Here is a 46,880-nt window from a genome sequence, read left to right on the forward strand (position 1 = left end):
TTACAGCCAGCTTCGTCCTCACTGGTATAACAATGGGTTAACGCCCAATGAGTCAGAACGATTATTTTGGAAAAACGCTAAGCCAGTGACCAATTTTTGTTGACCACAACAAATGCTACCCATCCGTTGATAGCTTTGGCGGTCTTCTCGGCTGCAATCTTGCCAACGTTCTTCTTGGGCTTACCGTTGTTGTCCAGCTCACCCGGTGAGTGCCAATCATTGTCGGCGGCAAGTATGATTTTTGCTGTTGGCCACCGTTCTCTGACCTGTTCAGCAACAGCAGATAAATTCCCCTCATCCATCGCAGCCAGTACTAAGCCCTCATGCAATTGGCTGACCGTTAAGGCCGTTGCATAGCCCTCGGTAATGATGAACGTGTCAGACGTTCCGGTTATCTCAGATAAGGGAATAAAACTCCCCTTTTTCTGAGTACCGTAAACAAAGCGCTTTTGACTGTCTGGCATAATCGTTTGTGCGCCTGTTATCGTTCCGTCCAATGTTTGGGTCACCAGTAATAAAGAACCGTCTTTTAATAACCGCTGGTTGGGGCATTGCAGCCCCTTTTTAATCAGATACTGAGATTCGCCAATGACAGAAGTTGCGACCAATGCCGCAACACGTTCCATAATGGTTTTTACTGTACGGGGCTTTTCTTTGGCTAGCTTGGATTCTGGTAAAGGAAGCGCCAGCGCACCAGAAACCAATTTAGCCGCTTCAAAGATAGTGATCCCTTTAGTTCTTGCCACTAAATCCAGCCCGTCACCGTGATTCGGCTGGTCACACTGGCGACAATGCCAGTCACCGTTATTGTTATCATCAATAAAATGAAAACGATCAGTGCCGCCGCATATCGGGCAAGCACCATGCTTGCCTCTTGCCGGAACATCAATCCCACAGGTGGGTAATAAAAGTTGCCAGTGACTAGCGGCGGATTGTTTAACCGCTCGGATTACGTCAATCGGACGACTTTTCTGGTTATTCTTTCCTTGACTCATGATCACTCATCCTCGCCATTAACTGCTGCATAAAGCGAATAGTAGACTTCCTGATTGATGTCACAGGCCAGCGAAAGCAAATCATGTAATTCTTCCGAACAGTGTTGGCTGGCCTGCTCAAGAATGACCTCATATAAAGAGGTACATAAACCCGCCCGAAATGAAGCCTGACCTAATGGATCGGATTTCCTGTATACAATGCAATTTAATAATTTATTCATCGGTGGCTGCGGAGCATGTTTCAACAGGGCGCGGTAAACTTCCCGATGAATATCGCCCGCCAGCGCAATCAGATTATTTAAGTTAGTTTCGCATTCATCTTTAGCTTTTTTGGTAATGAACGTGAAAAGTGAAATACCCAAACCTGCACGATATAGCGCCTGTTTTAGTGAGATAGGTTTATTACTCATTGTATGCCCCCTGACGTAATACGAAGATCAAGGGGGACATATCAGCCAGCCGCTGAGTGCCGGATGCAATTAAGAATGTAAATTTAAGGCGAGTTTGGTTAGACTGTGTATCAGCCATAGCATTAGCTCCGATAATGTTGTGGTTAAACGCCCTACATGTGTTGCGATCACTGTGGGGCGTTGTTCTATTAGGCTCTACCGTGGTAAGGTGTGTACCTAATGTATATAATACTATTCTGATAGGTACACACATGTCAACAGTCAAAAGAGATAAAAGCCCTAAGGGTGAAGGCAAAGCTCCGGCTTTCCAAATACGTATGCAGCCTGAATTTAAGAAACAATTATCAGAATTAGCCAAAAATGAAGGCATGAGTCTGGGAAACTGGTTTAAGGATCTAGCCCGTAAGGAATTACAATCACGGGGAATTGAACCCAAAGGCTGAACCGCCCAGAAATAAACCCAGTTATTGATTAATCCTCTCAAAGAAGAAATTATCTCAAATTGGTGACTCCTTAAACAAAAGGAGTCCTTATAGTTAATAGCCGCCATCACATCCCTTTATCCCAAAAAATCAGACTATTTTTAGAGTGAGTTAGGCCGCTGCCAATTAAGGCAGTTAATTTTTCCATCACGCTATTATTTAATTAGTGGCTTTGCGGCTATACGGGTTATTTATATTTTCTACTGTGGGCGGATTGCGTACCCAATGGAGCAGGTCACTAAGTAGCCAAGCACAAGAATTGCGGCCTAATGGCTTACGGGCAGGGAAACGGCCTTCATTTTCCAATTTCCATGCTGACGTTCTGGAAATAGAGGTGATGTGCTGACGTTCCTTTTCACGTATCAGACGATCATAAGGTTCGCCATACTCGGAAAGAATAGCACGGCGTTCTTCAGGTGTAGGAATGCTGTATTGGATAGTCATGTTACCCTCACTGTTTAATTGTTTTTGTGAGGGTATTTTACTTAAAGGGAATCATTACAGAAGAAAGCAACTTTGTTACGTATATATTACAATTGCCCTGCTTATCATCAAATCAAATACCCATTACTGAGCTGATTTTAATATAACCACATTCTCATAATTACCTGCCAACACATCCAGCCGCTCACACCACTTGTTTAAAGCGTCTAGCTTCTCTGGTAGGTATTGGCTCCTGTTATAAATTGCCATTACTCCCGGCAAAGAGTGTCCTAATAGCTGCTCAACAATATGAGGTGCTATTCCCATATCATTTAACTTCGTCGCAAATGTTCGTCTTAAATCGTGTAACGTCCATGCTTCGGAATGTTCAAATCTTTTCCATAAGTTACGACCAAATTGAGAAATAACTTCTGGCTTTTTCAATTCGCCTAATAAATAGCCGCTATTTTTATTCAGATTATATAATTCAGTTATAAACTCCCTGATATAAATAGGGATTGGACGAATTATTTTTTCATCTGTTTTCGTGTGCTCTCTTGGTACTGTCCAAAACCAATTATCAAAATCCCATTCTTTCCATTCTGATAATCTGGCCTCATGGGAACGGCAGCCAAAAATAACCAGTGCTCTCAGTAAATAGTTATAATAGGGAATATGCTTATCTTCGTTTATCGATTCCCATAATTGCCCTAGTTCTTTATCAGTTAATACCCTATCTCTCTTATTTTGCTTTTTACCAACATCAGGAATAGTTAAATCATCAAGAGCATTACTTATTGCATATCTTCTAACCCTGCAAAATTTCAATGCCTGCTTACACATTTGAAATATATAGCCAGTAGCTACAGGGGATTCGTTTCTCGCACGGTCAAAACACTTTAGCCAATAACGAGTTTCACAATCACTTAAAGCCATCTCACCTATATAGGGGTAAATGTGTTTCTCAAGCTGCGCTATATGACGAATAACATTAACTCTGTTATCTCTGGCATAATTGTCAATCCAGTACTCCAAAGCATCTCGAACTGTGACGGGTTTAAGCGATTCTTGAAGCTCAAGATTTAATTGTAATTTTGGATCTTTTCCTAATGCTAACCAGTTACGGCATTTATCTCGTAGCTCTCTAGCTGCCTTTAGACTCATATCGGGATAGCGCCCTAACGTTAAACGGTTTAATTTCTTACCATCCAGCCTGTATGTAAAAACCCAGCTAACGCCACCGATTACAGATACTTTAGCACTAAGCCCCGCGCCATCTGCTACAAACTCAATTTTGGCACTGGTTTTCCATAAAGCACCTTAACCTTTTTATCACTTAGCTTATTCAGTTCATTAGCCATGATCACCCAAAATATTTATACAAATGTTTATACAAATGTTTATACACAGTTTGTTGTAAAAGTGGGTAAACGTCAATAAACACTGAAACAATATACAGTATATAATTTAATTATCACTTTGATTTTATTTGAATTTAAAACAATACTTGATAGCATGAGAACTTAAAAACTGAAAATACGGCATGAACTGATCCTAGTCTTAGATCATGTTGATATTAAAGCACTTTCTCTTTTTGAGGGGGTGCTTTTTTTGTTTCTGAGTACCCGATCGAATACTCCACGTAAAAATCCTCAGCATAGAAAGTTATTGGAAAACATAGAGACAAACAAAGGGTGAAAACAGAAGGAATTAGTGGGGTAGCGATAATATTGGTGGAATGCCAGTCGTTGCGAATATTTATCATTCCTACTACCTCTTCCACTGAGACCTAAACCCTTGTCTCCTGACGAATAAAGCCATTCTGTTGGTAAAACTCCAATGTATCTTGCTCCCGTGCATAACGCAGGCTGTAGAGAGAATGACGGCCTTTTAAACCGATTTTTATCGTATGTGTTCGCTAATAGTTCATAGTCTGTTTGAGATCCGGTTTATCAATCAACCTGCTGCCACGTTGTTCTGTAATTGTAACCGTCTGCTCTACAGCCTCTTTCCCAACAGCAACATTCAATACACGGGTTTGTCTTGGCCGACCGCCTTTTGTACCAAAAACAATATGAAGTTTCGTCTCTGGTTGCTCTAACTACTTCCGCCAACTTTTCAACGAAGCACTACATTACACCACTCCCTGAAAACGCAAACTCATCAAGTGGGCAAGTTTCAGTGTGACTGCAAATCCTTCATCACGTCCAAGTCCTTTTTGATAAACAACCTGAAACATTACCATCTGCTTAACTTCAGAGAGCACTTTTGTAATATTCGAAGTATAACTTTGCCTGATATTAACATCATTAATTACATCAGCAAAAATCCAAAAGAAGCTCCTCTAATGCTGCAACAGCTTTATCTAAAATAGGATAATCTTGTTTTCCTGCAAATGTTTCTTTAACCACTTCATATGTCATGATTTCACCCAATAATTTTTCTTAAAAAAATTCCTGTTATTGATGTAAACATAACCTTATTTTGTTGATTAAATTCACCATTAAGAACCGAACCATCATCAAGCATAACAAGGCATTTAATACCTCAATAGTCAATTTTTAGTAGCTTAAAAACCTCACCATAGTTAATTTTAGCATTTCTAAATTTATCATTGTGATTAATATAAAAATTCCTTTTGAAACCTAAATAATATATTAAATAACCTTCATCAACCGCTTTTCTAAATGGAGGTAAAAATGAGCATATTAAACTCCTATTTTTACATTGATTTATATCCTTCGTCTTTCAAGTTGCCTCTTTATCGGCTGCGCTCATTCATCCCCGGTCACATAGTTATCTATGCTACCGGAGATTTGATCCCTTGCCACCGCGACCCACCTTGAAATTCTTTGGGCATATTTATTAATTACATCATATTAAATAATCTAGACAATTCCCCAGATAGATCGCGGTTAAGTATACTACGCTGGTAATAGTTATCCCATAATGTTTCATTTAAAACCCAAGGTGGATAAATAGGTTTTTGATTCAACCAAAATTGTATTTTGCTAGCGACTTTTTTACTATTTCTGTTTCTGTAAATCCACCTCAATTCTTTTGCAGTTATAGAATCCTTTGTTTTACTTACGACTTCTTCTATATTTATTCCATCAAGTATGAAATGTATATGCATATTCGGAGTCAGTGGGTAATTGCTCATAGATACCCATGATAATCCCCCTTTACATTTCCTTCCTATAGTTACATTTTTATTATCTATATTTTCATCAAGCACAGTATGATATTTATCGTGTTTTTTAAGATAAGAATAGAAACTTTCCTTATATTCTTTGTATCCCTCAAAAGCAACAACATTAAGATAACGTCTGTATTCATATGCCTGATTATTGCGTTGTAGTGAGGGAGCTACTTTCCTATTTTTCATTGAATTATTAAAATTATCTAAAAAAGATATCATTTCCCTTTCTTCAGACGGAATTAAATAATAATTAATCATTGGCGGTTTAAAGAATTCTTGTCCAGAAGTAGATTTATCAAGTTTACGTTTAACAATTTTGAATTTATCAATATCCCTAATATAAGATTCTCTTCCCTTAGCCAAACCATATATCAGGTCACCCTCAAAAAACTCATTTCTAAAAGGAGGAACGAATGGCATATATCACTCTCTTATTTGACACAAAAACAAGTAACACATTATAATCCCGATTATTAAAATAAATGTAATTTTTTATATAGTTATCAAAATAATTAAATATAGAAAATATATTTTATTCGAAAATTAACAATGAATTTTCTTACATAATATCTTCAATATATTGCCATAATTCCCGGCAAAGTATGGCCTAAGAGCTGTTCCATGATATGTGGTGCCACACCTAATTCATTCAGTTTTGTTGCAAAGGTTCATCTTAGATCATGTAGCGTCCATTTTTCATCATGCCCTAATCTTTTCCATATATTACGCCCTGCTTCCGGCGTTTTTGATTCTCCTAACGGATTGGAAATACCTTTGAACCATCACGATATGGCTCGAAATATCACTAATTTTCACCTCCTACACTGGAGTGTGTCATTTTCCCCGTACGTCTAGGAAGTCACCGTGCTGCATTGCTATGACACGAGCAGAGACACAGGTTCATAAACAAATTCACCGTTTTCGACTGGAAACCCCAACGGAAACACTGAGCACTATTTTGCCACTGCTTGCATCATTGCAAGTGCATAGTCTCCCCAACATTAATTTATTAAAATTTTTAGCCTAATCAAATCTCGTTTGGCATCCACAAAAAACAAATCAAATAACGTGCTATAAAAATACATATATGTATGTATTTTGCGATTTAAAATCTCTCAGAGAGAAATCACCTCGTTATCGGCTTATACAGCAAAAAACTCCCTCAATTTGATGATTATTCATAGATAAATCGAAAAATAAAAAAATATATCGCTTTTCAAAAAGTACCCAAGCCGAGCCACAAAAAACACATCTGATTGTTTTTATTTAAAAAAATATAAAAAATCACCCTTTATCAAACGAGATATCTTCTTTGTTTTAAAAATATCGTAAGTACGAATGAACTCCAATTTTGGATAAATTAAAAGTCTATTTAGTAGAAAAGGTAACAATAAGTAATATTTTTAATGAAAACTTAGTAAATCAATCACAATAATCAACTAAAATGTTTAAATGTTTTTATATAAGCCAAATCAATAAAATCTTATTAAAAAAACAAAACATTTTATATCAAACTGTTAAGTTTGGATTTATAATCCACTTGGTGGCTATTAAGTAGAATTAAATTTTATATATGTATTGTATTTTGTGTATTAGTTCTGATTTATTTTATAATACTTGAATGCCATCAAGTAGTATTTTTTCACCATTAATACTACTGAAACGCAACAAAATATGTGGATAACAAAAAAAATTCATATATTATAATTAGTTAAATGAAATGATTTTCATTGTGTAATGAAATTTGACTTAGGTTATATTATGTAGGATTATGTGTACAGTTTGATATATTTTGTCCAGTTTATAATCGAAAAAAATTACCAATAAGAATAAAACATGTCAATTAATATGAGATTAGGTAGATATTTATTATTTTTTGCATATTTATCTTATTAAGTTATTTAAAAATCATTACAAATCAACAAAATAACTTATGTAAAATTACATAAAATACCATAAGGTAAAAAATAGGAGAATATTAGTTATCTCTCATGCAAGGAGAACAGAAATCCTGTTTAAGCTGCATCGGTAGTGCAGTCGAAAAAATATGTAGAGGTAGCGACAAAACAGAAAAATGTAATTCATATCATGGAAGAACATTCCTTGCTTCGATAACGGACTGTTTTTTTTACAAAAATGTTAATAAAAAAATCATGTCATTACAAAAAAAAGACGCATATCAGAAAACAAAACGGCGAATCAGGTGGTAACAATAGGCATACCGTGAACGGTAATAAATCCTTCAAGGCAAGCTCTATTTTACGAGCAACTGGCGGAGCGAAAATCCAACTAATTTCAAACCCCAGCAAGTCTCCTTGATGACGCCATAACTTACTGATTAAAAAAGGATAAGATATGGAAGATGCAAATCTATTAGTCGGGAAACGTATTTGCACCAAAAGAAAAGAGCAAGGTATCACCGCAACAGCATTAGCAAAACAAATTGGCATCAGTCAACAGCAACTTTCACGTTACGAAAGAGGGACGAATCGAATTAACTTAACCCATCTTGTTCGTATTGCCAGAATATTAGACACTTCAATTAGTTGGTTTTTTCTGGATTGCATGGAAAGCAAAAAAGAGGACAGTACTGTTAATAAACTCACGGATCAATTTACTCCCATTGCTGAAACAACTATAGGGAAAAATGGTTGTTAAATGGGACAAGGTAAATTCGTCAGAAGCCTATTGTGTCACTGATTTCAATTATCCAATCCAGGCTTCTGACTCTTGTCAAATATCATTGTAAATTGTGCATTTCATTATCGGGTGTGCTCCATTATATCAGCGATATCGACAATAAATCGCTTAATGGTCATCAGCTCCTCCGCCGAGTAGTTTTCCAATAGTTTCAACCAACTTGCTTCTGCTATTATTCTCCCCAATAGGCATTTCTGACCGCTTCATTGGCTGGCAATGCCTTGCCTGTATCACCCAAAGCAATATGGTCATTTTCGAGCACATAACCACGATCAGCTAGTTTCAGCACCTGATTCGCATTTTGTTCAATCAGAAAGATAGACTGAAAAATCAAAATATTTCAAAAAAAACAGCATATTATTCAGCGAGAAATAGCCCAAAACGCTGCAATATTATGTGCTGTTACCTGCAAGTTATCAGCGCCATTGGCAAGGGCATCTGACAGGGAGCAAGCCTCCGGTATGACGGAAAAGACTGCATCCAACCCATGTTGATGCACAATGTGATAGTCCCGGCTCATTCCCCCAACTAACGCAATGGTGGGAATACCAAATTTTTTCGCAACACAGGCAACACCAATGGGAGTTTTACCGTGTATGGTCTGGCTATCTATGTGGCCTTCCCCCGTAATGACCAGATCCGCGCCCTGAATGGCTTCTTCCAGCTTCAAGATATCGATAACAATCTCAACGCCTGACTGCAATTTCGCTCCCAAGCATCCCAATAAAGAAGCGCCTATTCCTCCCGCCGCACCTGCACCAGCGGCATTAATCACACTTTTCCCCATTAAGGATTCCACTTTCATTCCATAGTGATGCAATGCAGAATCCAGCGATTTAACCATCTCCGGTGTCGCTCCTTTTTGTGGTCCAAATACCACTGATGCACCCTGTTCACCACATAATGGGTTATTCACATCACAAGCCACGGTGAGTTCAATTTTCCTGAGACGTGAATCCAGATTCGTTAAGTCGATGCTTTCCAGCCGAGTTAATGCCGCGCCGCCAAATGACAGAATACGACCGTCATAATCCAATAAATTCGCTCCCAGTGCCTGCATCATACCTGCGCCACCATCGTTGGTTGCACTGCCTCCAATGCCTAAGATCAGTTTGCTCGCGCCATGTTCCAACGCAGCCAGAATCAGCTCTCCCGTCCCATAACTCGTTGTTACCAGAGGGTTACGCTGTTCTATCGGCACCAAATGCAAACCAGAGGCCGCCGCCATTTCAATTACTGCGGTTTTCCCGTCTCCAAGCAGGCCAAAAAATGCCTCAACAGGCTGCCCCAAAGGATCGGTAACAGTACATACGATGCATTTTCCTCCTGTGGTGGCGACCAATGATTCTACTGTCCCTTCTCCACCATCTGCCATGGGCAACTTGATATAGTCTGCTTGTGGATAAACTTCCTTAAAACCCCGCTCTATCGCCTGTGCCACTTGCAAGGCACTCAGGCTTTCCTTAAATGAATCAGGGGCAATCACAATTTTCATAATCAATTTCCTCGGCTCTCTGACACATATTTTCTGGCATCCCTAACCAGCAAAGCCAAATACTCCAAATTCATCGTACTTTTTATCGGGAAGCGCGACACGAATCTGTACCACTACAATCTTCAAAAGAAGTAATCCGTGTCGCAGTATCCGTAGGCCACCTGCTTAATGACTTTGATCCGGTTGTTCATCCTCTAAAACGCTTTAATCATGATCATTGTCCGATTACGGGCTACCAATTTCTCGTGACACAAGGGCATCATGCTCTTCACTGCTTATTGCTAATATGAAGCCTGTTGGGATTAAAGCAGGACAGACAAAGCACTACTGTTGCTAGGATTAGGCAATAAGCGATAATCGGCCAGGAAGTTGTGCTGGATAAAAGTGTAATGGCGAGTGTTCCGACGCTCCCTAACAATAGCCCTCCCAAACAAAAGTAAACTGCTGTAGCAGTCCCTGCTATATGATCGCAACCTCGAAGCGCACCATTAGGTGCCACAGAAACCGCAGTAGCAATACCAACACCGACAAGCCACATTGGGGCGATGAAGCCAAATACCGACTTAGGCATGAGTGTCTCTCCAACAGCCAGCAACAGTGCTCCTGCTATCAGGCAGCACATTCCTGCCCGTAACATGTTCAGGCTTCCCCACCGGGTAATCAGACTTCCCACGATTCGCGAAGTAACTATCATTGCGACGGCCACTGTTGCAAATAGCAAGCTGAAGTTAAGCTGCGATAACCCTTGTCGGCCCATCATTAGCCAAGGAGCTGTTGAAAAAAAGACGAAGAAACTACCCATTCCTGCACTGTAGCAGAGCGTATACAGCCAGAAATGCAGGCGTTTTACTGGAAAAAGTAACTGCGACCACTGAAAGTCTGCCGTCCGTTGCCATCGGGTCTCTGGCCAAAGTCGCCAGGCTACAATAACAGCTACTGTCATTGCGCTCCCTAGCAAACCAAAGATTGCACGCCACCCCAACCAAGTATCAACCAACACCCCTAGCAGTGGGCCTACTGCTGGAACCATAGCAAGCATAGAGCTAAGTAAGCCATAGATGATGTTGCTTTCCTTACGACCCGAATAGATATCGCGTATAGTCGCGAAAGTGGTTACGAGGCATGCTGAAGCACCACAGGCTTGAATAACCCGGAAACTCAGAAAAACTTCTGGCGATGAAGCTACCGTCAGGCCGAATGAAGCCACAATGTAAGCAACCCCACCACTAAGTAAAACAGGGCGACGACCAAACCGATCTGACAGCGGGCCGAATAGAAGCTGACCGGCTCCTAACAAAACCAAGTATGCCGTCAACGTTAGCTGGATCGTCCCCGCTCCTGCACCAAGTACATCGGCTATAAAAGGCACTACGGGTAGATACATATCCATGCCCAGTGATGCCAGTAAATCGAAAGGTGATAACAGTAATATTGTGGCGGTAAGAGAATATTGCCAAGAAAAATCTTTTGAGTGCACGAGTCCATCTCCTCAAATTAAGGATTTGGCGGCGATCTCGTAAGTTATGTAATTCCTGAGAACGCCGCAACAACCGAAAAACTATGGTTGCTGCGGCTTATTTATCTACTCTTTTGGTAGTGCTCATATGCGGGTTTTACCTCATGAATGAATCCATATCGTAACAACCTTCACACTAAGATGCGAAGAACCTAAAAAAAGCGATAAAACAAATTATCGCTTTTTTTAATCTAGCAAGTTTTACTCAACTAATTATATGTAACTAAATGGCGTGCAACTAAATTGACATGCCATTAATAAGTCTAAGAGTTTACGCCTCAATAGCCAGTCGCAACTTTTTCATTGCATTTTTTTCTAGCTGTCGAACACGCTCGGCAGATACACCATATTTATCTGCCAATTCTTGCAAAGTAGTTTTGTTGTCATCATCCAACCAACGGGAACGAATGATGTCTTGGCTACGTTCATCCAGTCCTTCCATCGCCACAGAAAGTTTATCCGCAGCGTGGCTTTCCCAGTTATCTTCTTCAATGCCATCGGCAAAGTCAGAAGCTTTATCTTGCAAATACAGCACCGGAGCCACAGGATGGCTATCATGATTATCATCATCAGAGGACATATCGAATGCCATATCCTGTGCTGACATGCGAGATTCCATCTCTCGGACATCTTTGCTGGTCACACCTAATTCTTTGGCGACCAGATCAACTTCATCCTGATTGAACCATCCCAGACGTTGTTTAGCCTTGCGTAAGTTAAAGAACAGCTTGCGCTGAGCTTTTGTTGTTGCAACTTTCACAATACGCCAATTACGCAATACATATTCATGGATTTCTGCCTTAATCCAGTGAACCGCAAAAGAAACCAGACGCACGCCTACTTCTGGATTAAATCGACGAACCGCTTTCATCAGGCCAATATTGCCTTCCTGAATTAAATCCGCTTGCGGCAGACCATAACCGGCATAACTGCGGGCAACATGAACAACGAAGCGCAGGTGAGAAAGAATCAGCTTTTTCGCTGCATCCAGATCTCCCTGGTAATGCAGCCTTTCTGCCAGTTCCCTCTCTTCCTCTGCGGAAAGCATAGGATAAGCATTGGAGGCACGGATGTATCCTTCCAAACTACCTTGTGGAACTAATGCCAAAGTTTGCATTTCTTTTGTCATTCAAATTCTCTCAAAATTAGATCCAAATTGATGGCTTTCAGATTTGCCTGAATTAACCAATGAGATTTATTCAAGTCAAAGATACGTCTATTTTACCACCGTAGAGATCATATTCAAATCATCTCAATTGTGTGAATATCAGCACAAAGCCATAACTGTGAGTTAGGCAACGATTAAGCCTAAAAGTTCACTATCAGGCCTTGCAAGCGCCTTTATTCTGGCTTAAAACGACGCAAATGCTGAATTGTCGCAAACCATGCAGCAATCCAACCAATCATACCCGAAATAAGCACTAATAAGAGAGCTTCATCCCACCCCAAACCATACAGCCTAAAGCTTGTTCCAAAGACACTCGCTACTTCCGTAACCACATCGGAAAGCTTCCACACCAACAAAGAGGAAAGGATTAGCGAGAATATTGCCCCTAAAATCCCCAATAAGGCTCCACCATTAAGGAAAGGGCGCAGAATAAAACCATCTGTTGCCCCAATCAGCTTCATGACGTTAATCGTCTCACGTCGGCTAAAGATACTCAGCCGGACACTGTTACCAATGACCAAGAGCAATGCAACTACCATCAAAATACTTATCACAGCGGCAATTCTGCCAACAAGGGCGGTCAAGGCAGTCAAGCGGGAAAACCAGCTATCATCCATCCTGACTTCTTCAATACCTTTAATCTGCGCGACCTGATCTCGTAATGTCGTTAGTGTCTGAGTACTTTGGAAATTCAATTTGGGAGAAACGATAGCGACCGCCGGAAGAGGATTTTCCTCCAGCAGTTCCAGTGCACTGGCAAACCCCGACCAAGCACGGAATTCGTTTACGGCTTCTTCGCGGGAAAGATAATTCACCGATTTCACGCCATCCATGCCTTTCAACTGATCAATCACCTGTTTGGCGCTATTGTCATTCAGTGATTTATCCAAATAGACTGTGAGTTGTGGGACGGGATACCACTGTATCACTGCTTGGTTGACGTTTTTCCAAACAATATAAAACACACTCGGCAAGGTCAGGGAAATGGCTATCACCATAACGGTCAGCAATGTTGCCAACGGTTGGCCAAACATATCAGACAGAGTGCTTTTCCATGCATAACGCCACTGTACACGCCACCCTCCTTTCAATGATTTGGACTTGGGTGTCTGAGACTGTGTTTTTTTCGCTGAATGACGGACATGCTTAACCATGCTGTCCTCCTTGCATGCGTCCCTGATTCAGGATCAAGGTACGATAATTTCTTCGTTCAATATTTCTTCGTTCAATAAGAGCGATATCATGGGTAGCCGTCAAAACCGTCACACCAACCCGGTTAAATTCTTCAAACAGACGCATGATCCCCTCTGATAATTCCCCATCCAAATTTCCCGTCGGTTCATCCGCCAACAGTACGGTTGGCTTATTCACCACTGCGCGAGCGATCCCAACACGCTGTTGTTCTCCTCCAGAAAGCTGAATGGGGAAATTTTTCGCTTTGTCCAGTAAGCCGACCTTATCCAACGCCGCAGATACTCGTCGACGAATATCTTCAGTGCTTGCCCCTGAGATAATCAGTGGCATAGCAACGTTTTCGTATACCGTGCGATCCAAAAGCAGGTGATGATCCTGAAAAATCATGCCGATCTGACGACGCAGAAAAGGGATCTCCCGGGGTTTTAGTCGGCTGATGTCATGACCAGAAAACCAAATATGGCCTGCACTGGGGCGTTCGATACCACAGATAAGTTTCAAAAGTGTACTTTTACCGGCCCCTGAGTGACCGGTTAAAAATGCCATTTCTCCTGGAAGTAGATGAAAATCCACTCCTTGCAACGCCTGCCGACCTCCAAGATAGGCTTTACTGACCTGTTCAAAGCGAATCATTAATAGTTAATCCTCTCGGGCAAAAAGAGCCTCAATAAAATCGTCTGCCTTAAATGGACGGAGATCTTCAATTCCTTCACCCACGCCAATGTAGCGGATTGGGATCTCAAATTGATCGGCAATAGCGAAGATAACTCCCCCTTTCGCAGTACCATCCAGTTTTGTCAGTGAAATACCCGTCAATCCCACAGCTTCATGGAATAGTTTAGCCTGACTTACAGCATTCTGACCTGTACTTGCATCCAGAGTCAGCATAATTTCATGAGGCGCTTCTTCGTCCAGTTTTTTCATCACCCGAACGATTTTTTTCAGTTCTTCCATCAGATGGGATTTGTTCTGCAAGCGCCCTGCGGTATCCGCAATCAGGATATCAACGCCTTTGGCCTTGGCTGACTGAATGGCATCAAAAATCACTGAGGCCGGATCTGCGCCCGTATGTTGGGCAACCACAGGAATTTTGTTGCGATCGCCCCAAACCTGTAACTGCTCTACCGCTGCTGCACGGAAGGTATCCCCGGCCGCCAGCATGACTGATTTGCCCTGAGACTGATATTGGCGCGCCAATTTACCAATAGTGGTCGTTTTGCCAACGCCATTCACTCCCACCATCAAAATGACATAAGGTGATTTGCCTTCAATTTCCAGTGGCTTATCAACTTTCGCCAAAATGTCTGACATCTCTTCTTTCAGTTTAGAGTAAAGCGCTTCCGCATCTTTCAGCTCTTTGCGGCTGGCGTGAGCTGTCAGGTTAGTAATGATCTTACGGGTAGTTTCGACACCCACATCCGCAATCAGTAACTGCTCTTCCAGTTCTTCAAACAGATCATCATCAATTTTCTTACCACGGAATAGCCCTAAGAAACCGGAGCCAAGATTTTGACGGGTTTTAACTAAGCTACGTTTCAGACGAGCAAAAAAACCTTCTTTAGTTGGTCGTTCTTGTTCCTTCGGTAATGCTGCTTGTTCTTCCGCCAGACGCTGCTGCTCGGCTTCTTCGGCGGCACGGCAGGCTGCTTCTTCCACTAAACGCTGCTGCTCGGCTTCTTCGGCAGCATGACGGATTGCTTCTTCCGCTAAGCGTTGCTGTTCGGCTTCTTCGGCCGCATGGCGAGCCGCTTCTTCCGCCAGACGCTGCTGTTCGGCTTCTTCGGCGGCACGGCAGGCTGCTTCTTCCACTAAACGCTGCTGCTCGGCTTCTTCGGCGGCACGGCGGGCTGCTTCTTCCACTAAACGTTGCTGCTCGGCTTCTTCGGCGGCACGACAGGCCGCTTCTTCCGCCAAACGCAGCTGCTCAGCTTCTTCCGCAGCACGACAGGCCGCTTCTTCCGCCAAACGCAGCTGCTCAGCTTCTTCCGCAGCTATTCTTTCTTGTTCAGCTTGTTCCTCTTGCTGCTTCTTATCTTGACGACCAAGTCCGAACCAAGAGAAGAAACCTTTTTTTTGCTCTTTTGCCATCGGCCACTACACTCCTCGCGGTTAATTATGGCGTTATAACAGCCTATCCCATGATACTTTCATCTTTCAAACCACAGCGCTGTTGGCTTAATGACAACCAGAAATCTATTAGATATATGCTGTTTTATCTACTGGGACAGGTTCTAACGGTGATAAAATCCAGTCTAACATTTTCATCACACCACAACACATATCTATAGCGGATTTCATGGTAAATTAATCAATGGATTTCTTCATTTTCACTCACTTTTTGTCTCCGCCAGATATTATTTAATAGCATCGGATGACAAATGCTTAAGTTATGTAAATTATGACCAAAAAACCACAACGCGCGTCTTTAGGGCAAATTCGTATTATTGGCGGAAAATGGCGTGGGAGAAAATTGCCGGTTCCTGATAGTGACGGCCTGCGCCCAACAACAGATCGCGTCCGCGAGACTCTGTTTAACTGGCTGATGCCAATAATTCAAGAATCTCGTTGCCTGGATTGTTTTTCCGGCAGCGGCGCTCTTGGATTTGAGGCTTTGTCACGTTATGCAAGTCACGCTACCTTAATTGAATATGATCACAATGTGGCGAAACAACTATCGGTTAACCTAGCCTCACTGAAAGCTGAAAATGCCGATGTGATACAAGGTAGTGCACTACAATACCTCAACGAATCCCTTAATGGCACAGGAACAGGAACACCGTATGATGTGGTTTTCCTCGATCCTCCATTCCGTAAAGGAATGCTGGCTGAAACAATCAATTTATTGGAAGCCAATGGCTGGCTGGCAGAAGAAAGCTGGATTTATGTTGAGGCAGAAGCAGAATCTGCGGCAACAGAAGTTCCTCCAAACTGGAAACTGCATCGGGAAAAAATCGCTGGACAAGTTGCTTACCGGTTATATATTCGCCATCAGTAAATATGGTGTCTGAACAGTTTAAACATAATTTCGGAGTTAATGATGTTTATTCAATTAGGAAGAGTAATCATGATCTTGGTTTGGGGCATCATGATCTTCAATTTGCTTCATCCATTCCCTAATCCATTGAAATATTTCATGGATATTGCAATGGTCTTTACAATAATCATGCATGCTTTTCAATTGATTATGCTGAAAAGCTCCCAGCCTAAAGATCAAAAACTGTCTGCTTTTTTCCAAGCCAAAATCTTCTTTTTCGGCGTTTTTGAGCTATTGGCTTGGCAGAAAAAACAACAAAAAGAGAAAGAAGGGGAGAAAAAGTAACTTCCCGTACCAAATGTTCCATTTTGTCTTCTTCCTATTGGAGACAAACCAAAAATCGTTGATGAGTAATTATGCTAATTACTCATTGACGTTCTTTGTTTTTGATAATAAAAAGTTATTTGTTCGTTAATAAAGATAAATCAAGATACTCTCCGTACCAATCCCATCAAAAATAAAATTGCCTGATAAAAAGGGCGTTAAACATATAGGAAAGGAAAAATATGAGTTGGCCATTTCTTGCTGTGTTTTTCTCTGGATGGTTATATATTGATGCCGTCTATCGTGGCACCAACTGGCAGCAATGGGTTTTCCGCCCTGTCACTATGTTGCTCCTGTTATTATGGGCTTGGCAGGCACCCAATCTTGAAGTTTCAGGTTACTTCATCATTGCAGGTCTTGTTACTGCATTGCTCTCTGATTCACTCCGCATGCTCCCCAGTAAATATTTACTCATCTCATTCATCGCGCTATTTCTGAGTTATTTGTTATACACCATCAGTTTTGCTTTACATATGGGCTTCAATTTCTTCTTCCCACTCCCTTTGATCTTGCTGGTCGTAGGCATTGTGGTCATGCTAACAATCTGGACTCGTCTGGATCATATGCGTTGGCGGGTGGTAGATAGTTTCGTTATGGCGCTGCTAATGGTTTGGGTTGCCGGAGAACAATATTTTTCATTCAGCAATGCAAGCCGGTTTTCTATTATGGCTGGAGCTATCCTGCTACTCCTTGCACATAGCATCAATATCATTGCTCATTATCGTTTCCCTTTTAAACTGTCAAAAGCGATTGTTGCTGCCTGTGGTTTTATCGGACATTTTTTAATTATTCGTTCATTGTTCCTGTGATTGCTTGCTCTTATCGGGCAAAAGCTTAAAACGCAGATAACATAAAGAGGGAGGAAGTTGATGATGAGAATCCACCTTAAATAGCACAATTCATCAAAAGAATTCCTCTTATTAGATTTGACTCTGGAGTGAACTCCAGAGTGTAGAGTTAATCTAAACTAATTTGCATTAACTCTATCTAAGAGGTCGCCTATGTTATCCACTTCCCAAAAACATAAGCAATCACAGCACAGTTCTTTGCCTTCCCAAAAGGAAGAACATCAAGATGCCGCCAATGATGTTAGTGAGCATTCACATCAATGTCATGAACACAATCACGACCATTCGCATAGCTCTCATGAACATTCTTATGAAAATAGCTCTCATGAACATAGCGGCGCACACTGTTCACACGATCATGCACATACTGTACAGGATAACGCTCCCCCTGAATTAACTGCGAGACAGCGTTTTAATTGGATCATCCAAGGCATGGATTGCCCAAGCTGTGCAGGAAAGATCGAAAATGCTGTGAAAAAACTACCGGAAGCCAAGCAGGTCAAGGTTCTATTCACAACAGAGAAACTGGTTGTTGACGCTGATATTGATATTCGCGCCTCCGTCGAGCAAGCGGTAAAACAGGCTGGCTTTGAAATCAAAGAGACGGATTCAACATCTAAACTGCCTCCGGCGGTCAATCACTGGAAAACATTCTCCCCAATTCTTATTCTGACTGCTTTGATGTTTGTCAGTTGGGGAATATCAAAGGTCAATGTTCCCGCAGGGCAGATCGCTTTCATCATTACTACGCTAATCGGGTTATATCCGGTCGCGACTAAAGCCATCAAACTGATTCGTTCTGGCACTCCTTTCGCCATTGAAACTTTGATGAGTGTTGCTGCTATTGGTGCCTTGTTTATTGATGCCACCGCAGAAGCCGCGATGGTTATTCTTCTGTTCAAATTAGGGGAAATACTGGAATCCTACGCCGCCGGACGCGCCCGCCGTGGCGTTAGTGCTTTGATGGCTTTGGTTCCTGATCAAGCCTTGCTGATTAAGGATGGAAAAAAGAAAACTATATCAGCGGCTGATCTGCGCCCGGGCGATATTATTGAAATAGCTCCGGGTGCCCGCTTGCCTACCGATGCTGAACTGCTCAGCCCATTTGCCAGTTTCGATGAAAGTGCCCTGACTGGTGAATCTGTTCCGATTGAGCGGCAGCAGGGGGAAAAAGTCGCCGCAGGCTGTCTTTCTGTCGATAGTGCTGTGCAGATGAAAGTAATCTCTGAACCCGGACACAACGCCATTGATCGCATCCTTCAACTGATTGAAGAAGCTGAAGAACGCCGTGCACCAATTGAGCGTTTTATCGACCGATTCAGTCGCGTCTATACTCCGTTGATTATCTTGTTCTCAGCGCTGGTAGTCTTGATCCCACCACTGTTCTTTGCCGGCTCATGGGAAACTTGGATCTACCGTGGCCTGACTCTGCTTTTAATCGGCTGTCCGTGTGCGTTGGTCATCTCGACACCTGCCGCAATTACTTCCGCACTAGCCGCAGCAACGCGTCGTGGTTCCCTTATCAAAGGTGGAGCAGCATTGGAACAGCTTGGTGCCGTAAGCACAGTTGCTCTGGATAAAACCGGTACACTGACAGAAGGAAAACCACAGGTTACTGAAATTGAACCCGCAGAAAATATCAGTGCAGAAACCTTACTGGCACTGGCGGGTGCTGTAGAAAGTGGCTCCCATCACCCATTAGCAAAAGCTATCCTGAATGCGGCAGAAAACAGAGGTGTGACAGTTGTTGAAGCTGAACATCGCAAGGCACTGGCTGGGATCGGTGTTGAAGGGCAATTGTCAGGACAGAAAATTCTCGTCGCAGCCCCTGGAAGATTGCCGGAAAATACTTTGTCCGAACAATGGAAACAGAGAGTCACTGAGCTGGAAAATGGTGGAAAAACAGCGGTTGCTGTCACTCGGGATAAGCAATTTGTGGGATTAATAGCGATGCAAGATACGTTGCGTCAGGATGCTATAGACGCTATCCGTCTTCTGAAAAAACAAGGCGTTGAAGCAGTGATGCTGACTGGTGACAATCCCCGGGCCGCAGCAGCTATTGCTGGTCAGCTAGGCATTGATTATCGCGCCGGATTGTTACCTGAAGATAAAGTGAAAGCCGTCACTGAGTTGAATAAAAAACACCGTACCATGATGGTCGGCGATGGCATCAACGATGCTCCAGCTATGAAAGCCGCCAGTATCGGGGTTGCCATGGGCAGCGGCACCGATGTTGCATTGGAAACGGCAGACGCAGCCCTAACACATAACCGACTGACTGGTTTACCTGAAATTATCGCTCTGTCTCGAACCACCCATTATAACATCCGTCAAAATATCACTATTGCATTGGGCTTAAAGGCGGTATTTCTTATCACGAGTTTATTGGGTATCACGGGGCTATGGATGGCGGTTCTGGCTGATTCAGGAGCCACTGCGTTAGTAACCGCGAACGCGATTCGGCTGTTGCGAATCAAATCACAGAAGCAATAACAGAAACAATAAATGGAGTTTCAATCTACATCGTCACGGACAGGCAAATAGAAAAGTAACAAAGGAAATTAACAAACTGAAAAGGTGCAGAGCATTAGCATGCACCTTTTCAAAATGATAACGACACAAGATTGCTATTAAGGAAAAAAGAAATAAGGCATCAGTAAGGTAATAATTGGCCGAATACCATACTAAGAGCCTAGCATGGCTCCTTTTTTCTGAGCAGATACCGATAAGGAGTTTGCTCTGTCTCTTGAGCGATCAATGCATGATCCATAAAACGACAAAATCCCGGAATATCACGGGTTGTTGCCGGATCATCCGCAATGATCAACAACGTCTGACCAGCAACCATATGGCGGACTGTCTTGCGCACCATCATTACTGGCTCAGGGCAACGTAATCCCAACGTATCAAGCGTTTTGTCGGGGTTGGCGAAAACATCGGACATAACAATCTCTGTAGGTTAAAACAATCGATGGCAATGGATTATATTACAAAATATCGTCAACTGCCGTACTTTACTTTTATTGCGCAACGCGCGTATGATCCGGTCACCTGATCTTCAGGTGCATTGATTTTTTGGGTTCCCTCACCCCATCCACCAAAAAGGTACAATATGTTCCAACTGACTGCGCAGCAGCGGGCCACGGCATTGATCTGGCTTTCGCTTTTCCACATTTTGATCATTACTTCCAGTAACTATCTGGTGCAATTACCCATCTCCATTTTTGGTTTTCATACCACTTGGGGAGCATTTACATTTCCTTTTATCTTTTTAGCGACTGACCTGACCGTGCGTATTTATGGAGCACCTCTGGCACGCCGGATAATTATTTCCGTCATGCTACCGGCATTGCTGATCTCTTATCTGATCTCCGCTCTATTTTTCCAGGGGACATGGCAGGGATTTGAAACATTGGGAACCTTTAATTTGTTTGTCGCCCGCATTGCGACAGCCAGCTTTATGGCTTATATGCTTGGCCAGATATTGGATGTTGGCGTCTTCAACCGTCTGCGCCAGAAAAGTCGTTGGTGGATAGCTCCGGCTACTGCTATGTTTTTCGGTAATATGCTCGATACACTGGCCTTTTTCTTTATCGCATTTTACCGTAGCACTGATGCATTCATGGCAACGCATTGGGTAGAAATTGCTTTGGTGGATTATGCTTTCAAGCTGTTTATCTGCATGCTTTTCTTCCTACCTGTTTATGGCATTCTGTTGAATTTAATCCTGAAATTTTTTTTCGCCCAAACGGCAGATAAAACCCCAGCCAAAGCCTAATGACGACTCTCCCTAATCGGGGGAGTTTTCCATTTTCCTCGCAAATCACCCATTTCCTGCTTTTACCCATAACTTATCTATATATTTTGCCGTATAGTTTTGCCATATGGTTTTTGCCATACGTTTTTACCATATTTTTTTACCATATTTTTTACCATATAGTGTTGATGGACAGGTAAACACAGACTTTGGTATGAAACTGTTCGTAGCCTGCTCCATGCCAGTATTGTGACACTCCATGCCTAATTTCCAGTGAAGAAGGAATATTTCTTATGCTGAAAGTGATCCAGTCTCCATCCAAATATATTCAGGGGCCAGGTGCGTTATTTCACATTGGTCAATACACCAAAACGCTTGCTGACCACGTCTTCGTGATTGCTGATAATTTCGTCATGAATCTTATTGGGGATACCGTCAGCAAAAGCTTAGAAGAACACGAAATTACCAGCCATTTCGAGCTTTTCAACGGTGAATGCAGCCGCAATGAGATCCATCGCTTGTCTGCCATTCTGTTGAAACATCAATGTCAGGCTGTCATCGGGATCGGGGGAGGAAAAACGCTTGATACTGCCAAAGCTGTTGCATATGAATCCAAAATACCCGTGATTATTTCTCCTACTCTTGCTTCAACGGATGCACCGACCAGTGCCCTTTCTGTCCTCTACACTGAACTCGGTGAATTCGACAGTTATCTGTTATATCCACAAAATCCCAATATCGTGCTGATGGATACCAATATCGTCGCCAAAGCGCCGGTTCGGCTACTTGTCGCAGGCATGGGAGATGCGCTCGCTACCTACTTTGAGGCGCGGGCCAGCAGCGCAGCCCACAAACCGACCATGGCTGGCGGGGCAACCTCTACCACAGGTCTGGCGTTGGCAAAACTGTGTTATGACACTTTGCTGGCAGAAGGTTACAAAGCAAAATTGGCGGTCGAAGCAGGCGTCAGTACACCAGCAGTAGAAAATATTGTTGAGGCAAATACCTATCTCAGCGGCATTGGTTTTGAAAGTGCAGGTCTGGCAGCGGCTCACGCCATCCATAATGGTTTCACCGTGCTGGAAGAATGTCATCATCTCTATCATGGCGAAAAAGTCGCGTTTGGTACTCTGACACAATTGATATTGGAAAATAGCACAAGTGAAGAGTTGGAAACGGTACTCGATTTCTGTGTACAAGTAGGCCTGCCAGTCACGCTGGAGCAATTGGGCTTACGTGATGATGAAAAATTGAATCAGAAAATCATGCAAGTCGCCATCGCAAGCTGTGCCGAAGGTGAAACCATTCACAATATGCCATTTGTTGTGACACCAGAGCAGGTTTACGCCGCGATACTGGCCGCAGACCGAATGGGCAAGGATTGGCTGTATTAAGTGATTGAGAAAATAAGTGGTTGTGAAAATAAATGATTGCGAAAATGATTCAGCAATTGTAGGGCGGGAGTTTCCCGCCCTAAAGATTTCTCTCAATTAATCTTCCACTTTTTTATACTGCCGCTATTTTCTTAATAATAGACTCAAACATGATGAATAATGTAACGTGTGCTACGACCACCAGCTTCAGTTTTTTCCAAGCAACTGAGTTCTATTAGATGTTTTAAATGTCGGGTCGCAGTTGCACGACTAACTTTAGCAATTTTCTGATACTGGCTACTATTGATACCTTGCTGAAAATCACCATCCAACATTCTATTCAATACTTTTATTTGCTCCTGACTTAATTGGCTTTGATCGACACGACGCCAAAATCGGGTCTTCTTCACTGTACTCTCAATTTGCTGCAATTTATCAATAAGCGTGCTATTAAGTGTTTGTAGAAACCACACCATCCAATTGGTGATATCTAAGCCACTGCGCTGAGTTTGCTCCAGTATTTCGTAATATTGCTTACGACGTTCACAAATACTCACTGACATAGCATAAAACCGAATAGAACGGCTTTCTCCTTGTGCCAATACTAAATCAGTCAGGAATCGAGTAATACGTCCATTACCATCTTCCATTGGATGCAACGTAACAAACCATAAGTGTACGATAGCTGCGCGCAAGATTGGATCAAGATTGAATTCATGACGGGTTTGATTGAACCAGACAAGAAATTTTGTCATTTCTTCCTGCAATTTTTCGGCAGGTGGAGCTTCAAAATGAACAATAGGATTATCTATTCTGCCGGAAACGACCTCTATTCCTCCATGACGCAACTGACCAGCCTTGATAGGATTAAACAAAGTATGACCTGCGGGAAACATCAATTCGTGCCATTTCAAGATACGTTTCAATGCCAATGGTTCGTTATATCTTTCGACTACATCTAAGGCAATTTCTGCCATACCATCGGACTGTTCACTGGTTGGATAGGGTTTAACTTCACTGATCCCTAATCGATTTGCTAATGAAGAGCGTACTGATAATGCATTTAACTTTTCACCTTCTATTTCACAAGAATAAAGAATATTAGCAAGAAGATTGTCCAGCGTTGCTTGTTCTGTACTTTCAATGTCAGATTTTCCTAATAACAACCCTTGATTAAAATGAATTTCCCGTAATAGAGGTTTCAGTGCATGCTCATTCCATTGGAAATTAGGCCAATTTTCTTGTTCCCATATCCACATTGAATTTCACCTTATGACGCCTATAGTCGAACTATTCTACTCATTTTGTGAGGCAAATAACAACTCTATTCGCCTCACAAAATGAGGCGAATAGCATACCTAATTGACTCACCAACCGCAACTTACTCTGCTGAATCCAGCACCCGTGCAAGGCAAAAGTGCAACTGGAGGAAGTCGCTACCACGAAATGTCCCAAAGGAATATTTTGGCAGTTCACGCCGATGATCAATCTTCAACGTCTTATCCAGCAGATGACGCATTGGTTTTAAGCTAGTTACTGCACTGATGACAGGTGCAAATAAAAAATGGGCATGTCCCGTAAGGACGTGCCCATAATTCGCTTAACTATATTCGATAACTGTATTCGATAACTGTATTCGATTAACTATGTCGACCAGCGATATCTATTTTGTTGGCTCCGGCCAAATTTTAGCGATATGACTCAAGCATTCTTCTTTTGTTCCTGTCCTGCAGATTGCCATCCATCCCAGCGGGATTTCATACTCAACAGGCCAGACTGAATACTGCTTTTTATCATTAATGACAACCATCCAATTCATGACATTATCTCCGGTTAACCGTTCCATGCTACAGCCTCCTTCTTGAAACTTTCTGAAAGAACTGCTGGCAAGAACCCAATACCAATCAGGTAACGCAGTACCTGATGAACATACTCTGCGGTAATTGTTGGGCAACGAATATCACTTCCCGCTAACCCTGCCAACGTATTCTTCAGCTCCAGTTCAGGATGGATTTCATCAACATAAGCCGGATCTAATGCACGATAAGGTCTTTCTGTCGTATCTCTGATCAGTGGGATCAAGGGATACAATGGATGAGTATCATCTAGCGCAAGGATCTTATCTTTACCCTCATTAAATGGCACAGGGTTGAGGATATAACCAAAATCCTGCACCCAGTCGAAAAATTGCCGGATAGATACCTGCTCTGGATTAAACAAGTTAAAGAATTTCCCATTGGACTCCGACTGCTTGGAGATATGTACCAGTGAAGCCGCCACATAATCAACCGGCACGATATCAAGCAACAGAGCATGGTCGGGATAACAGCCCATTGCCAGATAACCTTTCAAGGATGCAATCAGATAATCATTCCCCTGTGCAGCCCCTGTACGGGTATGTCCGAGAATCAGTCCTGGCCGATAAATACTGACAGGAACACCTCTTTGACGGGCAATATTGATTATCCCTTCAGATACCCATTTACTTCCCGAATAACCGGAAGGATCACGAACCGACTCACTCATGGCACGATCATCTTCCATATAAGGACGAGGTGATTCTGTAGCAAACAGTGCGTTTACAGAAGAGACATAGTGAAAATGTTTCAAGCGTGTAGTACAGGCCAACTCCAGCACGGTTCGAGTACCATCAACGTTAATGCTTTTCAAGGCACTATAAGGATAGATGAAATTAACCAGTGCTCCGTTGTGGTAAATAACATCAACCTCTTCTGCCAATTGTGCCCATGATTCCGGCAATAAACCAAAACGCGGCTGTCCCAAATCACCGATAACAAAATCTACACGATCAAGTTTGTTACCTACATCAATATGGTAATTTTTGAATCCAGACTTGATTCTTTCACGAGCATGTTCTGTATCAGATGCACGGCATAAACAAATGACTCTGGCCGAGGTTTGTTTCAGCAATTGCTCCAGCAAATGCAGCCCAAGATATCCAGTCGCGCCTGTCAGCAATACTTTGTCTGGCTGATACCAATTGGCATGAACCAATCCATCAGGACGAACTCCTTCTTTCAGGTAAACGTCATTCCTGAGCGTCTCCGCATGCTGGCGAATTAATGCTTCACTATGATATGTTCCCACGAGCTGAGCAGGATTTGCCTGACGTGCAACCATCATTTCATCCAAAATGGATGCTATTCTGGCAACGGTCGGCTCAACATAGATACCGGAAATCGGAATCCTCATTGAAAACGCTTTTTCAATGTGTTCTACCATGCGGGCGACAAGGATAGAGTGTCCCCCGATTTGGAAGAAATCATCATTGATACCAAATACATCCGTCGCCAGTAAGCTACTCCAAATATCATAAACGCGTTTTTCAGTTTCAGTTCGTGGCTGTACCACGTCATGGCTGGCATTTAATCGTTCCGCGACTTCCTCCAACCGCTTTTTATCTCTTTTGCCACTGCTTGTCAGCGGAATATAAGGGATGCGGTAATATTCGGTAGGTATCCAGGCTTCATGCAGTACTTCCCTGAGAGAAACCTGAGTCTCGCGCACCCAATCCCCTGGCACAACCAGATTAGGGCTGAACAGTACAAACGCTTGGATTTTGGCAAAGTCACCACTGCCAGAGACTCGGATAATGGCATCCTGTACGCCATTTTGTTTTCTCAATGCAATTTCTATCTCACCTAACTCGATTCGATATCCCCTCACTTTCACCTGATCATCTTGTCTCCCCATATAAATGAAGGAGCCATCTTCAAGCATGCGTGCCATATCCCCCGTCAAATAGGCCCTTTTACCTTTTTGTGCCATGTCGGGAACATATCTTTTCGCAGTTTCAGTCGGGTTATTGCGATAACCTGCGGTCACACCTAATCCACCGATGAGAATTTCTCCCACAGTTCCTTTGGGAACAGGTCGCAAATGTTTATCCACAATCGTAATACTGGTGCCCGGAATAGGGCCACCCAATTGAACTTTATCACCTTTTTTCATGCAGAACGCGGTTGACCAGATGGTTGTTTCCGTTGGACCGTAAAGGTTCCATAGTGTGCCTCCGGTAGCTGTCAGTTGATCTGCCAGATCTTGTGACAACGCTTCTCCTCCGCAAAGCATGCCCATTTCTGGGCGAGGCTTCCAGCCAGCATTCAGGGCCATTGACCACGTCACCGGTGTTGCCTGGGCGAAAGTGAATCGTGAGTTCGACAGTATTTCAGACAACGCCATTGCATCACGTTGAGTATCAATTGAAGTGATGTAGATACTGCCACCATGCACTACGGTCAACAGTAGTTCCAGAACGGAGATATCAAACGAGAACGTCGTCAACGCCAACATATGGTCACGCTGACTGATTGACAACAGATTGCCGAATCCGCATAGGCAAGCGGCCAGATTGTCATGTTGTACTTGTACAGCTTTTGGCAATCCTGTAGAGCCAGAAGTGAACATTACGTAAGCAGGATGATCACCCAGCGCAGGGATATCACTATTCTCTGCTCCTTTGGCTGGAGTTCTGCTATTTAAGATAGCATCCATAGGAATTAATATTGACGCCTTAAGCCCCGCCGACACAGTATCATCTGATACCAGAATACTTTCCGGCAGACTGGCGAGAATATCATTCAGGCGCTTTTCCGGCATCATGGTATTCAGGGGGATATACACCGCCCCAATTCGCCAAATTGCCTGCATGGTCACAAACCATAAAATACCCCGCTGGGCCGCAATGGCAACATTGCTACCCATTTTGGCACCGTGGTAACGCAAAACATGTGCCGCGCGCTCAATCCGCTGATCTAATTCACCAAATGTCAACGTTTCATGTGGATCAGAAACAGCTATGTCATTTGGTATACTCTTTGCCAGCTCAGCCAACCGAGAAGGAACGTTTTGAAACCACGGTTCTAACTCTGCTGTCATCTGACTGATATTACTATTGAATTCTGTTTCAACAGCAGGAGAGTTTTTTTGCCCAGTAGTAAATGCTGTGTGTAATATTGCCTTGTGTGTGTAAGTATTCATAATGAAGTTCTCATTCTGAGCCTCATTGATTCCATCACTTTTAGTGATGAATGGAGGCATTGATGCAGGTAGTCGTTATCTTCCAGTTGCCGCCTACATTCAGTATTTTCAAATACCTTACGTTGACATTAACTGAGATAGAAAAATAAATTGCAAAAAAAATTTTGCGAATTTAATAAATATATTAATTAGTATTAATTTGTAATCTTTTATTAATCAAACAATCAACTTATATACATCTAATTATTAATTGGAAGACAGAGTGTATTACGCCTATACAATCTGCAACCATACATATAACAACTTGATATTATTATATTTACTACATAAACAGTCATCCAGCCCTACTTAAAAACTGCTGCCATGAGCATGAATAACTATTTATAGTAATATCTATTATTTTGAATTTTAATTTCAAACATTTTATTTATAACTGCGTTATAAAAAACGCCAAACATGTAAATAAAAAGCAAATTACATTAATAAATAAAATATTATTTAAATAACATCATCAGACAAAGAGTACAACCTGTTAAAAACAACAGGCAGGAGAACGCTGCCATCTATTTTATTAGAACACATTTATAATAATAATATTTTTGTGGATTACATTTATAACAGTAATGTTTTCGTGTATTACATTTATAGTAGTAATGTTTGTGTGGATTATATTTATATAACTACACTCATATAACTATGTTTACATAACTTATGTTCATATAAACTATGGTTACTGCATCAGTAAAGACCCCCTTAGTAATAATGGGATTTTGTTTGATAAAGAACATAAACGAACTTTAAATGTACAAAAATAAAAAATAAAGCCATTTATTGTGACAAGCTTCACGATATTATAAATAAATTATATTTAAAAAGTACTAAATCACTCAAAATCGTCAACTTTACGAAATAATATCTATATGATATTAGCGATACCTCACAGTTATATAAGGTTATTTTAGCTAATATACTCTTCGATAAAGAAAATAAATAGCTTAAATTTTCATTTAACAACATCACTGTTTAATGGTGGTGATGCGCTCATACAAAAGTCACGTGGAGACAAATATGTTAAGTATTTTCAAACCGACGCCTCATAAGGCTCGGTTGCCCGCGCAAGAAATAGATCCACTCTATCGTCGCTTGCGCTGGCAAATTTTTATGGGGATATTCTTTGGATATGCAGCTTACTACTTGGTAAGAAAAAACTTTGCGTTAGCCATACCATCTTTGATCGAGCAAGGCTTTTCTAAAGGGGATCTTGGCTTTGCGCTATCAGGTATTTCAATTGCATACGGATTCTCAAAATTCATCATGGGTTCCGTTTCCGACCGCTCGAATCCACGTGTTTTCTTGCCTGCGGGCTTGATACTGGCAGCCACAGTGATGTTGTTTATGGGTTTTGTACCGTGGGCAACCTCCAGCATTGCTATCATGTTTGTCTTGCTGTTCCTCTGCGGTTGGTTCCAAGGTATGGGTTGGCCTCCTTGTGGTCGCACCATGGTTCACTGGTGGTCACAGAAAGAACGTGGCGGAATTGTTTCTGTCTGGAACTGTGCTCATAACGTTGGCGGAGGCATTCCACCATTACTGTTCATGTTGGGTATGGCTTGGTTCAATGACTGGAAAGCCGCGTTTTATATGCCAGCATTTGCAGCGATTCTCGTGGCAATAATCGTTTTCACCTTAATGCGCGATACACCGCAATCCTGTGGTTTACCGTCAATAGAAGAATACAAAAACGACTATCCGCCTGATTATACGGAAAAAAACGAAAAGGAACTGACAGCAAAAGAAATTTTCATGCAGTACATTTTGCCGAACAAATTGCTGTGGATGATCGCAATTGCCAACGTATTCGTATATTTGCTGCGCTACGGTATTCTTGACTGGTCACCAACTTACTTGAAGGAAGTAAAACACTTTGCCATGGATAAGTCTTCCTGGGCTTACTTCCTGTATGAGTATGCGGGTATTCCGGGTACATTATTGTGTGGCTGGATGTCTGACAAAGTGTTCAAAGGCAACCGTGGTGCAACTGGCGTATTCTTCATGGTACTCGTCACTATCGCGACTATCGTGTTCTGGATGAACCCTGCGGGTAACCCGAATATTGATATGCTCTGTATGCTGGTTATCGGCTTCCTGATTTATGGCCCAGTCATGCTGATCGGACTGCACGCTCTGGAACTGGCACCGAAAAAAGCAGCAGGGACAGCAGCGGGCTTCACCGGTTTGTTCGGCTATCTGGGTGGCTCGGTTGCAGCCAGTATCATCGTCGGTTACACCGTTGACTTCTTTGGTTGGGATGGCGGCTTTATGGTTATGATCGGCGGTAGCGCCCTCTCTGTTATCCTGCTTTTGTTTGTCATGTTAAGTGAAAATAAGCACAAGCAGGAAATTGCCCGTCAAGGTCAGTGATATAACAAAAAGACATTAATTAATAACTATATCAATCGCAGTACAATAAAATTGTACTGCGATCTCATTATTAATACTGAACATTTAAAACCAAAGTAGTTAAGCATCTTATGCATTTATAAATATGTTGTTTTCTTTCACCTTACAGATATTTTCTTCTAAACACTTAGCCTCCCTCTAAAAAAAGGATGTTCTCCTTCCAAAAAAACAATAGTACTTTCAGACTCTTTAATCTTAAACTCAAGAATCACTGATATATTAGTGCCATTATTCATTCTATATTTCGCATAATTTACACACTGTTTTACATCGCATACTTTATAAAGAGATATTCCATCACATGCTCTATATCTATCAGGCTCATCTATCTGATTATGATAACGGCTGGCCTTATATGACCATATTGTATTCCCATGCTCTCCTGAATGAAATGCTCTGTTTTTATATCTTGCAAACCAATGCTCTTCCATTAAATCTTTCATTGGTAGTAACGCGTTAAACCGAAAAATACCTAATAAAGCAGCACTATTTGTACCATGTTGTACCATGAACATAATTAACTTCGTCCTTTTCCATTTCTTTGATGTATTCAGGTTTCAGAATGTTCAACTGAAGTGATCGTGAAGGTTTCACATTGTCTCCCATATTAGTAATGGTAAATATTTCTTACTTTATTGCCGCCCATTCATATGATTTACAGTGGCTATTCTACTATTATTTAAATATAAAAAAATCGATTCTATCTTATGATTTTGTTCATTTAATAACAGATAGGATAAGGCTAATCATAAACAGAATCTAAAGAAAAAATTTTATGTCATAAAACTGTGACATACTTCTGGTAAAACCAATACTCAGGATTGTATTACGCTATTATTTTATATAAAAAGCAATCTGAATAATCACCCTATTCTTCTGGCTGATGATAAAAAATCAGTGAAATGATCAGCAGTATAATTTCTTGTTTAATATTTTTATTAGAATATATGGAGAATCCCAATGCAGACCCCCATCAAGGCAATCATAGCTGGCATTCTGTTAGCATCATCAATGTCAGGCATTGCGTATGCTGCTGCTGATAAAATAGTTATCGCCCATCGTGGTGCCAGCGGTTATTTGCCTGAACATACATTACCCGCCAAAGCAATGGCCTATGCACAAGGTGCTGATTATCTTGAGCAAGATCTGGTAATGACTAAAGATGACCAGCTCATTGTTTTACACGATCATTATCTTGATCGCGTAACAGATGTCGCAGAACGTTTTCCACACCGTGCCCGTGCTGACGGTCGCTACTATGCCATCGACTTTACCCTGCCAGAAATTAAATCACTGAAATTTACTGAAGGTTTTGATATCAAGAATGGCAAAAAAGTTCAAAGCTATTCTGGTCGTTTCCCGATGGGGAAATCAGATTTCCACATTCATACCTTTCAGGAAGAACTTGAATTTATTCAAGGACTGAATAAGTCCATGGGCAAAGACATTGGCATCTACCCTGAGATCAAAGCACCCTGGTTCCATCGTCAGGAAGGCAAAGATATCACAAACAAGGTGCTGGAAGTCCTGAAACAATATGGCTACACCAAAAAGAGCGATAAAGTTTACCTGCAATGTTTTGATGCCAATGAACTCAAACGCATCAAAAATGAGCTAGAGCCGAAACTGGGAATGGATCTGAAACTGGTTCAGCTTATCGCTTACACCGACTGGAAGGAAACTTACGAACAAAAACCAGATGGCACATGGCAGAATTATAGCTATGACTGGATGTTTAAACCTGGTGCGATGAAAGAAGTGGCAAAATATGCTGATGGAATTGGCCCTGATTACCACATGCTTATTGCCAGTGACTCTAAGCCAAACAACATTAAGTTGACCAGCATGGTGAAAGAGGCTCACGCCAGCCATTTGGTGGTACACCCGTACACCATCCGTATCGATCAATTGCCAAAATATGCCACCAGCGGCGACCAATTATTCGATATCGTTTTCAACAAAGCTAATGTCGATGGCGCATTCACAGATTTTCCTGATTTGGCAGTGAAGTTTCTGAAAAAACATCACGAACATAAATAAGCAGTGCAGATAATATAAAAGCCAAATAATGTAAAAATAAAGGGGCAGTCTTGGACTGCTCCAATCGAGACTAACGGAACTGGGTATATGACATAAATAATATTGTCACGAGATACCCACAGGAAAAGCAATCACTTCACTAATCCGATCAGCACCCAATGCCAGCATAATCAGACGATCCACTCCCAATGCCACGCCAGCACATTCAGGCATTCCGTGAGCAAGAGCAGCAAGCAGGTATTCATCAATAGGCTGAACAGGCAACCCCATCGCTTCACGTTTACGGTTATCCTGCTCGAAACGAAGACGCTGTTCATTGCTGTCCGTCAGTTCACGAAAACCATTCGCCAGCTCCATGCCCTTGAAATAGACTTCAAAACGCTCCGCAACTCGGTGATCTTCTTTGCTGATTTCTGCCAATGCAGCTTGAGAACTGGGGAAGTGATAGATAAATGTCGGTTTTTCAATGCCGATCTGAGTTTCTATGCCCATGACGAAAAGCAGTTGCAATAAAGTATCCCGATCTTCTTCCTGATCAGCGATATTGCTGAGATCGAGTTTCGCCGCCACTTCACGCAATTTTTCTTTGCTTGCAGTAAGAGGATCGATATTCAGATATCGAATGAAGGCCTGTTGATAAGAAAGTGATTCGGCACTTTCGCAATCCAAGATCTGTTGCAACAGATCATCCACTTCATTCATTAAGCGGTACATGTCGTAATGCGGACGGTACCATTCCAACATGGTGAATTCTGGATTATGATGACGGCCAGCTTCCTCATTGCGGAAACTTTTCCCCATCTGATAAATGGAACCACTTCCGGCTGCCAACAGACGCTTCATGTGATATTCAGGGCTAGTCATCAGGTACAGAGTCAAGCCATCTGCCGCTCCCGGCCCAACGAACTGTGTCTGGAAAGGTACCAGATGAACGTCGGTGACAGTCGCTTGACTCATGGCAGGCGTTTCAACTTCCAACACCCCACGTTCTGCGAAAAAGCGCCGTATTTCTGTTAGAATCTCCGCCCTTTTCAATAAATTGGCGATAGGGGCACTTGGCTGCCAATTCGCGACTTTGTTCATATTCCTATGACTCCAAAATAAAACAAAACGCGCAGTTTACCTGCATCAAGTCAGCCAGACAATTCATTGTCTTAAACTTATTGCCTGTAACTTCCCGTTTTAATTTTTCATTATGTAAAAAATAACCCGGATCTGACAGGGCAGAAAACAAAAAAGAATAGCAGTTTTTGCCCTGCCAGTAATACTCATACATGTGTAAACATAACTACATATGCAATCATAATTAATTAAAAATAACAACAAAAAACCAACTTAAGATAAATTAATTATTTAAATGGAATATGTAATTAAATAATACATTAACAATAGATAAATAAAAAATATTTTTTTATAATCAAGAGAGTTTTAAAATAAATAAAAAATAAAAATCATTAATGTAAATATAAAAAATAGTTTTTTATACAAAAGCAAAAACCACTCACTAAATTTACTAAAATAGCAAGAAAACTCGGGCAATAAGTCTATTTAGCCACTAACATTGCTTAATCTCTGGTTATAATTAAAAATCATTATCATCACAAGAATAAAAATAACATAACTTAGCCAAATAATATTTCATAAACTATGCTATATTCACAACCTAGCCACTGTAAAGAAATAAAATAGAATAGCTAATTACCATACACTTTTCATTGAGAAACAAAAAATCAGAATATATTAACATTATATTGATAGTGCAAAAGTAAACTCAACTATATCTAAATGATTTATTTGTAAAATAAATCACCCTACATTCATGTCCATAAATTAATAGCTATTGTTTATTACAGTTATAATACTACTGAGAAAAAACATGCTATAGCTCACATCTTATCGGCAAAATCCTGCAAAAACCCGCATTCATATCAAATTTACGCTCTCAACAATCCGTTATACTTAAACCATACAAAAAGTAATAGATATCGCCCCTAAATCGTTAAGGCATAAAAAATTACCTTCAATACTTCGTTAAACAAGAAAAATTGTTTCACTTGAACAATGGAGAAAAGCAGTGCAAACCTTCAATGTCGACCTCGCGATTATCGGAGCTGGTGGCGCTGGGCTACGAGCTGCTATCGCTGCTGCTGAAGCCAATCCTCAACTCAAAATCGCCTTGCTCTCAAAAGTTTATCCTATGCGTAGCCATACTGTGGCCGCAGAAGGTGGATCAGCCGCAGTCATCCAATCGCACGATTCCTATGACTTTCACTTCAATGACACAGTATCTGGTGGTGACTGGCTGTGCGAACAAGATGTAGTGGAGTATTTTGTCAAGCATTGCCCAACAGAAATGATCCAACTGGAACAATGGGGTTGTCCATGGAGCCGCAGGGACGATGGCTCTGTGAACGTGCGTCGTTTCGGCGGTATGAAAATTGAACGTACATGGTTTGCCGCCGATAAAACTGGCTTTCATATGCTCCATACGCTGTTCCAAACATCCCTCAAGTACCCGCAAATCCAGCGCTTTGATGAGCATTTTGTCCTCGATATTTTGGTAGATGAAGGACAAGCACGCGGATTGGTTGCGCTGAATATGATGGAAGGAACGAAAGTTCAGATCCGCGCCAATGCGATCATTATGGCAACAGGCGGAGCCGGTCGCGTATACCGTTATAACACCAATGGCGGCATTGTCACTGGTGATGGTATGGGAATCGCATTCCGTCACGGAATCCCATTGCGCGATATGGAATTTGTGCAGTATCACCCAACAGGCCTGCCCGGTTCCGGCATTTTGATGACTGAAGGCTGCCGTGGTGAAGGCGGGATTCTGGTGAACAAGGATGGTTATCGTTATCTACAGGATTATGGTTTGGGGCCAGAAACGCCTCTCGGACATCCTGAAAACAAATATATGGAATTAGGTCCGCGCGACAAAGTGTCTCAAGCATTCTGGCATGAGTGGCGTGCAGGCCGCACCATCGCAACTCCGCGCGGTGATGTGGTACATCTGGATTTACGCCATTTAGGTGAGAAAAAGCTGCTCGAACGTCTGCCGTTTATCTGTGAGCTGGCAAAAGCCTATGTCGGTGTTGATCCGGTCAAAGAGCCAATTCCTGTTCGCCCAACTGCGCATTACACCATGGGCGGAATCGAAACTAATCAGCAATGTGAGACCCGCATCAAAGGGCTGTTTGCGATTGGGGAATGTTCTTCTGTCGGCCTGCATGGTGCAAACCGCCTCGGTTCTAACTCTCTGGCTGAACTGGTTGTGTTTGGTCGTTTGGCCGGTGAAGAAGCGGTCAAACATATTCAGGAAGTGAAATCCGCTAATATGAAACCTGCCAATAATAGCGCATTGGATGCCCAAGCCCGTGATGTCGAAGATAAACTCAATCAGCTGCTGAACCAGAAAGGTGGTGAAAGCTGGGCGAAAATTCGCGATGAACTGGGGACTTCAATGGAAGAAGGCTGTGGAATTTACCGTACACCAGAATTGATGCAGAAAACCACCGACAAAATTGCCGAATTGAAAGAACGTTTCAAGCACATCGAGATCAGCGACCGTTCCAGTGTATTCAATACCGACCTGCTCTATACCATCGAATTAGGCTTTGGCTTGGATGTCGCTGAATGTATGGCGCATTCCGCAATTAATCGCAAAGAATCACGTGGTGCCCATCAGCGTCTTGATGAGGGTTGTACCGAACGTGACGATGAGAATTTCTTGAAACATACGCTGGCCTTCTATAATCCTGAAGGTGCCCCACGACTGGAATACAGTGATGTGAAGATCACCAAATCTCAACCAGCGAAGCGAGTATATGGGGGTGAAGCGGCTGCACAAGAGAAACAACAGAAGGAGCAAGCGAATGGCTGAGATGAAAAACCTGAAAATGGAAGTCATGCGCTATAACCCGGAAATTGACAGTGAACCTCATTTCGTCACTTATGAAGTGCCTTACGATGAGCAAACTTCACTGCTGGATGCGTTGGGTTATATCAAGGACAATCTGGCACCAGACCTTTCCTACCGCTGGTCTTGCCGCATGGCAATCTGTGGTTCTTGCGGCATGATGGTAAACCGTGTACCGAAATTGGCATGTAAGATATTTCTGCGCGATTATGCCCAGGGAATGAAAGTCGAAGCGCTGGGCAATTTCCCAATTGAGCGGGATTTAGTGGTGGATATGACTCATTTTATTGAGAGTCTGGAAGCCATCAAACCCTATATTATCGGCAATGATCGCAAACCCGCTGATGGCCCGAATGTGCAGACGCCAGCCCAAATGGCAAAATATCATCAGTTTTCAGGCTGTATTAACTGTGGCCTGTGCTACGCCGCCTGTCCTCAATTTGGCTTGAATCCTGAGTTTATTGGGCCTGCTGCGGTCACATTGGCACACCGCTATAACCTTGATAACCGCGACCACGGCAAAAAAGAACGTATGCCGCAAATCAACAGTGACAATGGAGTCTGGTCTTGTACTTTCGTTGGTTACTGCTCTGAAGTGTGCCCGAAGCATGTTGATCCAGCGGGGGCCATTCAGCAAAGCAAAGCAGAAAGTGCCAAAGATTTCATTATCTCCATACTGAAACCACAATAAGGGAGGAGAAGAGTAATGACGACAAAACGTAAACCTTATGTACGTGGCATGGAAGCTAATTGGTGGCAGAAACTGGGATTTTATCGCTTTTATATGCTGCGCGAAGGTACTTCTATCCCTACTGTTTGGTTCAGCTTGCTGGTGCTTTACGGTTTGTTTGCCCTGAAAGATGGTCCGGAAAGCTGGGCGGGATTTGTCTCTTTCTTGCAACATCCTGCTGTGCTGTTGATTAATATCATCACCCTGCTGGCAACCTTGCTGCATACAAAAACATGGTTTGAGCTGGCACCAAAGGCTCTCAATATCATTGTCAAAAATGAAAAAATGTCACCCGGGCCGATTATCAAGCTGTTATGGGCAACCACCATTATTGCTACTGCCGTGATTCTCGGCGTTGTACTGTTTTTCTAGCCCCAAGGAGGATCTGATGAATCAAGTACCTAAGCGTTCCGATGAACCGATTTTCTGGGGTCTGTTTGGTGCCGGCGGGATGTGGAGCGCTATTGTTGGCCCTGCAATTATTCTGTTGCTGGGCATTCTGATACCATTCGGTCTGGCACCAGAATCGCTTTCTTATGAGCGTATCCTGACATTTTGCCAAAGTTTTATTGGTCGCATCTTTTTGCTGCTGATGATCTGCCTGCCGCTGTGGTGCGGAATGCACCGTATCCACCACGGAATGCATGACCTGCAAATTCATGTCCCTGCCAGTAAATGGATATTCTATGGTGCTGCTGCGATTTTGAGTGTTGTTGCCTTGATTGGGGTTTTTACTCTGTAGTGACCGTTTTTACGCTGTCATTGAGACAAGTAGAAATCATTTAAGCGAAAGTCTGCGGATAAACCGCAGACTTTTTACGAAATGTTGATTTGAAATACTTAAGGTATTTGCATTAGAACTTGTAAGAAACTGTCGCCTTATAAGTTCTCCCTTTCTCTTCTTGCCCTTGATACTGTTTCAAATAGTAAGAATGTTCGTTGTAACGTTTATCGAAGAGATTATCGATACCAAACAGGAGTTCTGTATTTTTAAATACCCCTGTTTTTGGTGCCCAAGAGATATACATATTGCTTACGCCATATCCAGATTTATGGATGCCGACAATATTATTTTTCTCTTTACCCTTTGAATTTTTTGACGATACAAATCGGGAATTCCAACCGAGTTCAATGTCAGTTTGGTCAAATAAGTAACTGGCACCTACCGTCATAGAGTCACCCACTGACGGCATAAATTCTGTTCCTTTGTCAAACAACGTATTACCATTAACAATCTTGTTATTGGCTTTGGCGTAAGTTGCTTTTAAAGACCAATTATCAAGTTTATAGCCAGTCGCTAATTCAAACCCTTCCAGTCTGGCTTTCGGGATATTGTGTAGTTCACTCTTAGCTAATGTTGTAGACAAGTTTTTGAAATTCGTCTGGAACACCTTACCCGATACAGTCAATGAATCATTGTCGGTAAAAATATCAGAGTAAGAACCAGCCAATCCGGTCTCTAAATTATAACCTGTTGTTTCTACTAAATTGTTTCCATGATTGGTTGATCTCATCAGCTCTTTGCCCAATGGACCTCTAAAGAGTTCGGTATAATTGGCAAATAATGTGGTGGACGCCCCAAGTTCGTATTTCAAGCCAAGCGCTTTTGAAAAGCGGGCATACGTTCTCTCAAAAGGTTCATCATCTCTATTAACAGTATGATATTTATAATGATCCCATCTAATACCCGGTATCACATGAAAATCCGCAATCTGAATATCATCTTCTAAATAAAAAGAGGAAGCATCTGCTTTTTCTAACTCTTTATTATGTATATTTTTTTCTACCTCAGTGAATCTCATTCTGGTATCAAAATATTCATATCCATAGGTTACAGCATGGAATACACTCGAGGTGTCAAAACTAGAGGTATTACGAACTTTAATCCCTTGGGTTTCTACAATGCTATCAAAGCCTCTTCCATTTCCACTGACAGGCTTCATATGGGTAGAGGTTTGTTCTGTGTGATAAGCTGATACTTTTAAATCAATCAGGTCATTATCCACTGGCGTATAGCCATAAGTGATATTATGGGTATCACGGTCTATAGCGTATTTCGCCTTTTTCCCAGCATTTACATCATGCCCAAAATTTAATCTAAAATTGGTTTCTGCATCATTCTTATAATGTTCTTTTGATACTTTGATATATTGTTCATCTGTAAGATTAAATTTAGCTTTTAATAAATAGTTAAACAATTTTCCATCTGTAGGGATTGAATCTCGTCCATTGCTGTCTCTACCAGATTTGGAACTACTCATATTCCGATGGTTAAAGTAACCTAATAAGTCAACGGCCCCCAATCTTCCATATGTTGCTAAAGATTGTTGGAATTCAGAACCATTACTGACGTAGTTCAATTTTCCTTTTGCGCCAAATAATTGGCCCGGCTCTAATAAATCACCAGCATCGACCGTTTCAAATTTCAACGCACCAGCAACAGCACCTGTATCGTAAGTAATACTGTTACTACCAACCTTGATATCAATCTGCTTTAACATTTCAGGGTCTATGCCGTAGTTCCCTGCATGATGGAAGTGATATCCTTCTTGTCTTGCGCCATCAATGGTCACATTGATGAATTGATCATCCATGCCACGAATTTTAAAACGTTGTCCTATAGCGCTAGGGTGACCTGCTTGTACTCCAGGAACATTCTTTAATATTTCTCCCACACTTTGGGGCTGTCTGACTTTTATTTCATTTTTGCTGACTTTTTGATCTGCCTGTCCATCGTTATTGCTATTATTATCCGCAATAACAACCAGAGTATCTCCAGTCGCAGGCGACTTTTGTTTGGTATTTTCAGTGATTGCAAATGCGTTAGTAGAGATAGCAATAAGCATAGAAGCTGACATCAAAGGTGCACACAAACCATTTTTAGCCAAACAAGTGTAAATTGGGGTAATTTTGAACATATATTTTCAAGTGGCAATATTATTGAGAAGCATTATTATTTACATTTCCATGAAAATGTAAATAACTTTAAAAAACTATCACATTATGTATCTATATGTAGGAAGTGGGAACACATGAAGTTCATGAACTTAGCAACATCAAAAGGGCACCAATCAATTTATACCCTTTTGATTTTTAATGAATGTTACTGCTCTATATTGGCCAGGGCACTTTCTGCGTCCAGATAATCTCCCGCTTGTACACAGAAGGTGATTTTCCCTGAACGATGTGCATTGATTTGTATCTCCATTTTCATCGCTTCCATCACCGCAATCACATCCCCTTCATTCACTAGTTCATTCTCCGCGACTAGCCATGAATGCAATATGCCGGAAATTGGCGCTTTTACCTGACGAAGATCTATCGGTGCTTTTTCCTTTGCAGCAGATTGAGCCAGAGAAAATGATTGCTCACTCATAGGGGCTAACTGCACGAATCCCGCCAATAAATTCGCTGGTAATCCCAACTCATGCCTGCGACCATCAATTTCAATAAAGGTACGAGTGATGTTTTTATCTTCCGTCACAGTCTGACGTGGTGAGCTTTCCAATTCATTGGCAAAATCTGTTTCGATCCAACGAGTATGGACATGAAACTCATCGTTCGAAGTAAAGTCTGAATGCTCCAGCACCGCTTGATGAAATGGCAATACCGATGCCACCCCTTGAATTTTGAATTCCTGCAATGCCCGACGGGCACGGGAAATGGTCTGCTCACGCGTTGTTCCTGTAACGATTAATTTCGCCATCAATGAGTCAAACGTCGCCGGAATGGTTGAGCCATTCACCACGCCTGAATCCAGACGAATACCGGGGCCAGAAGGCGGAGTAAATTCGCTGATTGTTCCAGATGTCGGTAAAAAACCTTTACCAGCATCTTCCGCATTGATGCGAAATTCAAACGAATGCCCTCTTGGCATAGGCGTTTCTTGAATGCTCAACGGATAACCTTCCGCTACTCGCAATTGTTCAATAACCAGATCAATGCCCGTCGTCTCCTCTGTCACAGGATGCTCCACTTGTAAGCGAGTATTCACTTCCAAGAAAGAAAGGGTTCCATCTGTGCTGAGCAAGAATTCTACTGTACCAGCACCCACATAATTAGCTGCTGCACAAATGGCTTTTGCTGATTGATGAATACGTTCCCTTTGTTCCTGTGTTAAAAATGGAGCCGGGGCTTCTTCCACCAATTTTTGATTACGGCGCTGCAAGGAACAATCCCGAGTTCCCAAAACCACGACATTACCCTGTTTATCCGCAATCACCTGCGCTTCTATATGACGAGGTTTATCCAAAAATTGCTCAATAAAGCATTCGCCCCGCCCAAATGCGGCAGTCGCCTCACGTACTGCTGAATGATACAGTTCTGCAACTTCATCCAGCCGCCAAGCCACTTTCAAACCTCTGCCACCACCACCAAATGCCGCTTTTATGGCTATTGGCAGACCATGCTGTTCCGCAAAAGCAACAACTTCCTGCACATCGTTGACTGGTTCTGAGGTTCCAACAACCAAAGGCGCTCCCACTTTTTGGGCTATTTTACGCGCCTTAACTTTATCACCCAGCTCATCAATAGTTTCAGGGTTGGGGCCAATCCAAATTAAGCCAGCATCAATCACTGCTCTGGCGAATTCTGCCCGTTCAGACAAAAAACCGTAACCTGGATGGACCATTGTTGCTCCAGACCGCTTTGCCACATCCAGTAAACAGGGAATATTGAGGTAAGTTTCTGCCGGGCTATTTCCACCCAGAGCATAAGCCTCATCAGCCAATTGAACATGCTGTGCGTTGATATCAACATCCGCATAGACCGCAACCGTTTGTATTCCATAATCACGGCAAGCCCGAATGATCCGAACAGCAATCTCACCACGGTTGGCAATCAGCACTTTCTTAGAGGGGTTATTCAAATTATTTATAGTAGTGTTCATGGCAAATCATTGCTCCCTTGAATTTCATGAAATTGGCAGATGGGATTAAAACGAATTCTGGCATTAACGGGGATCTGACCAGCAAGATCGAGGTGATAATCTGCAACTGAAGCAATGACCGGATACCCTCCAGTCAATGGATGGTCAGCCAAAAATAATACGGGCTGCCCACTGGCCGGAATTTGTATCGCTCCTGTACATGTTCCTTCGCTGGGCAATTCTTGTGGCTTAATTCGAGATAGTGAGCACTCACCATTTAGTCTCAGGCCAATACGGTTGGATTGAGGCGTTACTTGCCAAGTCTGTTTACTCAATAAGTCGATGGATTCTGGTGTGAACCAGTCTGTGCGAGGACCAAATATGATATCCAATACCACGATTTCATCTTTATTTGGCATGTCAAAAACCGGCTTTTCAGAGAAAGATATCGCTGCACAGTGAGATGTTTCGTTGATCGCTAATTTATCATTTATTTTCAACGGAGCAGGCCCGATATTGGACAGGCTATCAAATGAACGGCTGGATAAGATAGCTGGAACTATGAAGCCTCCGCGCACCGATAAATAAGAGCGCATTCCGGCTACAGGAATACCCAACGAAATTTCGTCCCCATCGTTTAAATCAATCGATTGGTAAGTATTTACATGAAATATTTCACCCGATGGAGTTTTTATCTCTATTGGACATGATGCTCCCGTAATGGCAATCAGTATTTGTCCGTGTGCGATCGCTTTAAATCCTCCCTGCACTATTTCGAGGCAAGCTTGATCAGAAGGATTACCAACAATACGGTTTGCACTGCGCAAGGCACTTTTGTCCATTGCACCAGATTCTGAGATCCCTACTTTTGCCTGACCAATGCGCCCCAAATCTTGGAATAAGGTTTGTAATCCCACAGACAAGATTTCTAGCTGACAAGAAACCTCTGAAACAGGCGTTATGTTATTGATAGGCGTTTCGGGCAAACTGATCGTTGCTGGGCAACATCCGGCATCTCGAAAGTTAACACGGTAACCCGGTTGCAATAAGGCAGGAGATGAGCGGGAAAGATCCCACATATGTTCGGTCGTAAGACCGATAATCTGCCATCCTCCGGGACTCGCCTGCGGATAAATGCTGCTGAATTCCCCCGCAAGTGCTACAGCTCCCGCCGGAATACGCGTTCTGGGTGTTTTTCGACGCGGTATATTCCATTGCGAAGTATTTGACACCATATAGGCAAACCCGGGAGCAAACCCGGTAAAGGCGACGGTATATTCATTTTCGGTATGTTGATGAATAACCTCTTGAACAGTACACCCCAATATTTCCGCAACCAGTGCGAGGTCATGGCCGTTGTAGTGCACAGGAATTTCTATCCGTTTTCCCGTTGCATGACCACGCTCTTGCAAATCTCGACCACTGATTTCTGCCGCCAATTGTCGGATTGATATTTTTGTCGGCCGAAAACGAATCATTAAAGTTCTCGCTGCCGGAATAATTTCTTCAACCCCAAAAATAGGTGACATATTCAGTGAATCAAGCAGAGCCAGTGTTTCTGCCAATCCACTCAATTCAACCATTATGGTATTGCAATTAACAGGTAAAAAACGCAAGGCTATCTCCCTAAATAATTAACCGTATCAATGCGATCCATATTCATGAATGAATAAAAGTTCGAATGGTAATTCCCGCCTGTTGCAAAACTGTTTTGACCTGTTTTGCCATCTCTAGCGCACCGGAGCTGTCACCATGTACGCAAATTGAATCCGCCTGAATAGGTGTAAATTTGCCATCAATTGATTCAACTCCTCCTTCTGTCACCAATTGCAACATGCGTTGAGCAACGAGATCCGCATCATGCAAAACAGAACCTGCTTCACGGCGGGAAACTAATTCTCCTTCTGAGGTATAGGCACGATCAGCAAATGCTTCTGCTATGGTTCTCAGCCCTCTTTCCTGAGCCAATTTGAGAATTTTTGATCCCGCCAAACCAACTAACACAAGGTTGGGATCTATAGCAAGAATTCCTTCAATAACAGCAAGCCCCTGATATTCATCATTCGCTATCGTGTTATAAAGCGCGCCATGAGGTTTGACATAACTCACTCTGGCACTTACTGCTGCTGCCAATCCTTGCAAGGCCCCAATCTGGTAAATAACATCGGCGGTAAGTTCATGACTGGCTATATCCATTTTACGCCGACCAAAGCCAACCAAATCGGGATAAGAAACATGGGCACCTATTACTACATTATTTTTTTGTGCTGATTTTAATGTCTGCAAAATCCCTACCGGATCACCCGCATGAAAACCACAGGCAACATTGGCACTACTGACAATCTCCAATATTTCTTCATCGTTGCCCATGCGCCATTGACCAAAACTTTCGCCGAGATCACTATTTAAATCGATCGTTTTTATCATGATGATTTCCTTAAGCTGATTTCAAAAACTCAAAGATTGAATCGATAGACATGGCACCCATGTACCATGTCAATACACAAGTAACCGCACCTGACCACAGCAACCAACGTGGGTAGACATACCCCGTCATCAAATCAGCGCGTTTCCAGCCAACATAAACAAAGATAGTCAAACCAATAGGAAGGATAAGCCCGTTGAAGCCACCGGCGAAAACCAATAAAGCGGCTGGTGGTGTTCCTATTAATAGATAAACGACCAACGATATGGCAATAAAAAATAAAGTCGCAATGCTGCACTGACGCTCAGTAAATTGCTTTCGAAAAACACTGAAAAAAGAAATGGAAGTATAAGCAGCACCAATAATACTGGTAATTGCCGCGGCCCAAACGATTAAACCAAAAATACGCAGTCCAAATTCACCAGCCGCTGCCTGAAAAGCTTGTGAAGCAGGATTTGCCGTTTCACTGGCAACATCAAGTGTAACGCCACTGGCAACCACGCCCAAGATGGCAAGAAATAACAAATATCGCATCAGGCCGACGACCAAGATCCCTTTGGTTGCTGCACTGGAAACAACTTTGATGTTTTCGATGCCTACAGCACCTTTATCCAGTAAACGATGAGCACCTGCATAACAGATGTAACCACCAACAGTTCCGCCCACAATAGTGGTTATCGTCGCAAAATTGATTTCATCAGGTAGCACGGTTTGTCGTAAGGCTTCTCCTATTGGAGGGTTGGAGACTATCGCAACAAACAAGGTCATTCCTATCATGATTACCCCTAATATCACAATAATGCGATCAATAGCGGCGCCAACTTTATGGGAGGTAAAAATGCCAATAGCCATTAACGCACTGAATAATCCGCCCCATTTTGGGTCCAATCCCATCAAAGCATTAAGCCCCAATCCAGCTCCGGCAATATTACCGACGTTAAAGACTAATCCACCAAAAATCACTAAAATAGCCAATAAATAGCCACTTCCTGGAATAGCAGCATTAGCAATATCAGCTGATTGCATTTTGGTTAATGTGACAATTCGCCAAATATTTTGCTGCACCACAAAATCGATCAGAATAGAAGCTAAAATGCCGAATGCAAAAGCAGCTCCCATTGTCGCAGTAAATGTAGCAGTCTGAGTGATAAACCCTGGCCCAATCGCTGATGTCGCCATCAAAAAAACCGCAGCAATCAAAGAAGAACGCCGATTTGATACAAAATTTATCGTGTCTTGTTTTGCTGTTTCCTGCATAGCCATAAGCTATTTTCCCCTGTCATCTTTATTGTATTTATCGTTTCCTAGGCAATATTCGTACCATTGTGGAACTAAAAAAAATAATTGTTTGGTTAAAATGAATATATTGTTGAACAATAAATAAGATCTGATGAGGAAATAAGCAAATAGAATTGTGTTATCGATCCTTAAAATCCAATAAAGATCACTTTATTAACATTTTCTGTTGAATTGAACGCCAAGATGCACAATTTAGGTGCAATAAGCACAATAATGTTGCCTCATGTTGGTTCAAGCTCTGTAACTTGCTGGTTATCGAGTAATATGTGAAGATTCGTTTTTATATACTTTGAAGGTGTTTTGTTATTAGCCATTAAATCTAACGGATGACTATGAAAAAAAACCATTCTCCCCAGATTTTGAGCAAAAGAATTGCTGAAACTATAAGAAATAAACTGGTTGTTGGGGAGTTATTACCTGGACAACGGCTATCTGAAGCAGCACTCAGTGAACAACTTGAAATTTCACGCAATACGTTACGTGAAGTGTTCCGCCTTCTCACGCAAGAGGGATTGCTGAAACATGAACCTAATCGGGGCGTGTTTGTTGCTACTCCCGATATTGCATCTATTATTGATATCTATCGAGTTCGGCAGCTAATTGAATGTCAGGCTCTGGCTCTGGCTTATCCAATGCACCCTAGTATTGCCAAAATGAAACAAGCCGTTGAAGTCGCCCAGAAGTGCCGCGAACAACAAGATTGGATTGGTGCCGGAACAGCAAATATGCGCTTTCATGCTGCGATCGTGGAATTAACTGATAGTGAAAGATTAATCACTTTCTACCACAATATCTCCGCAGAACTCCGTCTGGCTTTTGGTATCTTGAATGATCCTGAACTTTTGTATGCGCCTTATATTGATAAAAACGCGCATATTCTGGAACTGCTTGATTCAGGAGAAAATGAATTAGCGGCTAAAAAAATGAAGGATTATTTGGAATTATCAGAAAGGGCGATACTGGCCGCTTATACACGAAAAAATAACTAAATATCATAAAAAAATCCCTCAATACGGACTTATTTGTATTTATGTTTTAATTATTACTCGTTCTATTCGCTGGAATAAGTAGCAATAAAATTGCGCGGGCATAAAAGCCCCAAACGCAAAAAAGCCATCCGGACCCGGATGGCTTCTCTGTCTGATTCACTGTCTGGCAGTGTCCTACTCTCACATGGGGAGACCCCACACTACCATCGGCGCTACGGTGTTTCAC

At 42.2% G+C, this 46,880-nt stretch carries 35 protein-coding genes and 6 pseudogenes; 15 read left to right on the forward strand and 26 right to left on the reverse strand.

Annotated elements, in window-relative coordinates:
* Nucleotides 1–116: 116 nt before the first annotated feature.
* The 3 genes and pseudogenes from PSI23_RS14640 to PSI23_RS14650 form a co-directional block, all read right to left on the reverse strand.
* Nucleotides 117–995: pseudogene (locus tag PSI23_RS14640) on the reverse strand (primase-helicase zinc-binding domain-containing protein); the annotation flags it as partial.
* A 2-nt stretch (nucleotides 996–997) separates the two neighbouring features.
* The gene (locus tag PSI23_RS14645) at nucleotides 998–1,405 is read right to left on the reverse strand and encodes a hypothetical protein (RefSeq protein WP_273555781.1); all 408 of its coding nucleotides are present in this window, start codon (nucleotides 1,403–1,405) and stop codon (nucleotides 998–1,000) included.
* A complete protein-coding gene (locus PSI23_RS14650; protein ID WP_273555782.1) occupies nucleotides 1,398–1,523 on the reverse strand; it encodes a hypothetical protein in 126 nt (41 codons plus the stop codon). The genes PSI23_RS14645 and PSI23_RS14650 overlap by 8 nt, the downstream gene beginning before the upstream one ends.
* 133 nt (nucleotides 1,524–1,656) lie before the next feature.
* Between PSI23_RS14650 and PSI23_RS14655 the strand changes: the two genes are divergently transcribed.
* Nucleotides 1,657–1,848, forward strand: a complete 192-nt coding sequence (locus PSI23_RS14655; RefSeq protein WP_038194249.1) for a hypothetical protein — start codon at nucleotides 1,657–1,659, stop codon at nucleotides 1,846–1,848.
* 198 nt (nucleotides 1,849–2,046) lie between these two features.
* Here the strand turns inward: PSI23_RS14655 and PSI23_RS14660 are convergent, their stop codons facing one another.
* The 5 genes and pseudogenes from PSI23_RS14660 to PSI23_RS14680 form a co-directional block, all read right to left on the reverse strand.
* Entirely contained in the window at nucleotides 2,047–2,331 is a 285-nt protein-coding gene (locus PSI23_RS14660; protein WP_038216727.1) for a helix-turn-helix transcriptional regulator, read from the reverse strand.
* A gap of 123 nt (nucleotides 2,332–2,454) precedes the next feature.
* Nucleotides 2,455–3,671: pseudogene (locus PSI23_RS14665) on the reverse strand (tyrosine-type recombinase/integrase).
* Nucleotides 3,672–4,228: 557 nt separating this feature from the next.
* A pseudogene (locus PSI23_RS14670) lies at nucleotides 4,229–4,399 on the reverse strand (integrase domain-containing protein); the annotation flags it as partial.
* A 780-nt stretch (nucleotides 4,400–5,179) separates the two neighbouring features.
* A complete protein-coding gene (locus PSI23_RS14675; protein WP_273555783.1) occupies nucleotides 5,180–5,932 on the reverse strand; it encodes a hypothetical protein in 753 nt (250 codons plus the stop codon).
* A gap of 155 nt (nucleotides 5,933–6,087) precedes the next feature.
* A pseudogene (locus tag PSI23_RS14680) lies at nucleotides 6,088–6,270 on the reverse strand (tyrosine-type recombinase/integrase); the annotation flags it as partial.
* 1,597 nt (nucleotides 6,271–7,867) lie between these two features.
* Here PSI23_RS14680 and PSI23_RS14685 point away from each other — a divergent pair.
* Complete coding sequence (locus tag PSI23_RS14685; protein WP_273555784.1) at nucleotides 7,868–8,170, forward strand: helix-turn-helix domain-containing protein; 303 nt, start codon at nucleotides 7,868–7,870, stop codon at nucleotides 8,168–8,170.
* 214 nt (nucleotides 8,171–8,384) lie between these two features.
* Here the strand turns inward: PSI23_RS14685 and PSI23_RS14690 are convergent.
* The 7 genes and pseudogenes from PSI23_RS14690 to ftsY form a co-directional block, all read right to left on the reverse strand.
* A pseudogene (locus tag PSI23_RS14690) lies at nucleotides 8,385–8,534 on the reverse strand (branched-chain amino acid ABC transporter ATP-binding protein); the annotation flags it as partial.
* A gap of 39 nt (nucleotides 8,535–8,573) precedes the next feature.
* Entirely contained in the window at nucleotides 8,574–9,707 is a 1,134-nt protein-coding gene (locus PSI23_RS14695; protein WP_273555785.1) for a glycerate kinase, read from the reverse strand.
* 225 nt (nucleotides 9,708–9,932) lie between these two features.
* Nucleotides 9,933–11,184 (reverse strand): annotated as a pseudogene (gene cml, locus PSI23_RS14700) (CmlA/FloR family chloramphenicol efflux MFS transporter).
* A gap of 310 nt (nucleotides 11,185–11,494) precedes the next feature.
* Nucleotides 11,495–12,352 carry an RNA polymerase sigma factor RpoH gene (rpoH, locus tag PSI23_RS14705; protein WP_273555786.1) on the reverse strand — a complete coding sequence of 286 codons (858 nt, stop codon included), beginning with the start codon at nucleotides 12,350–12,352 and terminating at the stop codon, nucleotides 11,495–11,497.
* A 212-nt stretch (nucleotides 12,353–12,564) separates the two neighbouring features.
* Nucleotides 12,565–13,545, reverse strand: coding sequence for a permease-like cell division protein FtsX (gene ftsX, locus PSI23_RS14710; protein ID WP_273555787.1), 981 nt, complete (start codon nucleotides 13,543–13,545; stop codon nucleotides 12,565–12,567).
* Nucleotides 13,538–14,218: a cell division ATP-binding protein FtsE gene (gene ftsE, locus PSI23_RS14715; RefSeq protein ID WP_273555788.1), complete on the reverse strand. Its 681-nt coding sequence runs from the start codon at nucleotides 14,216–14,218 to the stop codon at nucleotides 13,538–13,540. Before ftsE ends, ftsX begins: the two co-directional genes overlap by 8 nt.
* A gap of 6 nt (nucleotides 14,219–14,224) precedes the next feature.
* Nucleotides 14,225–15,673: a signal recognition particle-docking protein FtsY gene (gene ftsY, locus PSI23_RS14720; RefSeq protein ID WP_273555789.1), complete on the reverse strand. Its 1,449-nt coding sequence runs from the start codon at nucleotides 15,671–15,673 to the stop codon at nucleotides 14,225–14,227.
* A gap of 310 nt (nucleotides 15,674–15,983) precedes the next feature.
* Here ftsY and rsmD point away from each other — a divergent pair, with 310 nt between their 5' ends.
* From rsmD to PSI23_RS14740, 4 genes are all read left to right on the forward strand, one after another.
* On the forward strand, nucleotides 15,984–16,580 hold the full coding sequence (rsmD, locus tag PSI23_RS14725; protein ID WP_273555790.1) for a 16S rRNA (guanine(966)-N(2))-methyltransferase: 597 nt from the start codon (nucleotides 15,984–15,986) through the stop codon (nucleotides 16,578–16,580).
* 42 nt (nucleotides 16,581–16,622) lie between these two features.
* Nucleotides 16,623–16,904 carry a DUF1145 family protein gene (locus PSI23_RS14730; RefSeq protein ID WP_273555791.1) on the forward strand — a complete coding sequence of 94 codons (282 nt, stop codon included), beginning with the start codon at nucleotides 16,623–16,625 and terminating at the stop codon, nucleotides 16,902–16,904.
* Nucleotides 16,905–17,125: 221 nt separating this feature from the next.
* A complete protein-coding gene (locus tag PSI23_RS14735; RefSeq protein WP_273555792.1) occupies nucleotides 17,126–17,752 on the forward strand; it encodes a lysoplasmalogenase in 627 nt (208 codons plus the stop codon).
* Nucleotides 17,753–17,944: 192 nt separating this feature from the next.
* A complete protein-coding gene (locus PSI23_RS14740; protein WP_273555793.1) occupies nucleotides 17,945–20,284 on the forward strand; it encodes a zinc/cadmium/mercury/lead-transporting ATPase in 2,340 nt (779 codons plus the stop codon).
* 199 nt (nucleotides 20,285–20,483) lie between these two features.
* Here PSI23_RS14740 and tusA read toward each other — a convergent pair whose 3' ends face one another.
* Nucleotides 20,484–20,735: a sulfurtransferase TusA gene (gene tusA / locus PSI23_RS14745; protein ID WP_273555794.1), complete on the reverse strand. Its 252-nt coding sequence runs from the start codon at nucleotides 20,733–20,735 to the stop codon at nucleotides 20,484–20,486.
* Nucleotides 20,736–20,903: 168 nt separating this feature from the next.
* On the opposite strand from tusA, the gene PSI23_RS14750 reads away from it, so the two are divergent.
* Nucleotides 20,904–21,569, forward strand: coding sequence for a 7-cyano-7-deazaguanine/7-aminomethyl-7-deazaguanine transporter (locus PSI23_RS14750; protein WP_273555795.1), 666 nt, complete (start codon nucleotides 20,904–20,906; stop codon nucleotides 21,567–21,569).
* Nucleotides 21,570–21,841: 272 nt separating this feature from the next.
* Entirely contained in the window at nucleotides 21,842–22,942 is a 1,101-nt protein-coding gene (locus tag PSI23_RS14755; RefSeq protein WP_273555796.1) for a glycerol dehydrogenase, read from the forward strand.
* 143 nt (nucleotides 22,943–23,085) lie between these two features.
* On the opposite strand, the gene PSI23_RS14760 is transcribed toward PSI23_RS14755, so the two are convergent.
* The 3 genes from PSI23_RS14760 to PSI23_RS14770 all read right to left on the reverse strand — a co-directional run bounded on the left by PSI23_RS14760 (nucleotide 23,086) and on the right by PSI23_RS14770 (nucleotide 27,922).
* Nucleotides 23,086–24,180 (reverse strand): Fic family protein, encoded by a 1,095-nt coding sequence (locus PSI23_RS14760; protein WP_273555797.1) that lies wholly within the window; start codon nucleotides 24,178–24,180, stop codon nucleotides 23,086–23,088.
* Nucleotides 24,181–24,584: 404 nt separating this feature from the next.
* A complete protein-coding gene (locus PSI23_RS14765) occupies nucleotides 24,585–24,767 on the reverse strand; it encodes an MbtH family NRPS accessory protein (RefSeq protein ID WP_273555798.1) in 183 nt (60 codons plus the stop codon).
* Nucleotides 24,755–27,922, reverse strand: a complete 3,168-nt coding sequence (locus tag PSI23_RS14770) for a thioester reductase domain-containing protein (RefSeq protein WP_273555799.1) — start codon at nucleotides 27,920–27,922, stop codon at nucleotides 24,755–24,757. Before PSI23_RS14770 ends, PSI23_RS14765 begins: the two co-directional genes overlap by 13 nt.
* 1,068 nt (nucleotides 27,923–28,990) lie before the next feature.
* Between PSI23_RS14770 and glpT the strand changes: the two genes are divergently transcribed.
* The gene (gene glpT / locus PSI23_RS14775; RefSeq protein ID WP_273555800.1) at nucleotides 28,991–30,343 is read left to right on the forward strand and encodes a glycerol-3-phosphate transporter; all 1,353 of its coding nucleotides are present in this window, start codon (nucleotides 28,991–28,993) and stop codon (nucleotides 30,341–30,343) included.
* Between the two features lie 158 nt (nucleotides 30,344–30,501).
* Here the strand turns inward: glpT and PSI23_RS14780 are convergent, their stop codons facing one another.
* Complete coding sequence (locus PSI23_RS14780) at nucleotides 30,502–30,897, reverse strand: hypothetical protein (protein ID WP_273555801.1); 396 nt, start codon at nucleotides 30,895–30,897, stop codon at nucleotides 30,502–30,504.
* A gap of 445 nt (nucleotides 30,898–31,342) precedes the next feature.
* Here PSI23_RS14780 and glpQ point away from each other — a divergent pair, with 445 nt between their 5' ends.
* Nucleotides 31,343–32,422, forward strand: coding sequence for a glycerophosphodiester phosphodiesterase (gene glpQ / locus PSI23_RS14785; protein ID WP_273555802.1), 1,080 nt, complete (start codon nucleotides 31,343–31,345; stop codon nucleotides 32,420–32,422).
* A 105-nt stretch (nucleotides 32,423–32,527) separates the two neighbouring features.
* Here glpQ and epmA read toward each other — a convergent pair whose 3' ends face one another.
* Complete coding sequence (epmA, locus tag PSI23_RS14790; protein WP_273555803.1) at nucleotides 32,528–33,505, reverse strand: elongation factor P--(R)-beta-lysine ligase; 978 nt, start codon at nucleotides 33,503–33,505, stop codon at nucleotides 32,528–32,530.
* A gap of 991 nt (nucleotides 33,506–34,496) precedes the next feature.
* Here epmA and frdA point away from each other — a divergent pair.
* From frdA to frdD, 4 genes are read left to right on the forward strand one after another with little or no spacing between them, the layout of a single operon-like run.
* Nucleotides 34,497–36,308 carry a fumarate reductase (quinol) flavoprotein subunit gene (frdA, locus tag PSI23_RS14795; RefSeq protein ID WP_273555804.1) on the forward strand — a complete coding sequence of 604 codons (1,812 nt, stop codon included), beginning with the start codon at nucleotides 34,497–34,499 and terminating at the stop codon, nucleotides 36,306–36,308.
* The gene (locus PSI23_RS14800) at nucleotides 36,301–37,035 is read left to right on the forward strand and encodes a succinate dehydrogenase/fumarate reductase iron-sulfur subunit (protein ID WP_086108087.1); all 735 of its coding nucleotides are present in this window, start codon (nucleotides 36,301–36,303) and stop codon (nucleotides 37,033–37,035) included. The genes frdA and PSI23_RS14800 overlap by 8 nt, the downstream gene beginning before the upstream one ends.
* 15 nt (nucleotides 37,036–37,050) lie before the next feature.
* The gene (frdC, locus tag PSI23_RS14805; protein ID WP_273555805.1) at nucleotides 37,051–37,446 is read left to right on the forward strand and encodes a fumarate reductase subunit FrdC; all 396 of its coding nucleotides are present in this window, start codon (nucleotides 37,051–37,053) and stop codon (nucleotides 37,444–37,446) included.
* 16 nt (nucleotides 37,447–37,462) lie between these two features.
* Nucleotides 37,463–37,816: a fumarate reductase subunit FrdD gene (gene frdD / locus PSI23_RS14810; protein ID WP_273555806.1), complete on the forward strand. Its 354-nt coding sequence runs from the start codon at nucleotides 37,463–37,465 to the stop codon at nucleotides 37,814–37,816.
* Nucleotides 37,817–37,928: 112 nt separating this feature from the next.
* Here frdD and PSI23_RS14815 read toward each other — a convergent pair whose 3' ends face one another.
* The 5 genes from PSI23_RS14815 to PSI23_RS14835 form a co-directional block, all read right to left on the reverse strand.
* Complete coding sequence (locus PSI23_RS14815) at nucleotides 37,929–39,992, reverse strand: TonB-dependent receptor domain-containing protein (protein WP_273555807.1); 2,064 nt, start codon at nucleotides 39,990–39,992, stop codon at nucleotides 37,929–37,931.
* A gap of 185 nt (nucleotides 39,993–40,177) precedes the next feature.
* Nucleotides 40,178–41,962: an ATP-binding protein gene (locus tag PSI23_RS14820; protein WP_273555808.1), complete on the reverse strand. Its 1,785-nt coding sequence runs from the start codon at nucleotides 41,960–41,962 to the stop codon at nucleotides 40,178–40,180.
* Nucleotides 41,959–43,557, reverse strand: a complete 1,599-nt coding sequence (locus tag PSI23_RS14825; RefSeq protein ID WP_273555809.1) for a 5-oxoprolinase subunit B/C family protein — start codon at nucleotides 43,555–43,557, stop codon at nucleotides 41,959–41,961. Before PSI23_RS14825 ends, PSI23_RS14820 begins: the two co-directional genes overlap by 4 nt.
* A 43-nt stretch (nucleotides 43,558–43,600) precedes the next feature.
* Nucleotides 43,601–44,368, reverse strand: coding sequence for a LamB/YcsF family protein (locus tag PSI23_RS14830; RefSeq protein ID WP_273555810.1), 768 nt, complete (start codon nucleotides 44,366–44,368; stop codon nucleotides 43,601–43,603).
* Between the two features lie 10 nt (nucleotides 44,369–44,378).
* Entirely contained in the window at nucleotides 44,379–45,629 is a 1,251-nt protein-coding gene (locus PSI23_RS14835) for an NRAMP family divalent metal transporter (protein WP_273555811.1), read from the reverse strand.
* A 368-nt stretch (nucleotides 45,630–45,997) separates the two neighbouring features.
* Between PSI23_RS14835 and PSI23_RS14840 the strand changes: the two genes are divergently transcribed.
* Nucleotides 45,998–46,654: a GntR family transcriptional regulator gene (locus tag PSI23_RS14840; protein WP_373567339.1), complete on the forward strand. Its 657-nt coding sequence runs from the start codon at nucleotides 45,998–46,000 to the stop codon at nucleotides 46,652–46,654.
* Nucleotides 46,655–46,880: the final 226 nt, after the last annotated feature.

This window comes from Xenorhabdus yunnanensis, from assembly GCF_028598805.1.
GTDB classification, from domain to species: Bacteria; Pseudomonadota; Gammaproteobacteria; order Enterobacterales; family Enterobacteriaceae; genus Xenorhabdus; species Xenorhabdus yunnanensis.

Coding starts and splice junctions, on each gene's coding strand:
- PSI23_RS14645 (WP_273555781.1), bottom strand. CDS start 1,405: ATGAGTAATAAACCTATCTCACTAAAACAGGCGCTATATCGTGCAGGT.
- PSI23_RS14650 (WP_273555782.1), bottom strand. CDS start 1,523: ATGGCTGATACACAGTCTAACCAAACTCGCCTTAAATTTACATTCTTA.
- PSI23_RS14655 (WP_038194249.1), top strand. CDS start 1,657: ATGTCAACAGTCAAAAGAGATAAAAGCCCTAAGGGTGAAGGCAAAGCT.
- PSI23_RS14660 (WP_038216727.1), bottom strand. CDS start 2,331: ATGACTATCCAATACAGCATTCCTACACCTGAAGAACGCCGTGCTATT.
- PSI23_RS14675 (WP_273555783.1), bottom strand. CDS start 5,932: ATGCCATTCGTTCCTCCTTTTAGAAATGAGTTTTTTGAGGGTGACCTG.
- PSI23_RS14685 (WP_273555784.1), top strand. CDS start 7,868: ATGGAAGATGCAAATCTATTAGTCGGGAAACGTATTTGCACCAAAAGA.
- PSI23_RS14695 (WP_273555785.1), bottom strand. CDS start 9,707: ATGAAAATTGTGATTGCCCCTGATTCATTTAAGGAAAGCCTGAGTGCC.
- rpoH (WP_273555786.1), bottom strand. CDS start 12,352: ATGACAAAAGAAATGCAAACTTTGGCATTAGTTCCACAAGGTAGTTTG.
- ftsX (WP_273555787.1), bottom strand. CDS start 13,545: ATGGTTAAGCATGTCCGTCATTCAGCGAAAAAAACACAGTCTCAGACA.
- ftsE (WP_273555788.1), bottom strand. CDS start 14,218: ATGATTCGCTTTGAACAGGTCAGTAAAGCCTATCTTGGAGGTCGGCAG.
- ftsY (WP_273555789.1), bottom strand. CDS start 15,673: ATGGCAAAAGAGCAAAAAAAAGGTTTCTTCTCTTGGTTCGGACTTGGT.
- rsmD (WP_273555790.1), top strand. CDS start 15,984: ATGACCAAAAAACCACAACGCGCGTCTTTAGGGCAAATTCGTATTATT.
- PSI23_RS14730 (WP_273555791.1), top strand. CDS start 16,623: ATGTTTATTCAATTAGGAAGAGTAATCATGATCTTGGTTTGGGGCATC.
- PSI23_RS14735 (WP_273555792.1), top strand. CDS start 17,126: ATGAGTTGGCCATTTCTTGCTGTGTTTTTCTCTGGATGGTTATATATT.
- PSI23_RS14740 (WP_273555793.1), top strand. CDS start 17,945: ATGTTATCCACTTCCCAAAAACATAAGCAATCACAGCACAGTTCTTTG.
- tusA (WP_273555794.1), bottom strand. CDS start 20,735: ATGTCCGATGTTTTCGCCAACCCCGACAAAACGCTTGATACGTTGGGA.
- PSI23_RS14750 (WP_273555795.1), top strand. CDS start 20,904: ATGTTCCAACTGACTGCGCAGCAGCGGGCCACGGCATTGATCTGGCTT.
- PSI23_RS14755 (WP_273555796.1), top strand. CDS start 21,842: ATGCTGAAAGTGATCCAGTCTCCATCCAAATATATTCAGGGGCCAGGT.
- PSI23_RS14760 (WP_273555797.1), bottom strand. CDS start 24,180: ATGTGGATATGGGAACAAGAAAATTGGCCTAATTTCCAATGGAATGAG.
- PSI23_RS14765 (WP_273555798.1), bottom strand. CDS start 24,767: ATGGAACGGTTAACCGGAGATAATGTCATGAATTGGATGGTTGTCATT.
- PSI23_RS14770 (WP_273555799.1), bottom strand. CDS start 27,922: ATGAATACTTACACACACAAGGCAATATTACACACAGCATTTACTACT.
- glpT (WP_273555800.1), top strand. CDS start 28,991: ATGTTAAGTATTTTCAAACCGACGCCTCATAAGGCTCGGTTGCCCGCG.
- PSI23_RS14780 (WP_273555801.1), bottom strand. CDS start 30,897: ATGTTCATGGTACAACATGGTACAAATAGTGCTGCTTTATTAGGTATT.
- glpQ (WP_273555802.1), top strand. CDS start 31,343: ATGCAGACCCCCATCAAGGCAATCATAGCTGGCATTCTGTTAGCATCA.
- epmA (WP_273555803.1), bottom strand. CDS start 33,505: ATGAACAAAGTCGCGAATTGGCAGCCAAGTGCCCCTATCGCCAATTTA.
- PSI23_RS14800 (WP_086108087.1), top strand. CDS start 36,301: ATGGCTGAGATGAAAAACCTGAAAATGGAAGTCATGCGCTATAACCCG.
- frdC (WP_273555805.1), top strand. CDS start 37,051: ATGACGACAAAACGTAAACCTTATGTACGTGGCATGGAAGCTAATTGG.
- frdD (WP_273555806.1), top strand. CDS start 37,463: ATGAATCAAGTACCTAAGCGTTCCGATGAACCGATTTTCTGGGGTCTG.
- PSI23_RS14815 (WP_273555807.1), bottom strand. CDS start 39,992: ATGTTCAAAATTACCCCAATTTACACTTGTTTGGCTAAAAATGGTTTG.
- PSI23_RS14820 (WP_273555808.1), bottom strand. CDS start 41,962: ATGAACACTACTATAAATAATTTGAATAACCCCTCTAAGAAAGTGCTG.
- PSI23_RS14830 (WP_273555810.1), bottom strand. CDS start 44,368: ATGATAAAAACGATCGATTTAAATAGTGATCTCGGCGAAAGTTTTGGT.
- PSI23_RS14835 (WP_273555811.1), bottom strand. CDS start 45,629: ATGGCTATGCAGGAAACAGCAAAACAAGACACGATAAATTTTGTATCA.
- PSI23_RS14840 (WP_373567339.1), top strand. CDS start 45,998: ATGAAAAAAAACCATTCTCCCCAGATTTTGAGCAAAAGAATTGCTGAA.